The 57,671-nt window shown below is 67.9% G+C and carries 37 protein-coding genes, 1 tRNA gene, 14 pseudogenes and 1 CRISPR repeat array; of the genes and pseudogenes, 21 read left to right on the forward strand and 31 right to left on the reverse strand.

The window, feature by feature from the left end; genetic code table 11:
- The 3 genes and pseudogenes from ACFCZ1_RS27965 to ACFCZ1_RS27975 all read right to left on the reverse strand — a co-directional run.
- On the reverse strand, nucleotides 1-1,919 hold a 1,919-nt coding region (locus ACFCZ1_RS27965), incomplete at its 3' end, for a tetratricopeptide repeat protein (protein WP_376681043.1).
- Between the two features lie 249 nt (nucleotides 1,920-2,168).
- Nucleotides 2,169-3,128 (reverse strand): zeta toxin family protein, encoded by a 960-nt coding sequence (locus ACFCZ1_RS27970; RefSeq protein WP_376681078.1) that lies wholly within the window; start codon nucleotides 3,126-3,128, stop codon nucleotides 2,169-2,171.
- Nucleotides 3,102-3,323: pseudogene (locus ACFCZ1_RS27975) on the reverse strand (zeta toxin family protein); the annotation flags it as partial. The gene ACFCZ1_RS27970 and the pseudogene ACFCZ1_RS27975, both read right to left, overlap by 27 nt.
- 299 nt (nucleotides 3,324-3,622) lie before the next feature.
- Here ACFCZ1_RS27975 and ACFCZ1_RS27980 point away from each other — a divergent pair.
- On the forward strand, nucleotides 3,623-4,402 hold the full coding sequence (locus ACFCZ1_RS27980; protein ID WP_376681044.1) for a hypothetical protein: 780 nt from the start codon (nucleotides 3,623-3,625) through the stop codon (nucleotides 4,400-4,402).
- Between the two features lie 681 nt (nucleotides 4,403-5,083).
- Here the strand turns inward: ACFCZ1_RS27980 and ACFCZ1_RS27985 are convergent.
- The gene (locus ACFCZ1_RS27985) at nucleotides 5,084-5,425 is read right to left on the reverse strand and encodes a hypothetical protein (protein WP_376681045.1); all 342 of its coding nucleotides are present in this window, start codon (nucleotides 5,423-5,425) and stop codon (nucleotides 5,084-5,086) included.
- A 688-nt stretch (nucleotides 5,426-6,113) separates the two neighbouring features.
- On the opposite strand from ACFCZ1_RS27985, the gene ACFCZ1_RS27990 reads away from it, so the two are divergent.
- Entirely contained in the window at nucleotides 6,114-7,544 is a 1,431-nt protein-coding gene (locus ACFCZ1_RS27990; protein WP_376681046.1) for an IS4 family transposase, read from the forward strand.
- A 38-nt stretch (nucleotides 7,545-7,582) separates the two neighbouring features.
- Here ACFCZ1_RS27990 and ACFCZ1_RS27995 read toward each other — a convergent pair whose 3' ends face one another.
- From ACFCZ1_RS27995 to ACFCZ1_RS28005, 3 genes and pseudogenes are all read right to left on the reverse strand, one after another.
- Nucleotides 7,583-7,864 (reverse strand): hypothetical protein, encoded by a 282-nt coding sequence (locus tag ACFCZ1_RS27995; RefSeq protein WP_376681047.1) that lies wholly within the window; start codon nucleotides 7,862-7,864, stop codon nucleotides 7,583-7,585.
- A gap of 27 nt (nucleotides 7,865-7,891) precedes the next feature.
- Nucleotides 7,892-8,765, reverse strand: a pseudogene (locus ACFCZ1_RS28000) (IS5 family transposase).
- 382 nt (nucleotides 8,766-9,147) lie between these two features.
- Complete coding sequence (locus ACFCZ1_RS28005; RefSeq protein WP_376681048.1) at nucleotides 9,148-9,636, reverse strand: DUF6326 family protein; 489 nt, start codon at nucleotides 9,634-9,636, stop codon at nucleotides 9,148-9,150.
- 162 nt (nucleotides 9,637-9,798) lie between these two features.
- Between ACFCZ1_RS28005 and ACFCZ1_RS28010 the strand changes: the two genes are divergently transcribed.
- Both ACFCZ1_RS28010 and ACFCZ1_RS28015 read left to right on the forward strand, forming a co-directional pair.
- The gene (locus tag ACFCZ1_RS28010; RefSeq protein ID WP_376681049.1) at nucleotides 9,799-10,929 is read left to right on the forward strand and encodes a sensor histidine kinase; all 1,131 of its coding nucleotides are present in this window, start codon (nucleotides 9,799-9,801) and stop codon (nucleotides 10,927-10,929) included.
- Nucleotides 10,926-11,576 carry a response regulator gene (locus ACFCZ1_RS28015; protein ID WP_376681050.1) on the forward strand — a complete coding sequence of 217 codons (651 nt, stop codon included), beginning with the start codon at nucleotides 10,926-10,928 and terminating at the stop codon, nucleotides 11,574-11,576. Before ACFCZ1_RS28010 ends, ACFCZ1_RS28015 begins: the two co-directional genes overlap by 4 nt.
- A gap of 324 nt (nucleotides 11,577-11,900) precedes the next feature.
- Here the strand turns inward: ACFCZ1_RS28015 and ACFCZ1_RS28020 are convergent, their stop codons facing one another.
- From ACFCZ1_RS28020 to ACFCZ1_RS28040, 5 genes and pseudogenes are all read right to left on the reverse strand, one after another.
- Nucleotides 11,901-12,389 carry a DUF4265 domain-containing protein gene (locus tag ACFCZ1_RS28020; RefSeq protein WP_376681051.1) on the reverse strand — a complete coding sequence of 163 codons (489 nt, stop codon included), beginning with the start codon at nucleotides 12,387-12,389 and terminating at the stop codon, nucleotides 11,901-11,903.
- A 58-nt stretch (nucleotides 12,390-12,447) separates the two neighbouring features.
- Nucleotides 12,448-13,058 (reverse strand): annotated as a pseudogene (locus ACFCZ1_RS28025) (DUF6461 domain-containing protein).
- 229 nt (nucleotides 13,059-13,287) lie between these two features.
- Nucleotides 13,288-13,917, reverse strand: a complete 630-nt coding sequence (locus tag ACFCZ1_RS28030; protein WP_376681052.1) for a Fic family protein — start codon at nucleotides 13,915-13,917, stop codon at nucleotides 13,288-13,290.
- Complete coding sequence (locus ACFCZ1_RS28035) at nucleotides 13,907-14,482, reverse strand: hypothetical protein (protein ID WP_376681053.1); 576 nt, start codon at nucleotides 14,480-14,482, stop codon at nucleotides 13,907-13,909. The genes ACFCZ1_RS28030 and ACFCZ1_RS28035 overlap by 11 nt, the downstream gene beginning before the upstream one ends.
- Nucleotides 14,483-14,891: 409 nt before the next feature.
- Nucleotides 14,892-15,770, reverse strand: a complete 879-nt coding sequence (locus ACFCZ1_RS28040; protein ID WP_376681054.1) for a hypothetical protein — start codon at nucleotides 15,768-15,770, stop codon at nucleotides 14,892-14,894.
- 53 nt (nucleotides 15,771-15,823) lie between these two features.
- A CRISPR array of direct repeats spans nucleotides 15,824-16,145; the repeat unit is 28 nt; unit sequence GTGTGCTCCCCGCCGACGGCGGCGGCCG.
- 145 nt (nucleotides 16,146-16,290) lie between these two features.
- Here ACFCZ1_RS28040 and cas5 point away from each other — a divergent pair.
- Nucleotides 16,291-16,496, forward strand: a pseudogene (gene cas5, locus ACFCZ1_RS28045) (CRISPR-associated protein Cas5); the annotation flags it as partial.
- Nucleotides 16,486-16,746 (forward strand): annotated as a pseudogene (locus ACFCZ1_RS28050) (type I-E CRISPR-associated endonuclease Cas1); the annotation flags it as partial. The pseudogenes cas5 and ACFCZ1_RS28050, both read left to right, overlap by 11 nt.
- Nucleotides 16,747-16,759: 13 nt before the next feature.
- On the opposite strand, the gene ACFCZ1_RS28055 reads toward ACFCZ1_RS28050, so the two are convergent.
- Both ACFCZ1_RS28055 and ACFCZ1_RS28060 read right to left on the reverse strand, forming a co-directional pair.
- Complete coding sequence (locus ACFCZ1_RS28055) at nucleotides 16,760-17,296, reverse strand: transposase (RefSeq protein ID WP_376681079.1); 537 nt, start codon at nucleotides 17,294-17,296, stop codon at nucleotides 16,760-16,762.
- A complete protein-coding gene (locus ACFCZ1_RS28060) occupies nucleotides 17,293-17,832 on the reverse strand; it encodes a winged helix-turn-helix domain-containing protein (protein ID WP_376681055.1) in 540 nt (179 codons plus the stop codon). The genes ACFCZ1_RS28055 and ACFCZ1_RS28060 overlap by 4 nt, the downstream gene beginning before the upstream one ends.
- A gap of 203 nt (nucleotides 17,833-18,035) precedes the next feature.
- Here ACFCZ1_RS28060 and ACFCZ1_RS28065 point away from each other — a divergent pair, with 203 nt between their 5' ends.
- The gene (locus tag ACFCZ1_RS28065) at nucleotides 18,036-18,368 is read left to right on the forward strand and encodes a hypothetical protein (RefSeq protein WP_376681056.1); all 333 of its coding nucleotides are present in this window, start codon (nucleotides 18,036-18,038) and stop codon (nucleotides 18,366-18,368) included.
- Nucleotides 18,369-18,598: 230 nt separating this feature from the next.
- Nucleotides 18,599-19,252: a hypothetical protein gene (locus ACFCZ1_RS28070; protein WP_376681057.1), complete on the forward strand. Its 654-nt coding sequence runs from the start codon at nucleotides 18,599-18,601 to the stop codon at nucleotides 19,250-19,252.
- Nucleotides 19,253-19,346: 94 nt separating this feature from the next.
- Here ACFCZ1_RS28070 and ACFCZ1_RS28075 read toward each other — a convergent pair.
- From ACFCZ1_RS28075 to ACFCZ1_RS28090, 4 genes and pseudogenes are all read right to left on the reverse strand, one after another.
- Nucleotides 19,347-19,420, reverse strand: a pseudogene (locus ACFCZ1_RS28075) (ATP-dependent helicase HrpB); the annotation flags it as partial.
- Between the two features lie 217 nt (nucleotides 19,421-19,637).
- Nucleotides 19,638-19,861: pseudogene (locus tag ACFCZ1_RS28080) on the reverse strand (hypothetical protein); the annotation flags it as partial.
- 1 nt (nucleotide 19,862) lies between these two features.
- The gene (locus ACFCZ1_RS28085) at nucleotides 19,863-20,771 is read right to left on the reverse strand and encodes a MerR family transcriptional regulator (protein WP_376681058.1); all 909 of its coding nucleotides are present in this window, start codon (nucleotides 20,769-20,771) and stop codon (nucleotides 19,863-19,865) included.
- Nucleotides 20,772-21,248: 477 nt separating this feature from the next.
- Nucleotides 21,249-22,111: pseudogene (locus ACFCZ1_RS28090) on the reverse strand (IS982 family transposase); the annotation flags it as partial.
- A gap of 202 nt (nucleotides 22,112-22,313) precedes the next feature.
- On the opposite strand from ACFCZ1_RS28090, the gene ACFCZ1_RS28095 reads away from it, so the two are divergent.
- Nucleotides 22,314-22,679 (forward strand): HIT family protein, encoded by a 366-nt coding sequence (locus tag ACFCZ1_RS28095; protein ID WP_376681059.1) that lies wholly within the window; start codon nucleotides 22,314-22,316, stop codon nucleotides 22,677-22,679.
- Between the two features lie 67 nt (nucleotides 22,680-22,746).
- On the forward strand, nucleotides 22,747-22,950 hold the full coding sequence (locus ACFCZ1_RS28100; RefSeq protein ID WP_376681060.1) for a hypothetical protein: 204 nt from the start codon (nucleotides 22,747-22,749) through the stop codon (nucleotides 22,948-22,950).
- A 617-nt stretch (nucleotides 22,951-23,567) separates the two neighbouring features.
- Here the strand turns inward: ACFCZ1_RS28100 and ACFCZ1_RS28105 are convergent.
- The 4 genes and pseudogenes from ACFCZ1_RS28105 to ACFCZ1_RS28120 form a co-directional block, all read right to left on the reverse strand.
- Nucleotides 23,568-23,978, reverse strand: a complete 411-nt coding sequence (locus ACFCZ1_RS28105) for a hypothetical protein (protein ID WP_376681061.1) — start codon at nucleotides 23,976-23,978, stop codon at nucleotides 23,568-23,570.
- On the reverse strand, nucleotides 23,975-27,988 hold the full coding sequence (locus ACFCZ1_RS28110; RefSeq protein WP_376681080.1) for a DUF6531 domain-containing protein: 4,014 nt from the start codon (nucleotides 27,986-27,988) through the stop codon (nucleotides 23,975-23,977). The genes ACFCZ1_RS28105 and ACFCZ1_RS28110 overlap by 4 nt, the downstream gene beginning before the upstream one ends.
- 54 nt (nucleotides 27,989-28,042) lie before the next feature.
- Nucleotides 28,043-28,719 (reverse strand): annotated as a pseudogene (locus ACFCZ1_RS28115) (putative T7SS-secreted protein); the annotation flags it as partial.
- Nucleotides 28,719-29,288, reverse strand: coding sequence for a hypothetical protein (locus ACFCZ1_RS28120; protein WP_376681062.1), 570 nt, complete (start codon nucleotides 29,286-29,288; stop codon nucleotides 28,719-28,721). The pseudogene ACFCZ1_RS28115 and the gene ACFCZ1_RS28120, both read right to left, overlap by 1 nt.
- 387 nt (nucleotides 29,289-29,675) lie before the next feature.
- On the opposite strand from ACFCZ1_RS28120, the gene ACFCZ1_RS28125 reads away from it, so the two are divergent.
- Complete coding sequence (locus ACFCZ1_RS28125) at nucleotides 29,676-29,864, forward strand: hypothetical protein (RefSeq protein WP_376681081.1); 189 nt, start codon at nucleotides 29,676-29,678, stop codon at nucleotides 29,862-29,864.
- A 25-nt stretch (nucleotides 29,865-29,889) separates the two neighbouring features.
- Here the strand turns inward: ACFCZ1_RS28125 and ACFCZ1_RS28130 are convergent.
- Both ACFCZ1_RS28130 and ACFCZ1_RS28135 read right to left on the reverse strand, forming a co-directional pair.
- Nucleotides 29,890-30,126 (reverse strand): annotated as a pseudogene (locus ACFCZ1_RS28130) (DUF5958 family protein); the annotation flags it as partial.
- Nucleotides 30,127-30,220: 94 nt separating this feature from the next.
- Nucleotides 30,221-30,843 (reverse strand): annotated as a pseudogene (locus ACFCZ1_RS28135) (DUF6000 family protein).
- A 61-nt stretch (nucleotides 30,844-30,904) separates the two neighbouring features.
- Here ACFCZ1_RS28135 and ACFCZ1_RS28140 point away from each other — a divergent pair.
- The 4 genes and pseudogenes from ACFCZ1_RS28140 to ACFCZ1_RS28155 form a co-directional block, all read left to right on the forward strand.
- Nucleotides 30,905-31,162 (forward strand): annotated as a pseudogene (locus ACFCZ1_RS28140) (Ku protein); the annotation flags it as partial.
- A 749-nt stretch (nucleotides 31,163-31,911) separates the two neighbouring features.
- Nucleotides 31,912-32,571: a hypothetical protein gene (locus ACFCZ1_RS28145; protein WP_376681063.1), complete on the forward strand. Its 660-nt coding sequence runs from the start codon at nucleotides 31,912-31,914 to the stop codon at nucleotides 32,569-32,571.
- A 39-nt stretch (nucleotides 32,572-32,610) separates the two neighbouring features.
- Nucleotides 32,611-33,219, forward strand: a complete 609-nt coding sequence (locus tag ACFCZ1_RS28150; RefSeq protein ID WP_376681064.1) for a hypothetical protein — start codon at nucleotides 32,611-32,613, stop codon at nucleotides 33,217-33,219.
- A gap of 716 nt (nucleotides 33,220-33,935) precedes the next feature.
- Nucleotides 33,936-34,037: pseudogene (locus tag ACFCZ1_RS28155) on the forward strand (DUF6104 family protein); the annotation flags it as partial.
- 252 nt (nucleotides 34,038-34,289) lie between these two features.
- On the opposite strand, the gene ACFCZ1_RS28160 reads toward ACFCZ1_RS28155, so the two are convergent.
- Together ACFCZ1_RS28160 and ACFCZ1_RS28165 are read right to left on the reverse strand one after the other, a co-directional pair.
- A complete protein-coding gene (locus ACFCZ1_RS28160) occupies nucleotides 34,290-34,505 on the reverse strand; it encodes a hypothetical protein (protein ID WP_376681065.1) in 216 nt (71 codons plus the stop codon).
- 189 nt (nucleotides 34,506-34,694) lie between these two features.
- Nucleotides 34,695-34,813, reverse strand: a tRNA-Glu gene (locus tag ACFCZ1_RS28165).
- Between the two features lie 511 nt (nucleotides 34,814-35,324).
- On the opposite strand from ACFCZ1_RS28165, the gene ACFCZ1_RS28170 reads away from it, so the two are divergent.
- Nucleotides 35,325-36,824, forward strand: coding sequence for a hypothetical protein (locus ACFCZ1_RS28170; RefSeq protein WP_376681066.1), 1,500 nt, complete (start codon nucleotides 35,325-35,327; stop codon nucleotides 36,822-36,824).
- A 70-nt stretch (nucleotides 36,825-36,894) separates the two neighbouring features.
- On the opposite strand, the gene ACFCZ1_RS28175 is transcribed toward ACFCZ1_RS28170, so the two are convergent.
- Nucleotides 36,895-37,329: a hypothetical protein gene (locus tag ACFCZ1_RS28175; RefSeq protein WP_376681067.1), complete on the reverse strand. Its 435-nt coding sequence runs from the start codon at nucleotides 37,327-37,329 to the stop codon at nucleotides 36,895-36,897.
- A gap of 339 nt (nucleotides 37,330-37,668) precedes the next feature.
- On the opposite strand from ACFCZ1_RS28175, the gene ACFCZ1_RS28180 reads away from it, so the two are divergent.
- On the forward strand, nucleotides 37,669-38,085 hold the full coding sequence (locus ACFCZ1_RS28180; RefSeq protein ID WP_376681068.1) for a hypothetical protein: 417 nt from the start codon (nucleotides 37,669-37,671) through the stop codon (nucleotides 38,083-38,085).
- A gap of 18 nt (nucleotides 38,086-38,103) precedes the next feature.
- On the opposite strand, the pseudogene ACFCZ1_RS28185 reads toward ACFCZ1_RS28180, so the two are convergent.
- Nucleotides 38,104-38,251, reverse strand: a pseudogene (locus tag ACFCZ1_RS28185) (ATP-binding protein); the annotation flags it as partial.
- 192 nt (nucleotides 38,252-38,443) lie between these two features.
- Here ACFCZ1_RS28185 and ACFCZ1_RS28190 point away from each other — a divergent pair.
- The 4 genes from ACFCZ1_RS28190 to ACFCZ1_RS28205 all read left to right on the forward strand — a co-directional run bounded on the left by ACFCZ1_RS28190 (nucleotide 38,444) and on the right by ACFCZ1_RS28205 (nucleotide 45,274).
- A complete protein-coding gene (locus ACFCZ1_RS28190) occupies nucleotides 38,444-39,088 on the forward strand; it encodes an ATP-binding protein (protein WP_376681069.1) in 645 nt (214 codons plus the stop codon).
- Nucleotides 39,089-40,052: 964 nt separating this feature from the next.
- Nucleotides 40,053-43,991 carry a hypothetical protein gene (locus ACFCZ1_RS28195; protein WP_376681070.1) on the forward strand — a complete coding sequence of 1,313 codons (3,939 nt, stop codon included), beginning with the start codon at nucleotides 40,053-40,055 and terminating at the stop codon, nucleotides 43,989-43,991.
- Nucleotides 43,992-44,263: 272 nt separating this feature from the next.
- Nucleotides 44,264-44,578 carry a barstar family protein gene (locus ACFCZ1_RS28200; RefSeq protein WP_376681071.1) on the forward strand — a complete coding sequence of 105 codons (315 nt, stop codon included), beginning with the start codon at nucleotides 44,264-44,266 and terminating at the stop codon, nucleotides 44,576-44,578.
- A 351-nt stretch (nucleotides 44,579-44,929) separates the two neighbouring features.
- Nucleotides 44,930-45,274 carry a hypothetical protein gene (locus ACFCZ1_RS28205; protein WP_376681072.1) on the forward strand — a complete coding sequence of 115 codons (345 nt, stop codon included), beginning with the start codon at nucleotides 44,930-44,932 and terminating at the stop codon, nucleotides 45,272-45,274.
- An 89-nt stretch (nucleotides 45,275-45,363) separates the two neighbouring features.
- Here ACFCZ1_RS28205 and ACFCZ1_RS28210 read toward each other — a convergent pair whose 3' ends face one another.
- From ACFCZ1_RS28210 to ACFCZ1_RS28220, 3 genes are all read right to left on the reverse strand, one after another.
- Nucleotides 45,364-52,284 (reverse strand): polymorphic toxin-type HINT domain-containing protein, encoded by a 6,921-nt coding sequence (locus ACFCZ1_RS28210; protein WP_376681073.1) that lies wholly within the window; start codon nucleotides 52,282-52,284, stop codon nucleotides 45,364-45,366.
- Between the two features lie 123 nt (nucleotides 52,285-52,407).
- Nucleotides 52,408-55,701 (reverse strand): LamG-like jellyroll fold domain-containing protein, encoded by a 3,294-nt coding sequence (locus ACFCZ1_RS28215; RefSeq protein ID WP_376681074.1) that lies wholly within the window; start codon nucleotides 55,699-55,701, stop codon nucleotides 52,408-52,410.
- 1,317 nt (nucleotides 55,702-57,018) lie between these two features.
- On the reverse strand, nucleotides 57,019-57,573 hold the full coding sequence (locus ACFCZ1_RS28220; RefSeq protein WP_376681075.1) for a hypothetical protein: 555 nt from the start codon (nucleotides 57,571-57,573) through the stop codon (nucleotides 57,019-57,021).
- Nucleotides 57,574-57,671 lie beyond the last annotated feature (98 nt).

Genomic DNA, 57,671 nt, shown 5'->3' on the forward strand with positions numbered 1-57,671 from the left:
AGGTTGTTGCGGGCTGCCAGGGTGTCGGGGTGGTCTTCTCCCAGCACCCGCGACCGGTCGGCGAGCGCCTGCTCGAACAGGGGGATGGCGCGTGCCGGGTCCCCTGCCGCGATGTAGGCGGAGGCGAGGTTGTTGCGGCAGGTCAGGGTGTATGGGTGGTCTGCACCCATAACCCGCAACTGATCTGTCAGGGTCTGCTCGAGCAGGGGGATAGCGCTGCCTAGGTCCCCCACATCCCGGTAGGCGGAGGCGAGGTTGTTGCGGGCTGCCAGGGTGTCGGGGTGGTCTTCTCCCAGCACCCGCGACCGGTCGGCGAGCGCCTGCTCGAACAGGGGGATGGCGCGTGCCAGATCCCCCGCCTTCTGATAGGCACCGGCGAGGTTGTTGCGGGAGGTCAGGGTGTACGGGTGGTCTGCGCCCAGCACTCGCACTTCGTCGATGAGGTTCTGTTCGTGTAGGCGGATAGCCTGCTCCAGGTTTCCCGCCAACGCATAGGCGCTGGCAAGGCTACTGCGGGAGGTCACGGTGTTGGGGTGGTCTGTGCCCAGCACCCTTTCAGAGTCTCTGAGGTTCCGTTCGTACAGCGAGACGGCGGTGTCCAGGTCTCCGGCCGTCTCGTAGGCGACGGCGAGACCATGGCGGGAGGCCAGCGTGCCAGAGCTGTGTTCGCCCTCCAGACGTTCGTAGGCGGAAAGCGCGCGGTGGAGGTACGTGATGGCGCGGGCAGGTTGGCCCTGATCGTCGAGGAAGCGCCCAGCAACGCCGAGGATGAGCGCGGTGGTCGTGGTGTCGGTGTCGGGGGCGGCATGGCGGATGAAAGCGTCGATGTGGGGAATCAGGGTGCGCCAGGCGGGCCAGGTGGCGAGGTCGTTCCAGACGCCGGGTACTGCAGCGCGCAGGTTGGCGGTGGCCTGTTCGCGGGCCCGGGTGATGTGAAGGGGGGCGCGGCGGGGGTCAGCGGGGTCCGGGGTGCGGGCGAGGGCTTGCACGAGCCGGTGGACGGCCAGCGTGCCGGTGACGGAATCGACCTTGATCATGTTGTAGGCGGCCAGCAGGCCGATTGCCTGGTGCAGTGCGGATGGGTCGGTGGAGCCGTCGGCCAGGGCGGTGGGGATGTTTTCGGAGGAGTACCAGGCCAGGGTGCGTAGGAGGTCGGCTGCTGCGGGTTGGCGGGTGGCGATCTGGTCCAGCGTGATGTCCCAGATGCGGGCGATGGTGCGCTGGGCTGGGGTGGTGGCGCCGCCGTGGCCGTACATCGCTGTTGCGTGCTGGGCGAGGAGATGGAGGTAGCCGTGGGGGGTGACCAGTGGGTTCTGGGCAATGTAGGCGGCCGCTTGGTCGATGGCCAGGGGCAGGTGGCCGAGTTCGGCGCACAGGTCGGCGGCCCCTTCCAGGTCGCGGGGGCCGGCTGCGGTGGTGATGCGTGTGAGGAGGGCGAGGGACTCGGCCTCGTCCAAAACGTCGAGGCGTACCAGGGTGGTGGCGTCGCTCCATGCGGTGGCGAGGCGGCTGGTGATCAGGAACCGGTCGCCAGCGGCGCGTGCGAGCACGGGGGCGATGTCGGCGGGGTCGTTGACGTTGTCGAGGATGAGCAGCCAGCCGGTGTGACTGGCCAGCCATTGCAGCCCCCACTCAGCGAGTCCCTCGACAGGCAGAGCCGTGGCCAGGGCAGGCTGCAGGGCGGTGGCGAGGCTGGCCAGTCCTTGCTGGACGCCGACCGGGCTGTCGGCGGTGATCCAGCGCACCGGTGCGCAGCCGTGGGGGCGGGTGGCAGCCCAGTGGGCGGCCAGGGTGCTCTTGCCGATCCCGCCCAGTCCGTGCACTGCCTGGACCAGGGCCGCGCCTGGGGCGGTCAGGGCGGCGTCTAGGCGGTCGAGTTCCTCGCCGCGTCCCACAAAGAGGTTCGGCCGGTGCGGCAAGTTATTCAGGGGCCGGCGGGGGCGTCCACCTCGGCGGGAGGTTGCATCACCTCGGGCGGAAGGTGCACGGTGGGGTACCGGGCACACGGTGATCCACAGCGGTAACGCGACTGCCACCCACCGTCATGACCGCCCTCATGGCCACACCACCGTTTCAATTACCAGGACGGCGGGATCGCCGTCACCGGCATCTTCAGTCGAGAGGTCGGAATTCCGACAGAACTGGATCCGGGCAATATTCGACGAGTGTCAAGGCAAGGTGCCGTCCGGGGTGCGCTCGTTGAGGTAGAGCGAGGTCAGGTCTCTGCGGACCACCGAGATGCGGTGGACGAATGGGGACCGTTCGGCGGCGTCGGTTACGGCGGCGATGATGCTGAACGTCGCATTGTGCGCGGCGGCTGCGGTGAACCGCGGTTGGACGCCCAGGCGGGCGATCTCCGCGCACCAGGTCGCGGTCCCCAGCCTGCTGTCCGCGGCACGCCCTGCGATCACGACCAGTTCCACGCGCCGGCCCGCCCGGCGGTCGCGTCGCGCGCTGTTCAGGAAGTGGCTGACGCTGTCCGGGGCGATCTCGATCAGCATGTCGCCGCGGCGCGCCCGTACGTACGCCTCGGCCATCTCCTGCCACACCCGGTAGTCCGGCCTGATCCGCGCGGAGGCTGTACGCGGCTCCTCCTCGAGGAGCCGACGGTAGTCGGGGTGCAGCGCCTTGAAGGTGCCGCCCTCGATCCCGATGGGTCTGCGCTGGCGTAACGCCCGGCGCAGCATGCGCGCCATGTAGGACTTCCCCGCTCCCTGCGGGCCCATCACGTACAGGCTGACGGGGTCGTCCTGCGGGGTGATGGCGCTCAAGTACCCCGGAATGACCAGCTCGTCAAAGATCCAACGGTGCTCGCTGGCGGACAGGCGGTGGTAGTTAACGCCGGGCGGCACCGTGAGTGGCTGGGCGATCCGGCGCACCGGCTCGGCCAGCGCGAAGGCGCGCTCCAGCCCTCCGGCAACCGCGAGACGGCGCTCCGGCGCGAGCGCCGCCGGGTGCAAGCGCTGCTGCGTGCTGGTCAGGCGGCGCCGGAACTGCCAGGTCTCCGGCGCGGTCCACGGCCGGCCCCACTCCGCCGTCAGCGCCTCGGGGGCGCCCTCGTCTTCGCACCAAGACGTTCCGTCCGCGGTGAGCTCGTTGCGGTACAGCACGTGAAGGCCGCGGCGCACCACCATGACCAGGTCCGCGAGGCGTTCGGCCTCGACGGCCTCCAGGAACAGAGGCAGGTTGCGCGTGCACTGCTCCAGGTTGCCCCAGGACACGGACCGGCCCACACCCTGCTCGTCGACCTGCGTCAGATACCGATCCAACCCGCTGAGCTGCGCCTCGGCCTCCGACGTGGCCAGCGCCACTACCTCGCCCCTGTAGCCCGCCGCGCGCTAGACGCGCGCCGTCGCGATGGCCTCCGCCAGGTCGGCGATGGGCGCTTCCAGCACCGCGTCGAAGCGTTCTCGGCGTACGTGCGCCTCGACCTCCGCCGGCCACCGCGCGCAGTTTGCGCTGCGGGCGCCGCGGCTGTTCGGCGTATGCGTCGGCCGACTGCATCCGGGCCGGACGGCGCCGGTGGCCGGATCGGCGGCCTTTCGTCACCGGCGCGTGGCCGGATACGACTGAACACCCGTACCCCGCCCCACTCCCGCCGATCGCCATGGAGGCGCACCCGATGACCTCAGCCGGCATGACCAGCTTCGACGACGTCTACGCGCTCCCCGACCCCCGCGGATACTTCACCGCCCTCGGGCCGTACGAGTACCAGACCCCAGGCCACGCCCAGCCGGTCTTCCGCGCGCTTGCCGCCGAACTCGGGCCGGGGCGGCGTACGGTCCTCGACGTGTGCTGCTCCTACGGGATCAACGCCGCCCTCCTCAACCACGACGTCACCCTCGACGAACTCTTCGCGCACTACACCTCGGCCCGGGCAGCCGAACTCACGACCGCCGAACTCGCCGACCGCGACCGTGACTTCTACGCGGTCCGCCGCCGCCCCGATGCCGTGCGGGCCATCGGCATCGACGTCTCGCGCCCCGCCCTGGACTACGCGGTGGCCGTCGGGCTGCTCGACGAGGGGCATTGTGTGGACCTGGAGCGCACCGAGCCGGGAGAGACGCTGCGCGGCTCGCTCGCCGGGACGGGCCTGATCACCGTCACCGGCGGCACGAGCTTCCTCACCGAGCGCACCTTCGCCCGGCTGTTCACCGCCATCGGCCACCCCGTGCCGGTGGCTGCCTTCGTCCTGCGCACCCACGACTACGGGGCGATCTCCAGCTGCCTGGAGTCGTACGGCCTCACCGTCGAGCGGGCCGCCACCACCCAGCCGCAGCGGCGCTTCACCGACCCCCGGGAGCAGGAGCGCGCGATGGCCACCGTCACCGCGTTCGGAGAAGACCCGGCAGGGAAGGAGTCGGCGGGGTACTTCCATACCCGGCTGCACCTGGCCCGCTGAGCCCCGGGAACCGAGGGGGCGGGACCCATACCAGGCGGATGAGGAAGCATCGAGATCGCGAAGGAGTTAAAGGTCAGTGGCGTCGGGCACGGCGGGCGGCCGGGCAGGATGCGCCTCCGACCTCAACTCGGTCGAAGGAATCTGGCCCGTACTCCGCCGGAAACCCTCGTCCGCTGGACACACTCCTCGACGGGGTCAGCGAACACGCCTGAAACTGATCAGCACGGACGAGGCACGGGCGTTGATGGGGCTTCTTGGGCTGCTCGATGACAGCGAGCAGCCCAAGAAGATGCGGTTCCGCACGCGCAGCCGCGGAGCATCATCCGCCGCCAATTCTCCCTTGCGCTGACGCGGTGAGGCCGACGAGTCGGACACAGGAACAGTCAAGCCCGACAAAGTCGTCGAGCAGCAGCTGCACGGGCCGCCGGGGCGACCAGCGCCAGCGGGCTGGCGATACCAGCTCCCGGCCCTCAGCGCCGGCGGGCCCCCGGGCCACGCCTCGGTCTTCTGCCACCGCTGTCGAAGCGACTTGGTGGGACACAGGTGTCGTGTGCGGCGCCATCCAGCTGTCCGGACCCAGGTCCCGGCGGATATGGTGAGGGCACCAACTGTTACTCAGGCGCAGAAGGCCCTCCACCACGGTGGAGGGCCTTTTGTCATGTCCGGCTCCCACCGTCCCGGTCAGGCGACCTGGAGCTTCGGGCGGCCCGTCGGGGCGGGCGGCGCCTGGTGGTAGGTCGGGAGCTTCAGGTTGGGCAGGTCCCCCGCCTGGATGCTGACGAGGACGGCGCGGAACGCCGCTTCCATCGCCTCGGGGCTCTCGTACTTCGCCGCGAGCGGGTGGAGCCGGTAGGAGTTACCGGTGCGCTCCTCGCTGCGCGGCCTGAGCACGATGTTCAGATCGCACAGAGGCGCCATGAGTCCGCTGACGGCCTGGGGCGTGACCCCGTACTCGGCCGCCATGTCCTTCTGGCGTACCGGCAGCGCTCCCCCGAAGTCGCTTCGGGAGACGAGGTGGAACACACAGCCTCGGTTAAAACCGCAGGTCAACGGCGTGCCCGGGCGCCGCCCTCTTATTAAAGAGCAACCTTGCAGCCGACATCAGCACTCGCTGGAGCTGACAGGCCTGGCCCCGGGTCACCTGCACATGTTGGATGTCTCTCGATCACTGACACACCGACAGCACACTTGATAGGCCCTACTCCCCCATGACACCAGCCACACCACGGTCAGTTCAAATGACCTCTTCTCCGTCATTCGGCCTGAGGTCCCCAGCCTCAGCCCCATCTACGATCAGCCAGGGTTGACGTAGGCCCTCATGCCCAGTGAGGGCGCCCAGCGCCCGCAGGGTGCACCGCCGACCGTCAGGGAGGTGGTGCAGGGCGTGAGGGTGAGCGGGTCCAGGGCGCCCGAGCGCCTGGCGAGGGGGTCTGGGGGCGAGTAGCCCAATGCTGTTGCTTTAGCTGAGCCCGTTCGAACCCGCACCACCGAAAGCCAGCCCCGACGCTCGGTTCGTCGAACGAGTAGGGCCAGTGGCCACCCGCACCACCCCTGACCTCAGCCACGTTGCCAGTTTCCAAAGCACGTCCGGCACGCAGTCGCCCGTGATGGCCAGCCACCCCGGCGGGGCACCGCAAGCCCGCCAGGGCTGAGGAGCTACCGACCCTAGGCGTCCCCACTACCTCCGAGAGCAAGAGCCCGTTGAGCTTGCATGGAGGGGAAAGCACCAACTGGTCTGCAGGCCAGGCTGGGCATCTTGACAGACGTGTTCACACCGGACCTGATCGACGCAGTGATCGCCAAGCAGGAACGGCAAGAGCGACGACGACGGCTCCTGCCCGCGAGGCTGGTCGTCTACTTCGTTCTCGCCCTGTGTCTCTTCGCCCGGGAACCATACGAGGAGGTCATACAGCTGCTGACCAACGGACTTCCCGCCAGCCGCGCGCTGAGCAGGGTCAACAGATCATCGCTCTGCCGAGCACGATCCCGCCTGGGCGAAGAAGTTCTCGAAGCAATCTTCCGAGAAGTGGCCGGCCCACTGGCGACCGAATCGTCGCCGGGGGCCTGGTGGCGGGGGCTACGACTCCTGGCCCTGGACGGCACAAAGTTCGATGTCCCCGACTCGCCCAGCAACGGCAACACCTTCGACGGCCCGTCCACCGGCGGCGGAACCCCCTTCGGCTTCCCACAAGTACGGGCCGTCGTGCTCTCGGAAATCGGCACCCACGGCCTACTTGACGCCGCCCTTGGGGGCTACAGAGACGGGGAACGCGCCCTCTCCTTGCCCCTGGCCCGACGCTCCACCGGACCTGGCGACCTGGTCATCGCCGACCGTGGCTTCTGGTCCGTCGAGTTCGTCTACGCATTCTCCTCAGCCGGCGCCGATCTGCTGTTCCGACTGCAGGCCAACCGTCTCGGGCAACACCAAGAAGACCTGCCAGACGGCTCATGGCTGGCAACGATGCGGCCAGGCAAACCCAAACGACTCCAAGCCAAACGCGACGGCAACCCCCTGCCCGACCAGGTGCTCCTCCGTGTCTTCAGCGTCCGCATCAAAGACACGGACTTCCACCTGGCCACCACCCTCCTCGACCCCGAAACCTACCCAGCCGCCGAGCTAGCTGCCCTCTACCGACAGCGCTGGGAAATCGAGATAGCTTTCGACGAGATCAAGAACCACCTGGGCCCCAGCGCACCCCTACGCTCCCGAACCCCTGAAGGCATCCGCCAGGAGCTCTGGGCCTACTTCGCCGTCCATCACGCCGTCCGCCGACTCGCGCACACTGCCGCCGTTCACAATCCGGCCTCCGTCCTCGACTCGGACCGCATCTCCTACCTCACCTGCGTGCGCATCATCCGTCGAAGCATCCCGGCACAGCTCGGCATCACTCCCGAGCAACTCTCCCAAGCACTGGCCGATGCTACGCATGAGGCGCGCAGACGCCTGCTTCCGCAACGCAAGAACCGCAGCTACCCCCGGGCTATCCGCAAACCCTCCAGATGGCCCGTGCTCCGGACCCGCACAGGACGCGACACCGTCGAGCCAGGCCGCTGGATCGCCAACCAGACCAAGAAGAAGAAAGCCGACCGCGGAGCCGGACGAGCCCTGGCCAAACCTACATATCCGACTGGGGACGCCTAGGGTCTGTTGCGAAAGTGGCTGAAGGCGCGGGGTGTCGTTCAGAGACTGCGGATGGCCTCGGCAAGGTCGGATCCGTAGGAGGCCCAGCAGATCACCGAGCCGTCATCGTCGAGCTGCCCCATGAACCACTCACCGTCGTCTCTCACGAGGCACAACTCGTGGAACGCGAGAATTACATCGGGCCGGAGCGGCTCGTAGTCGCCCTGACCGGCTGCCTCGACGACTACGAGCCGATCGAAGGAGAGCGGGGCGGCGCTTGGGTCTCCGGAAAGAGCGCGCACGCGTTCGATCGTCCATCCGGCGGGGAGTCCTGAGTTCACCGGCGCATGGTCTCAACAGGAGGCCTGTCACAGCCACTCGTTAAGGACTGCGACCAGCACGGTCGCTTCGTAGCGGACGGCGAGCTTGTCGTATCTGGTGGCGACAGCGCGGTGGCGCTTGAGCCGGAGATGCCGCACTCGACCGCGTGCCGCTGCTTGTAGTCGGCCTTGTCGAACTTCGGCGGCCGACCGCCTCGCGAGCCCCGGTTCCGCCGGTTGCGGACGCGGTCCGCAGGGACTGGGATCGTCGTCTTGATACCGCGTCTACGCAGGTAGGCGCGGTTCTTGCGGGAGTCGTATGCCTTGTCGGCCCGCACCCGGTCCGGTCGCTTGCGCGGCCGCCCCAGGCCCAGCCGCGGCACCCTGATCGCTTCCAGGACAGGCTCGAACTGCGGGGAGTCACCTCGCTGACCGGCCGTGATCACCACCGACAGTGGCTTCTGCCCCTGCTCGACTGACAGGTGGATTTTGCTGGTCAGGCCGCCCCGGGACCGGCCGAGCCCATGATCGGCCGGCTCGACGAAGATCCCGCCGGGCGGCTCCTTTTGAAGATCCCCCTTTTCACCGCCCCGGCGGCGTGCTGGTGAGCTCGGCAGACCGTGGAATCAACGTTCACATCCCAGGTGATCAGACCCTTCGCGTCCGCCTCGGCCTGGAGCTGGGTGATGATCCGGGCCCAGGTCCCGTCCCGCTGCCAGCGCCGGAACAGGTCATAGGCCCGGTCCTACGGACCATACCGTTCCGGCACGTCACGCCACGGGGCACCAGTCCGCGTCCGCCACCGTATGCCGTCTATCAGCTGCCGCCGCGTCCACACCTGCGGCCGACCAGGCTTGATACCCCGCGGCAGCAACGGCTCAAGCCGAGCCCACTGGCCGTTCGTCAGATCTCCACGTCCCACGAGACGTGATCATGAACGAACAAGATCCACTTTCGCAACAGACCCTAGGGTCGGTAGCTCCTCAGCCCTGGCGGGCTTGCGGTGCCCCGCCGGGGTGGCTGGCCATCACGGGCGACTGCGTGCCGGACGTGCTTTGGAAACTGGCAACGTGGCTGAGGTCAGGGGTGGTGCGGGTGGCCACTGGCCCTACTCGTTCGACGAACCGAGCGTCGGGGCTGGCTTTCGGTGGTGCGGGTTCGAACGGGCTCAGCTAAAGCAACAGCATTGGCCTTGGAAGGCCCCTACGCGACGTCCCAGTGGTAGTTGGTGTCCCACCGCCAGGAGGTCCACACCGCGGCACCGAGGTAGATGGCTCCGAACAGGACGGGGACTGCTCTTGGGTTCACGCTTGCTGCTGGGTTCGAACGGTTTCACGGTCCCGGCTGGTCGCCATGGTCGCCGACGGTGCGGTGCGGGGCCAGGTCCAGGCGTACCGCAGGATGAGGGCGAGAACGATCACTTCCAGTGCGACGCCAAGGCCGTAGAAGTACGTCCAGGACTCGCCCACCGCGTTGAATGCCGCGAAGGGGATCTGTACCGAGGCCACGATGAGGTTCGTGATGCGGTTCGCCCGGGCGGGCAGCGTCATCGACAGCACGACCATGAGGATCGGGATCGCCATGAGCGCGAGGAAGGCGGTCAACAACGTCTGGCTGATGTCGAACTCCCAGACGACGCCGACCAGGATGTCATCGATGACGCCGGGCTTGAAGAAGGCGAGAATGTCCACGTAGACGTACAGGAACATGAAGCTTGTCCACGCTGCGGCGAGCTTGGCTCTCACCGGGATCCGCTGGTCTTCCAGTGTGGTGGTGGGTTGACGTGTCCTCATCATGGGCTCCGTTGTTGTGGTGAGGATCGGTAGGTCCACGATCGCTGAGCCCGGCGGCGGGCACATCGGCGTCGAGGCCGGACCCGCCTCGGCCGTTGGGAGGAGCGGCGTCTCGTTCTTTCGGTCGGTCCCCGACGCCTCGGCGGTCCCTAGGCTAGGTGTGTGATTACCAACGCCCTGAGCTCGCTGTGGGCCGAGCTCCGCGCCACGGACGCTCCCGAACGGGTGTCGCGCGACTGGGTGCTGGTCGGGGTGTTGATGGTGACGGCGCTGCTCGAGGGAGTCCTCCGGGACGACGTCGCCTGGCGGCCGTTCGCGACGATCGTGGCGGTCGGACTTGCGCCGGTGCTGCTGTGGCGGCGTACCCACCCGTTGGTCTGCGTCGTGGTGGGCTTCGGCACCGGCATGGCGTTGGGACTGGCGAGCCTGCTGGGCGGGATCCCGGGCGTGGGCCTGAACACGATGATCTACATCCTGGTGCTCGTCTACGCGCTGGTCCGCTGGGGCTCAGGGCGCGAGATCGTGATCGGGCTGGCGGTCGCTGCGGTATTCAGCATTGCGACCGACTACACCGGGCCGGCCGAGCTCTTCGGCGGGTTCGCCGTCCTGGCGGCGGCGGCGGGCGGAGCGGCGTACCGCTACCGCGCCGAGAGTTGGCGCCGGGCGTTGGACCAGATCCGCAGCCAGGAGCGGGTCGGCCTCGCGCGCGAGCTGCACGACATGGTCGCCCACCACGTCTCGGCGATCGCTGTGCAGGCGCAGGCGGGCCGGGCGATGGCCGGGCAGCGACCTGAAGCGGCGCTCGAGACGCTGGCGGTCATCGAAGGGGAAGCGTCGCGGACGCTCGCGGAGATGCGGGCGATGGTCCGGGTGCTGCGCGACGGAGCGCCGGCGGAGTACGCCCCCCAGCCCGGCGTTGCCGACCTGGTGTCCCTCGCCCGCCGCGACCCGGTCCCGGTCGTCGACGTGGAGTTGCCAGATGACCTGGACGAACTTCCGCTCCAGGTCGACGCGGCGGTCTACCGGCTGGCGCAAGAGGCGCTGACCAACGCCCTGCGGCACGCCCGCAACGCCTCGCGTGTGGAGATCCGGGTCGTAGAGGGCGCGGGAAGGCTGCGACTACGCGTGACCGACGACGGACAGATCGACCCGGCACGGTCGGTGAACCACGGCTTCGGGCTGCTGGGGATGACCGAGCGCGTGCAGCTGCTCGGCGGCACGCTGCGTGCCGGGCCTGCGCCCGAGGGCGGGTGGACGGTCGACGCCGAACTGCCGACGAAGGTACGCCGATGACGGTGCGCGTTCTGGTGGCCGACGACCAAGATCTGGTGCGCACCGGCCTGTCGATGATCCTTGACGCGCAGCCCGACATCGAGGTCGTCGGCCAGGCCGCCGACGGCCACGCCGCCGTCGAGCTGGCGCATCGGCTCCGCCCCGACGTGTGCCTGGTCGACATCCAGATGCCCGGGCTCGACGGCATCGAGGTGACCGAGCTCCTCGCAGGGCGGGGCGTCCCGGACCCGATCGCGGTAGTGGTGATCACGACATTCGACCTCGACGAGTACGTCCAGGGCGCGCTCCGGGCCGGCGCCCGAGGCTTTCTGCTCAAGGACGCCGGGCCGGAGCTGCTCGTCCAGGCCGTCCATGCCGCCGCCGATGCCCTGATCGCGCCGAACATCACCCGGCGGCTGCTAGCCAGCCTCGCCGCCAGGGAACCGTCGAGCCGACGGACCCAACCGATCGAGCCGCTCACCGAACACGAGGAGGAGGTGCTGACGCTGGTCGCCCGTGGCCGCACGAACGCCGAGATCGCCGCCGAGCTATTCATCGGCTTGACGACCGCCAAGACCCACGTCGCCAGCCTGCTGACCAAAATCGGCGCCCGAAACAGGGTCGAGATCGCGATGTGGGCGTACGACACCGGCCGGGTGGGGGACTGAACCGAACCTGACGTGCATGCTAGCCCGTTTGGGTGAACGGCGCGTCGCCCCGAAACGCCACCTATCTCGACAACGCCCGCACGCTCGACGCCCACGCCATGAGCCACCGCGACGCCCACGACCTCATCCGCCAACTCGCCAAATAGAGCCGCGCGGCAGTTCGAGCCCCGACCTCCTGCCGCGCCCGACCCGTCACCACGCCAGGGCACACCCGCCCACCCCTGGCCCGCTCACATCTGCCGCTGATCCGATACGTCACGCCGGCCTCGCCGCGTACCCGTCCGACAACGAGTGGACCGAGGTCCGTGCTGGCCTTCGCGGACCTCAGCCTGAGCCGGTGGCGTTCCAGGCGGCAGTGACACAACCTTCCTCCCAGTGCCACCATCCCTGGCCCTCGCCGTGTTCCAGGAGCTTTCGGATCCGCGGCAGATCCGCGTCCGGCGGGACATCCAGTGCGACCATGCGGTACCGCTCGATCCCCTCGCCGGTCGTGCCGAGGCGGTGGAAGACCTCCAGCGCGCTTTGCCGGGCGGCGGCTGAGCCTTCGTCCTTCAGCACGATCAGCCGGATCGTGCAGTTCTGAGACGGCTGGACCGTCTCACCGGCCCAGAAAACACCGTCGCCATCGAGCTCCACCTTGATGATGTCCCCGCTGGCGACTCCGCGTACGAACCAGGGCGTGTTGTCCAACCGCACCGTGCCGTCGCCGAGGTCCACCGCCCACAGGCTCTCAACACTCGCCGGCGGCCAGCCGTCCTCGTCCATGTCCATCCGGAAGTGGACCTTCACGTGGTCGTCACTGATGTTCGTCACCGCGCCATCATCCACGCCGCATCCACGGGTCCGGACGTGGGAGTGCGGACGGAAGACGTCACCGGATCTGGACGGTGGCGCAGCTGAACGTCGTGTCCTGGAGCAGCGCCGGAGTGATGGCGACGCCGGTCAGGTGCTCTGCCAGAGCGAACGCTGCCAGTGAGGACAGGTCCGTTTCCGGAGCTTCCTCCTCGAGATGGAAGCCGATCCGCTCCATGACGTCCAGGAGTTCGTCGGGAGCGCTGCCCCACCGGTCCTCCGGAAACATGGGGTCGAAGCAAAGCCCCAGGACCTGGTCCTCCGCCCAGAGGAACGTGCCGACGCCGTTGATGTTGGCGAAATGAGAGACCCAGCTCGCCCCGGCGGAGGCCGGCAGGACTCGATCTTCGGTGACCCCGAGGTAGCCGTTGGGCTCAATGAGCAGCGTCCAGGCACCCACAGTCGTCAAGGTGACCAGCTGACGGTCGCCATCCTCCAGGTACTGGGCGAAGGCGGCGTCGACGACCGCGGCTATGCCCGCAAGGGCACCTCTGGTCGCCCCTCGAGCCGGGACACCACCTCAGCAGGCGACAGGCCCCGCACCAAGGTGAAGCAGTATGCCTCGGCGATGTCGGGAAATTCGTTCTCGAACCACACGTAGTCCGCTCCGGTCTTCGTCATGCCGCCCATCCTTGCTCCTGTCTCTGACAGGGGAGGGCACCTGGTCCGCCAGCGCGGTGGGAAACGATCTCCGTCGGTCTGGGAAGCGATTTTCGTCCGCCTCTGGAGTGCCTGGTCAGCGGTACTCGTGAACAGCCCGTGGTGGTCCCTTTCCGAGGGGCCTGTCGGCGTACACGGGTAAGTACTCAGCTGCGTACTGCTGAACGTGCTCACCTGCCACTTCGGCGGGAGCCCCCACTCACCGTGTGGTTGCCCGACGGTGAGTGGCGCGGATCAGCACGGTGACCAGAGCCGCCAAGTCGAGAGCGCCGTCAGGGTCGTCCGCGTAGCGGGTGGTCTGCAGCGGCCCCACTTCGTCCAGGCGTACTCCTTCCCTCTCCAGAACGTGGGCGAGGACCAGCAGTGCCAGGCGGGCGTTGCCGTCTGGGTAGGGGTGGAAGAAGGCGATGTCGAGGTATGCCCTGGCTGCGCGGGCTGTCAGGGGAACTGACGGGTCGGCGCTCTGGTGCAGGCAGGCGGCGAAGTCCTGCCATGTGTGGGGCGTGAGGCCGTATCGTTCCCGGTCGCCCTTGGCGAAGGCGTCGCTCTGACGCAGACCCACCTCGTTCACACCGAGAACCAGCCTCTGCCAGTCGGTGAGAAGGGTCGGGGTGAGCGGCTCTCCCTGTGAGGCCGCGACGCGGGACAGGGCCATCGCAGTGAGCAGCCGGTCGGCGCGATCCGGGTCGCGAAGGCGGACCGGACCGTCGAACCAGGCAGCGAGTCCGTCGACGGCCGGGCGCACCGGTGCCGGGCCTACGCTCGCGGCCGAGGACCAGTCGACCTGCTCCCTGACCTTGCACCACGCTGCCAGCGCGTCATCGCTCACGATAGAACCCGCGACCGGTCAGGCGAATCGCCAGGTCCTCTCCAACCGTGTCGACCAGGGTCGGGGCAGGCGCAACGTGGCTCTTGAACCGGCCGCCGATAGCGGCTTCCACCGCCTTCTGCGCCTCTTCTGGGCCCAGGCCGGTGGAGGTGAGGAACCAGGTCAGCGTCGTCTCGCAGAGCCCGTACCAGGACGACTCGGCGTGGGTGCTGTTGACGACCGCGGTGACCAGTCGGGTCACCGCGCGTTCCAGATGCCAGCTTCGGTCCTCGGCGTCTGCGTCGGGATGCGGTGCAAGCTGCTCGAATCGCTCGGCCACGTCCTCCAGCCAGTCACGCCACTCCAGCAGGCAGGTCACGACGCGTTCGGCGGTCTCTTGCGCGTCTCCGACCGAGTGCGAATCGCAGCACCAGGCGTCGATGGGACCGCCGTTGTGGACCGAGTAGTCCCAACCGCAGGCCCACCGGCCGTAACGGGACACCAGGAGCACGGTGACCTTGTCGATGAATCGAAAGCCCGCCATCCGGTCGGGATCAGCCGTCCGGTCGGCCTCGGAAGGCACCATCGGGACGACAAGCGCCGTCAGCTGTGCCGCCTCATCGTTGTCCCAATCGAAAGCGTTCCGGCTAGGGTCAGCGGCAGTCCAAGGCAGCGACCAGGCTCGTTCGCGGTGGATGGACGTGGCGTACCCCCGAAGTCAGACATGACGGAACAACTAACCGATCATGCCCACCAGGTCGAGGCCTGTCACCCCATTTTGTTGACCCTGCCGCCCGGCTGCCTTCACCCGCCCGACCGCACGTTCACGTGTACCCGCCTGAGCACTTGCCCGTGTACGCCGACAGGCCCTCCCAGCCCACACCCCTGCGAGTGAATCCCCTCGCGAGATTCACGGGACACCCCCCGCAACAGCAAACCGACATCCCAAAACGCACCACCTCGCGCCTATGGGACATGACCTGCGAGGGACACAGTCAGTGCGGGAACAAGACCGGGCCCGGCCGGAACAGGCTGATGTCGGCGATGACGTCCTGGACATCGCGCGGCTGGAGCCGGCCGACCAGGTCCTGCTGGCCGGGGGACTCCAGCTGGAACATCCCGACCGTGTCGGACTTCCGGATCAGCTCGAACGCGGCGTGGTCACCGAGCGGGACGTGGTCGGGATTGTCGAGGTCGATCTGCCGGCCCGAGGTACGGCGGATCTCGCCGACGGCGTGCGCCATCGCGGACTGCATGCGTACCCCGAGCACGTCGAGCTTGAGAAGGCCGAGGTCCTCCACGTCGTCCTTGTCGGCCTGGACCATGGGGTACTGGCCGCCGGGCGTGGGCTGGACCGGCAGCCGGTCCAGCAGGCTCGCGTTGGAGAGGATGACGCCGCAGGGGTGCATGGCGATCCCGCGCGGCAGCTTGTCCAGGCCCTCCGCCAGCTCCCACAGCGGTCCGTACGACGCTGCCTGGGAGGCGAGCTGCTTGAGCTCCGGCAGGGAGACGAGCGCGTCGCGGATGTCGCGGGCCCGGATGTGCGGAAAGCTCTTGGCGACCTTGTCGATCACTTGCGGTGGGATGCCGAGGGCCAGGCCGGTGTCGCGCAGGGCGTGGCGGGCGCGGTAGGTCTCGGGCATGCCGGTGACCGCGACTCGCTCCCGCCCGAAGCGTTCGATGATTCTGTCGTAGACCTCAAGGCGGCGGGCGGACTCCACATCGATGTCGATGTCCGGCAGCGAACGGCGCCGCACCGACAGAAACCGCTCGAAGAGCAGGTTGTGGTCCAGCGGGTTGGCGGTCGCCACGAAAAGCGAATGGTTGACCATGGAGCCGGCCCCAGAGCCGCGGGCGGCCACCCGGATTCCCATCGCCCGCACATCGGCGACTACCTGCGCGACAGCAAGGAAGTACGGCTCGTACTCCGTGTGCTCCCCGCCGACGGCGGCGGCCGCATGAGCACCGACCGCTGTACCGCCGCCCACCCGTGTGCTCCCCGCCGACGGCGGCGGCCGGCAGGCGTGCGCCGCGGACGGCACCACGGCGAGGTGTGCTCCCCGCCGACGGCGGCGGCCGATCATCCGGAGCATGAGCGCGTCGGCCGCGACCGTGTGCTCCCCGCCGGCGGCGGCGGCCGGCAGTCCCCCGCCCCGGCGCACCTCGGGTCCGTGTGTGCTCCCCGCCGACGGCGGCGGCCGCGCCCAGGGACTGCTGGTGTGTGCTCCCCGCCGACGCGGGGGTGGTCCGGCCTTCGGAGCCACCGCCGACCGCACTTGGATCCTCCGCGTCGGCGAGCACCGCCGATCTGGCTCCGCTCGGCGCCGAGGTCGACCTCCGGCCACTGGTCACCGAAGTAGGCGAAACCGTGGCCGAACGTCTCGGGAAGCGTGGATGAGCGTTCTGACACTGCGCCGGGCGGGCCCCCTGCAGTCGTGGGGGGCCTCGGCCCGGTTCGCGCGGCGCACCACCGAGACGGCCCCACCAAAAGCGGGGTGACAGGCCTGCTCGCCGTTGCCCTCGGGCGAGAGTGCAGCACCGACCTCTCCGCGCTGCGTTTCGCCGTACGCATCGACCAGCCGGGTACCCATGTACGGAATCGCCCACGCCGTCGTGGCGGGAATGGGCTGCTCTCCCGGGCTCGGCTTCGTGCACTCCGGCCATGAACTGTCGTTCGTCCTGGACGTGGCCGACCTGTACAAGACGGCGATAGGCATTCCCGTCGCCTTTGACGTAGCGGCGGAGAGCGGTGAGGACGTCGGCTCCCGGACACGGCATGCGCTACGAGACAGGATCAACAAGACCCGCCTGCTCGACCGATGCGTCGACGACATCAAGGGGCTGCTACTGGTTACTGAGATTTTCAGGGTGGGGTCGGTGGGGCGAGGGTCAGGCCTGTTGCGGTGAGGCACCCGTTGATCAGGTGGGGTCGGAGCTGGATCCTTCGTAACTCTCGGCGGAGTGTGCGGTCGAGGCCGTCGGGTGTGTCGAAAGCGGTGTTGGCCATCGCTCTGCGCACGAGTGACCAGACGGCCTCAACGGGATTCAGGTCGGGTGCATACGGCGGGAGGCGGATGGTGGTGAGCCAGTCGTGCTCGGCTTCATACCGTTTCAGCCCGGCTGTCAGATGGGTGTTGAGATTGTCCCAGACGACCACGATGGGTCCGCCGAGCTGGATGTGTGCCCGAACGAGCAGGTCGCGGTAGTCCTGCCAGGAGAAGCTCCTGCGGGCGCCCTTGAGCAGGAGATGGGTGCGGGGCCGGTGGATGAGACGGCTCTTCTCACCAACTTTGTAGCAGCACAGGGCGGCGACCGAGGTCCGGCGGCGGGACCTGCCTCTCACCCGGATGACGGGGGTGTGTCCGCGCCGGCCCCAGGTGCGGGCCCGAGGCGGTGTCATCGAGAAGCCGGCCGCGTCCTTGAAGACGATCCAGCCGTCACACGCCGCCGCGAGCCTTTTACCTGGGGCCACACCTCCTTCTTCCACGACTCCACCGCATGCTCGTCGCGTTCGAGGGCTCTGCGGGCGGGTGCCTGCCAGGACCAGCCGTGCCGTTTCAGCAGCCGCCACACTGTCGCCACCGACAGGCTCAGGTTCAGACGACGGCGGATCACCGTCTGGACCCGGGTCAGGGTCCACCGCTGATCGTCGAAGCCGTGCACGGTCGGTCCCCTGCCGAGTTCTTCCTCGAGTACGGCGAACTGGGCGTCGGTGACGGTCGGGGAGTTCGCCGGACCCGTGGAGCGCAAGGCCTCCATGCCGCCCTCGCGCCAGGCGCGGCGCCAGCGTTCCACCGACCGCACACTCACCCGCAGATCCTTCGCGATCACCGCGGTCCTTTCACCCGCCGCGAACCTGTCGCCGGCCTGAAGCCGGATCCCCTCGCGAAACGCCCGACGCTCAGCGGTCAGGCCCCCACCCTCTGGATACCTCACCTCACCGGCATACCGCAGGGATCACTAACCGTCACTACCCGACGACAACCCGAGAACCTCAGTAATAGGGCGACGGGCCGGTGGAGGGTAGCGAAGAGGTCTACCTTGGTGTGACTAAGGCTTTCCCTGGGGGTGGGTCATGGAGCCGGTATCGGCTGCATTGTTGTTGGCGTTGGCGGGGGCAGGAGGGCCCGGCTGCTGGGATGCTGGCGGGTGGGCTGGAGCCGATCCCGGCCGCGGCGGAGCTGGCGTCGCTGGAGCAGGAGCCCGCTGATGAGCGTCGGGCCCGGATCCTGGCGGCCGCTCTGGCTGCGCGGGCTGGGGTTGACGCAGGCTTCGCCGCAGCGCTGGATGCTTGGCACCAGCAGGCGCGGCAGGTGGTGTCGGCCACCGGAGCAGGCAACGTCTCCGCCCACATCTCCGGCGGCAGCCAGGGCACCGTGGTCACGGCCCGCGACGTGGCCGGCGGGCTGCACCTCGGCCCGCCAGCGAGCCCGCCTCCATCGCCTGAGCAGTCCGGCGAGTTCGGCAGCTGAAGGCCGGCCGTGACCGTGGAACCGCCCGGTGGCGGCAATGTCCACGCCGACCTCTCCGGGGGCCGCCAGGACGTGGTCGTCACCGCGCGGGACATCACGGGGCCCGTGACGATCACCACGGCCGGGGCTGCCCCGGCGGGCCAGCGCGTTCCGGGTCGGCACCGAGGGGCATCGGCTCATCGGCCGAATGGGGTCGAGGCGCTCTTGCGGACCGGTCCTACGCTGGAGGCATGGCCACCGATCCCTTGTTGAGACAAGGCCCCGACTCGACGGATCTGGTCCTGCGCGCCGGCCCGGCCGGGCCGGCGTGGAACGCGCTGACCTCGGCGGGGTCGGCGCTGTTGATTCCGCTCGCCCTGGGCGGGCCGACTCTGCTCGTCGCCTTCTGGATGGCGCTGGCTGGGGCGCGGGCGTCGACCGTGTTCGTGGTGGTGGGGGTGATCGCCGGGCTGGAGTACCTGCTCGGCTGGCTTGCGATGGCCTTTTTCCAGGCCCGGGACATCCTGCGGGTGGAGTTCGCGCCGGCCGGGGTGCCCGCGTCCCTGCGGTTGGTCCGGGCCGCCGGGCCGGACGACTGGCTGCCCGTCGACACCCTGCGCGAGGTGCGGCTGACGCACAAGGTGGTGGAGCCGTACCAGGGGGACCGCAAGCCGGCCGTCTCCACGCTCGCGCTGGAACTCGTCCTGCGGGGCGGCCTGGAGCGGCTCGCCCCGCTCCCGTTCGGCGGCGACCCGCAGCGGCTCGCCGACGCACTGGAGGCCCTACTCGGCCCGGCTGCGGTCGTGGTGGAGCTGCGCACCGAGCGCAGCACGCGCGATGAACCGCGATCCCACTCGACCTGGTTCTCCGGAGGTTCGGCCTCGGCTAACTCGGGTGGCGGCTGACCCCGGGCTGCCCGTGGCGCTCCCCGGCCGGGGAGCGCCCGTCGATGCAGCCGGCGGCAGGCGGTGCGGGGCAGCCTGCCGCTACTTGGGCGCGCTTGAGCCGCCGGGTCGGCTCGGCCGCAGCCGGGTCCTCCGGCCACGGGTGGCGGGGTAGCGGCCGCGGAGCTCTCAGGACTTCAAGATCATCCCATTGCCCCTTTTGAGCTCACCTTGGCTGGACCCCTCGATCCCCGTGGGTTTAGGGAAACCGGAGGTCCTTCAGCGCGAACCCACGGGTCCATCGGTGTGCGTCAGGCCGATGCATCCGTGGGTTCGGGTGAAACACGAGGATGCTGAGCGATCCGAAGGGTCTCGGCGGTGACGTCGGCCTGGAGGTCCTCGGTCATCACGACCGCCTGCCGAACTGCCAGTTGTGCACCCAGAGTCGGCGTACCGGTCCGGGGTCGGGATGGCGCGTGCCGTGTCCGGGTCCGGCCTCCGGACCAACGCCGCCGTCCCCAGCCGGGTGGCGCCGTTGTCGGACAGCCGCGGCCCGTAGGCGATCAGCTCGTCCCGGTCGAGCGGCACCGCAAGGTCGGCGGCCTGCCCCGTGCCGAGGTCGAGCACCAGGTCAGGTCTGATCCGCGGCGCGCAGGGCCCGCGCCAGCCATTCCAGCTCCTCGGTCGCGTCGGGCGACGAATTCTGCCCGCGCACACGGGCGACGAGCCTGCGGTAGTGCTCCGCTCCTGCCTCGATCCCGGCCTCCAGGCTGCGCAGCACGGCGGCCCGATCGGCGTCACCGAACAGCTCGGACAGTACCTCGGCCGCTGCCGGCCCCTCGGGAGCGACCCCGCCTTTTCTGACCTCCGCGACGGTCTGCACGATCTGCCTGGCCCACCAGATGGACGCCCCGGGGGGACGGCCCTGCCCCGGTACGGGCGTGTTGAGCTCCATCCATGTGCGCAACCGGGCGCGGAACCCGGGGTCCCGAACCAATTCGGCCAGTTCGATCCAGGCGTCGACCTGCTCAGGTGTGGGATCGTCGGGCAATTCGATGCTGAAGGCGCGCATGCGGTCGCGCAGGCGCGGGTCGTCGAGGCCGCCGAACACCTCCTCCTTGAACTCGTCGATGATCTGCTTGCGCTCGGCGGCGGAAAGCCGCGCCAACCGGTTCATCAGTGCTGTCTCCTCAACGGTCGAACCCCGTTTCGCCACGGTGGACAGCACGGCCCGGCTCACCTTGAGGGAGCGGATCTGCGCGTCGAGCGCGGCCACATGCGCGTCGGCGACCCCGGCGACCGTGGTGCGGCCGCTCAGGACACGGCACACGTCGTCGAGCCCGAGGCCCAGCTCCCGCAGGGTGCGGACCAGCTCGACGCGGGCCACAGACTCGGCGTCGTACAACCGGTAGCCGCCCGCGGAACGGCCCACAGGCGACACCGCCCCTTCGTCCGACCAGAAGCGCAGGGTACGTACCGGAAGTCCGGTGCGGTGCGCGAGCTGGCCAATGGTGAGCACGTCGGGGCGTTCGTCGTCCATGAGTAAGATCCTGAACCCTCCGGCGGCTGGAGACTCAAGCGCCTCAGTGCGACATCCCGTGAGTTCTCCAGAACTCTGCCGAGTCTTCTCACCACCGCCAGCGTCGACAGCATGCGCCTCCCCGCCTTCGACCAGACTGCAGACTGATCAGATCGGACGAGAAAGCTTCAGGAATCCCGAAGTCACGTCACTGACCGGCCGATCACGCGAACGATAGAGAAGCCCCAGGCCAGGGGCTCAGGGTTCCGGCAAGAACCACGGGAACCCGCGGGATGTCGCACAGTACCGGCATGTGCTGCCCGCCGACGCGGAGCGGATCGCCAGGGCCCAGCTCGACACCGAGATTGAGGCGACCCGTTCCCCGGCCTCGACGGCGTGGTGCCGGCGGGCGGTCGCCGAGTACGTCGCCCCTGTCGTGGATCCGGTCGTGGCGGGGGTCGAAGGGTTCCGTGCCTGCCGCGGTCGTGGCGTCGCGATCTGGTCGGTGTGGTCGTTGTGCCAGATGGCGGTGGTGAGCGCGAGGATGCGTTGCAGGACGCGGACGGCCACGCCGCCGGGGGTGCGGCCGCGGTGCCGTTCGAGGTCGAGCTGGCTCTTGAAGGTCTCGTTGACCTGCCGCGGCGGCTTGAACAGCTGCGATCCGGGCCGCTCGGCCTCGCCCTTGCGGGCTGGCCGCAGCAGCCGGATGTCCAGCTCGGCCAGCTGCTGCTCAAACTCGCGGCCGAAGTAGTTCTTGTCGCCGATCAGCGTCTGCCCCGGGCGCGCGGCAGTGAGCTGGGGCTCGACCGAGAGCAGGTCCAGCAACGTATCGCGCTCATCGGCCTTGGCCCCGGTCAGCGCGAACGCGACCGGGAGGCCGCGCAGCGTGCACACCAAGTGCAGCCGCAGTCCCCAGAAGTAGCGCGTGTGGCTGGCGCAGTACCCGTACTGAGCCCATCCGGCCAGCTCGGAGCGCTTCACGGTCTCGCGGGAACGGCCGCACTCCACCGGCGTTGAGTCCACGACCCACACGTCATCGCTCCACAGCATGGTGTCCCGGGCCAGCGTCCGGGTGACACAGCGGATGAGTTCGGCGGCCTTGCGCAGGCGCTTGTTGTAGCCGGGCTGCTTGGGCAGGTAGGGGAACAGGTGCCGCAGGTGGGCGTGGGCGTGGCGCAGCCAGCGGGCTTCCGAGGTGAAGCCGAGAATGGCCTGCATCATCGCCAGGGTCACCAGCTCCGCGTCGGTCAGTTTCGGCGAGATGCCCACTGCGGGCCGCCAGGGGGCAAGTTGAGGCGAGTCATTCAACGGGGCATCGGTCTTCAGAGTGCGGTCGCGAGGGAGTCCAAGTCAGTCTTCACACACCGACATTGGGCTCCCTCGCTTCGTCCGGGAGCGAGGTTCGGATGGACTGGTATTCCCGGGCGGCATCTCCTCGCCGGGTGCCGACCGCCAAAACAACTGGTCAAGGCCGCTCAAGACCTGCCAGGGTCGGACGTTATGGACTGTGTCTTCTGTGCTCTCATTCACGCCGACTCGGCCCGGTGGGTTTCTCGCGGGCCGGTGGCTTCTGCCTTCGCCCCGCTCACACCGATAGCACCCGGCCACACACTGGTCGTCCCGACATCGCACTTCGCCGATATCTTCGACACGCCGCCGGAGGTCCTTACGGAGACCATGGCGCTGGTGCGGCGGTTGGCCGACACGATGCGGTCCGCGCTCCAGGCCGGCGGGGTGAACATCCTTAACGCCAGCGGCCCCGGTTCGGAGCAGTCCGTGCCCCACCTGCACTTCCACGTGATCCCTCGGTGGGGCGATGACGGCTTCTCAACCTGGCCCACCGACCGGTCGAAGCGCCAGGTCCAAGGCGACCCGATCACGCAGCTTGCCTCAGCTATCGCCGAGGGACCGAGGCCACAAACCATCTGAACATCGGGATACGGCTCGGCCTTGGCCGCCGACGCGGCTCCCCACACCCCTTGGAATCGATCATCTAGTGGTCTATCCGCCCGATGAGAACGGCTGGCGTCGCGTGCGCTGGGACGGCACCTCGATTGGGGTGGCGCACCAGCCCTCCGACATGCTCGTCTTTCTCACGGCGGCGGGCCAGGAGAATGCCGAGGATTTCGATCTGGCCGATCCCGCGGTCGTGGAGTGGCGCGGCGGCGGGCCGGAGACCTGGGCCGAGTCCCCTCCGTAGAAGCCGCTCTCCTCGGCGTCGTCCGGGCTGGCCGTCAGGTCTAAGCGGTCAGAGGGCCGTGCGCCGACTCGGGCCGCCCGTCGTACTACCGGTTCCCGGAACTCGCCTGGCGCGCGTCACCCTGGCCTCCGTCTTCGCGCACGTATGCCGCCCCGACGCCCGCTCAGCGCGGTGGCCGGGGGCGGACCCGCGGCCAGGGGCGAGCGGCAGATGTTGCCGAGGCAGACGGTCAGGATGTGGGCCGTCCGACGCCGCCTCGGAAGCGGCTCGCCGTACCAGAGCCCTGGCCCTGGCCGTCGATCATTACGCCCGACTCCTCCTAGACGCGCTCGACGGCCCGTTCGCCGATCTCCGGATCGCATGCCGGGCCTGGCGCGGGATACTGAACACCTGCGCCTACGCGAGACCCTGGCCACCGCCGAACCACTAGATCCCTTACCGGGGACACCAGCGTCAAAGCCGTGAGGGCGGGGACGTGACGGCTTCCCGCCCTCAGGGCACGGGCTCCATACAGCCATCGAACGCGGGCAGTAGCCGATGTGGTGCACCAGGGCCGACGTGCCGCGCCCTGACCCTTTAGACGCCGGATTCTTCCGCCACTTGACTCTTCCGCCCGCTCATCGCCAGATGTTGGTGTCCACGATCTCGCCGGTCTCCAGGTCGATGCGGCCCTGGAAATCGCCCGCGTTGCGCGTGACCATGACCAGGAGTGGCCGCCCGCCCTGCGGGAAGGCGGTGTAGAAGCCATGCACATCGTCCGGGTTGCTCAGCAGCTCGCGCGGCGGGTGCAGACGGAACCGCTCCGAGCCGTCGGCCCGGTAGACCACAGCGTTGTCCGACGGGGTGAAGGGTGCGTCGTTGATCGCTTCCACCAACAGCACCATCGTCTCGCCGTTCTCCCGCCACGCCATGACGTCCTGTGGCGGAAACTCGTACGACTTCTCGACATGACCTGCGGGGCCGCTCCACCGGACCGTGGTGTCACCTTGGGTCCAGGCGACCACAATGTCGGGCTGTTCTTCAGTCACTTGGGTATCTCCGTGGGTGGGCCGACTGGGATCAGCCGGGCTCTGTCTTTGAATTCCATGATCTCTATTTGACCCGCGCCGCCGGGCAGATGGCCCAGCTTCGGATCCATCTGGGGTCCGATGATGCTCTCCTGGACGAGGATCGGGTCGCCGTCCGAGATGCGGTAGCGCTGCAGGAGCGAGACGTCATCCTTCCAGTCGGTGCGGACGGCCAGCTGATCGCGAACGAACTGCTGGTTGGGGACGTCGCCGAAAGTGCCGAATCCGCCTGGCCGGGTCTGGCCCTGCGAGATCACCATGTTGAATTCCTCTCCCGGCTTGGCGAAGCGCGCGAGGATCGGCGATCCCTCCAGGTGCGGGGGTTCACGGTTGGCCGGGGGGAGGGCCTTCTGCGCCTTCTGCTCCTCAGTCTTCTCCGGGCACGGGCTGAGGCCCAGCGGGTCCGCCCACACGAGCGGGTTGGCGACGTAGGCGACCGGGTTCGGGGCCGGCGCGAGGCCCAGCGGGTCGCCCGTCAGGTAGCGGGCTGTCTCCGGGTCGTAGGTGCGGAAGTAGTTGTGGTGGAGGCCGGTCTCCGGGTCGTAGTACTGGCCCGGGAAGCGCAGCGGGGTGTAGGCGGAGGCGTCCCGGTTCCAGCTCGTCGTGCCCCAGAGCGTCGAGCGCGTGCGCCAGGCGACCTCGCCCTGCTCGTCGATCAGCTCGGTCGGGGTACCGACCAGGTCGGTGACGATGGCGAAGAACCGGGAGTCGATCTCCTCCTGGGAGGCTTGCGACGCCTGGCGTATGGACTCCACCTGCGTGAGCGGGTGCAGGCCGGAGTGGGTCCAGCTGAGCGTGACCTCATGCGGGTTGCCCGCCGAGCGCGTCGTCTGCTCGATGAGGGTCGGGCCCTCCCACGTGAAGACGGTCTCCTCTACGACTTCTTCGATCCCGGCGCCCTCGTCCGGTTCCGTCGATGACTCAGATGAAACATCGACCGCCGCGAGCCGCTGCTTCGCTGCACGGCGGCCCAGCGCGTCGTACCGGTAGCGCCAACGCGTCCCGTCCGGGGTGGTCACCTCCGTGAGCCGGTCGTCGGCGTCCCACGTGTAGTGCCAGGTGTCCGGCTTACGGGAGATCCGGGTCTTCTGCCGCAGGATCACGCGGCCCTGGGCATCGTGTTCGTAGCGGACACGGCCCGCGCGGGTGATCCGCGTCCCGGTGTACGCGCGTTCGCCGGTGGCCTCCGCGCCCAGTTGCTCCGGCCAGGCGGCCGAGGTCTGGTTTCCCGCCTCGTCGTAGGCGTAGCGCTCTGACCAGGAGGCGGCGTCCACAGCGGTGACCCGGGAGGCTGAGTCCAGGGTGAAGGTTCGCGGCCCGGTCGTCGCGTCGTCGATCGCCAGCAGATTGCCGTCGGCGCGGTAGCTGTAGCCGCGGCGCAGCAGCGTCCGCTGGTCCGAGCCGGTGATGTGCCGGGTGGTGAGCCGGCCGACCGCGTCGAAGGTCTGGTGTAGCTCCGTGGTGTCGCCGATGCGCCGGGTCAGCTCATGGCCGGCCGCGTCCCGCTCGAAGGTCAGCGTCCGGCCCGAGGCGGTGATCTGGGTGCAGTGGCCGCCTTCGTCGTAGGTCCAGCGGGTCTCCGCCCCTGTGGGGGTGGTCATGCCGACCGGCCGGCTCAGTTCGTCGTACGCGTAGCGGATCGTACGGCCGTCGACGTGCTCCTCGACCAGTCGGCCGTGTCGGTCGCGAATGCGGACCAGCCTGGTGCCGTCGGAGGAGACCGCCGCCGCCGGTAGGTCGAAGACGTCGAACTCGAATGTCGCCATGCCGGTGGGGGAGGTCTTGCGGATGATCCGGCCGAGTACGTCCCGCTCGTACGCGATCTCCTCGCCCAGCCCGTTCACGCGCGAGCGCAGTCGCCCGGTCGGGTCGTAGGAGTAGTTCAGCGTCAGGCCGTCGAAGTCGGTCTCCGAGATCAGCTGGCCCGCCGCGTCGTACGCGTACTCCCAGGTCAGGCCTTGGGGGTTGAGTACGCCCGTCACCCGCAGCAAGGCGTCGTAGGTGTACTCGTGGCGTACGCCGTCGGGCCCGGTCCGGGCGGCGAGCAGGTCGAAGTGGGCGTACTCGAAGCGGGTCACCCCGCCCGCCGGATCAGTGAAGGAGGTGCAGTTGCCTTCGCCGTCGTACGTCCACACCGACTCGGCGCCGTCTGGGTCCACCCGGCGGGCGGGTCGGCCCTCTGGGGTCCACTCCATGGTCGTCACCCCGCCGAGCGGGTCGGTCACGCGCACTGCGCGCCCGAAGGCGTCGCGTTCGAACCGGGAGATGGCACCGAGGGGGTCCGTGATGGTCAGCGGCAGACCGGCCGCGTCGGTGGTGAAGCGGGTGACGGCGCCCAGCGGGTTGGTCACCGTGACGACGTGGCCGTGCTCGTCGTAGCCGAAGGTGGTGACGGCGCCTGCCGAGGTGGTGAGCGAGGTGCGGTTGCCGCGCTCGTCGTAGCTCTGGCGGATGATCGTGCCGTCGGCGTTGGCCACCCGTACTGGCAGGCCCAGTTCGTCGTACTGAGTGCTGGCGGTGCGGCCGTCGGGACGGATCGAGCGGGTGATCCGCCCTGCCTCGTCGTATTCCTGGAGCGAGGTGGCGCCCAGCGCGTCGGTACGGCTGGTCACGCGCCCGGCGCCGTCGTACTGGTAGCGGGTGACGGCGCCGAGCGGGTCGGTCTCGGCGACGACCCGGCACCGCTCGTCGATGACGTAGCGGCGGGTGTGCCCGTCGGCGGTGGTGACTGCAGTGACACGGTGGCCGGTCGCAGGGTCGCGCTCGTCGTAGGTGAGGGTGAGGGCGAGGTGGCCCGCCTCGCCGCCCTCGGCGATGCAGCGGTCCTGGTCGTCGTAGGCGTAGTCGTAGCGGCTGCCGTTGGTGTCGGTCCAGGACGTGATGCGGCCGCGCTCGTCGTAGGCAAGGCGCAGCGGCAGCCCGGAGGAGTTGACGACCTCGGTGAGGTTCCCGTCGGTGTATCCGTACGAGAGGACGCGCGGGCCGCCGGTCAGATGGAGGGCTGTGATCCGGCCCTCGGCGGTCTCGAAGCGCAGGTGGTAGCCGCCGGAGTGGGCTATGCCGAGTGGGATGCCCGCGTGGTCGTACTCGAAGGTGATGAGGTTGCCGTTACGGTCCCCCAGCTGGGCGATCGGCGCCAGGCCGTAGCCCTCGCCGTCCCAGTCCGGGGCCGGCGAGAAGCGGCGCACCTGACCAGTCGCTGGGTTGGTCAGCGTCCAGTCCCCGTCCGGGGTGCGCTCCAGCGGATGGCGCGGCCCGGTCGCGGGAAGGGCCGGCATGCCGGGCGCCGGGTGCGGATAGGCGATGAGAAGGCCGTCCTCCGTGACCAGGACGACACCCTCGGCGTCGATCTCCAGGTGCTGGTCGACGGTGGATGCCCAGGAGGGGCCAAACCAACGGCCCGCCGTGTAACCGGACTCCGCCCGGCGGCTGAACACCAGCGGCAGCACACCCGGCAGCACCACATCGGTCTGCGGTAGGTACATCCGGCCGGTGGCAAGGTCGACCGGGTCAGTGTGGCCGGTGGCCTTGTCCCCATCCGGGGTCTTGTGGGCGTCCGGGCCGTCGCCTTCGAGCGCCTTGCGGCCAGGGCCGGTCGGTATGTCGTCGGCGAGCCGGCCGAGGCTGGCGCCCTTCCTGAGGGCGCTCGCGCCCGCTCCCGCACCCTTCGTGGTGGCGGCTTCGAAGATGAACTTGCCGATGCCTTCGTCGGGATCCTTCATGAACGCCTCGTACATGCGGGAGCCCGCCGTCGCCGGGTCGTTCACGGTCGTCATGAGGCCGACCCCCATACCGGTCAGCTGCATCTTGTACTCGGTCGGGTGCATGCGGTTGTAGGGGTCGTCGGGGTCGACGGCACGGAAGAAGCTGATCGCTCCCGCAGCGCCTTTCACAATGCCCCCGCCGACGTGTTCGAGGCCGACACCCATGCGGAACGCCTCGGACATCAGCTGCGTCTTCGCCGACGGCATCGGCGGGGCGGCATCCCTTGCCGTCTCCAGCGCCTGAACCACCGACCGGGCCGCCTCGTCACGCTGGCGACGGGCCTCGGCCAGCTTCTCGCGGGCGGCCTTGACGCCGTCCGCGCCGGGATCGGTAAAGCCCATCGGGCGGGCCGGCAAGGGATCCTGCTTGGCACGGACCGCAGCCTCGTACGAACCGACCCACTTGCCGTACGCCTCGTGCGCGGCCTGCGAGGTCTTCACCGCGGTCTTGTACTCGTCGAGGGCCTCCTGGGCGCGGCCCTGCGCCCACTCCACGGTGTCGGCGAAGCGGTTCAGTGCGCCGGCTGCGGTCTCGAGGCGTCCGCGGCTGCGAACCACCGCGGGGGCTGTTTGTGGATTGTGGTCCGGAAGGCGTCTGCGGATGCGCCCTGGATGCCGTCGTCGTCCAGGCCCTTGAGGCCCTGGCCGGTCAGGTCGAATGCGGCCTGGAAGTCGCTCAGGTGGGAGGCGGTGGCGCGGAGCTTGGAGGCGCTGCCGTGGATCAGCTTCTTTGGATCGTCGGTCTGGCCGAGCTCGGATTCGCCGACCTCTGCTCCGAGGTGGTTCGCGATGGCGTTCGCCCCGGTGCGGACGGCGTTGGCGCCGTCGTGCCAGCCTACGTTCTCCAGGCCGTCCGCGGTCTTGTCGCCCACCCATTCCAGGCCGTCTCCCAGGGCCTTGCCGCCGGCCTCGATCCAGTCGCCGAGTTCGCGGCCCATCAGTTCCCGCCCTCAGTCGCGCGGGCCCGGGCGCGGTCGAGGGCCTCGCGGTCCATCCCGGCGTAGTCGGCCGCTCCCTCGACGATCTGGCCGCTGAAGCCCTTGGTCAGCGAGTCCCGCTTGGCCTGGTCCCAGACTTGCTGGAAGTCGTCGCGGGCCTTCTGTGCTTCTTCCGGGGTCTCTGGCCGGAGCGGCGCCCCGATTTCGTCCCAGGACTTCTGCTCGGTCTCGTCCTCGTCCGCGTGGGGATTGCCGACCACGGAATTGAGAGCGACCTTGAAGGTTCCTCCCCGGTACTGGTCCTCCTCCCAGACCATCCCCGCCGACAGGTTGAGGTCGGCCGCCAGAGCGCTGGCACTGAGGACGAGCCCGCGCACACCCCACTCCCAGCGCTCGCAGAGCTCCTCGAACACCCCGGCCACCTGACCGTGACCGGCCTCCATGCCAGTCATGGCCAACTTTCCGAAACCGCCGCCGATCGCCGCGGTTCCCGCCGCACCGAACTCGCGCAACTCACCGACCGCGGCACGCAGGCCATTCGTGAGGTTCTTCACCGCGACCGGATCCATCTCCAGGTCACTGACACCGGTACCTGACAAAACCCCACCCCTCAAGATCATCCGTAAGGATACGGAACTTCTCGGACGAGGTCAGACACGGCCATCGCGGACGCGCTGAAGCGGCAGAACCAGGTGATGCGCGAGCTCAGCCGCAGACCGTTCCCTGACCCGGACGTCGTCCCGCAGGATGCGCCGACCCCGATCGAGGACGCCCGCGCACAGCGCCGCCGCCAGGCCGCGACGACCGAGTCTGCCGCTCCTCGCCGGGCCCAGCGTTCCGGGCCGCGGTCGTGCTGCCGCAGTCGGCGCCGCTCCGGACGACGGCTTGATCCTTCGATGGCCTGCGGCGCCAACGTTGCTGGTGACACGATGGGTTGGGATGAAAGGTGGGGGTTCGTGCGGGGTGACAGGCGGCAGATTCAGACGGCGGTCATGGGCGGCGCGGACTCGGAGGAGCCGCTGATGCTGCCGCTGGAGGCGATCGAGCTGGACGCCTTCCGGCAGCGGCACGAGCACGACATGTTCTGGTGCGGGCTGCTGCTCGGTGGCGCCGAAACGCCTTGCGTCGTTCGTCGACAGGGGTGAGGCCGGCGATCTTCCCCAGTTGCTGGTCGATCGGGCCACAGGTGATCAAGACCGCAGGGGTGTGCGTTGGGCGCAGCCCGGCTCGTCGGATGCTCTCAGGCCCGTCTTCGGTGACGGCGCGCGCCTGCACGCAGTGATGGCGCAGGAACAGGAGAACCGCGGCCTGCTCCTTCGGACCGTGGGTTTCGAACCATTCGATGCCCTCTGGCATCGGACGCAGGCCTTGGGCGAGTTCGTTGAGGATGATGTCCCGCTCGGTCATGATCAGCTACCGCAGTCCAGCATCGACTTGTACCTTCGACTGCGGACCTTGGGGCGTCCGAAGCAGTCGGCTTCCAGCCGTCAGGTCAGGAGGCTCAGTTCTGGGGTTCCGTTCTGGCGAAGAGTTCAGCGCACTCGCTGGCGAAGGAACAGAGCTGGTCCACGACCTGCCGGTACTCCTGCGGATCCCGCACCGTGTTCGGCGTGGCAGCAGTCCACTGCTGCCATAGTCCGCCGGTTGCAAGGTATGGGGCTGCTCGCTCGGTCCCAAGGACGGCATCGAGGTGGAGCAGTGTGCTGAATACCGCGGTCTGGTCCCAGCGGAGGTCGGGTTCAGGCAGGTAGCGATCAAGGTATTTGCAGAGCAGATCAGCGTCCGCGCTGGTACCGAAGTGGCAAGAGCGATGCAGAGAGACCCTTGGTAGGGGCCTCCGCTGGCCAGCAGCAGTTCGCCGATGCGGCTGCGGAACTCGGTCCTCCCGGCCACGGCAACCAGCCAGGAGGCAGTCGTGCGCTCTCGCCACCCGCCCTCGAAAAGGATGCCGAGTTCCGTGGGAGTGATCTCCCCGGCAGCCTTGACCAGCTCTCTCACGAACAGGTCGCGCTCAGGTCCGCTCAACCGCAGTGAGCTTCCACCCAGCCGCTGGTACCGCCGGCCAGGCGTGACAAATCGTCGGACCAGGTCCATCAGCTCGTGGTCGACGCTGGCATAACGCATGGCTGCATCCTTACGCGGGGACGACCCAGCTGCCAGCGGTTTACCCAGGCCCTGAGTAGCGATCGCTAGTTCAGAGAAGGTCAGCCTGCCGGTCGGCCTCTACACGGCCACCGACAGCCACACAATCCACTTCCATCAGCTTCAGCGCGGCACCTTGGACCGGATCCGCAACCGGCGGGTGAACGAGCGGACCGGTGACGAGGTCGAGCTGGACGACATCGTCAAGGGCTACGACACCGGCGACGAGTACGTCCTGGTCGAGCCGGAGGAGCTGGACGAGATCGCGCCGGGCCGCTCCCGGTCGCTTTCCCTGTGGGGACCGGACATTCCAAGATGCAAAGGAACGACAGTGGTGACCCCCACCCCTTTACGGGCCGACGCCCGTCCCAGCCAGCAGGCCCCTGACTCCACCGCTGCCAGTGGCCGCAGCGACGCCGGGATCGTCATCGCTTTCATCATCTCCGCCGCCGCTCTCGCGGCCAGAGGCATGCCCGTGACCGACGTCCTGGGCCTCCTCGCCGGTGCGGGCGTCACCGCCGTGACCACGGTGCGCCTGAAGTCCGGCAGACTCCTCGGCCGCAGGGGACAGGCCATCCGCGCCGCGCTGACCACCACTCCGCAGGAGTAGCAGCCGCCGATGGGCCGCCCCGAAAACAAAATCCCCCATATCTCGGCCTCCAGCGGCAGTCGCTGGAGGCCGAGTGGGGCGCCCGAGCGTGCTCGCCGAGTTGGCGATACGAGAGCAGGGCCTCGTAGGCCGGCGCTCGCGCGATGCTCCGGCTCGGATGGGCCGGACGGTGGCTTCCGGAAAGCGATGGGAATTCTCGCCAAGGCGAGAATTCGCCACTGCCAGCTATTGCGCGCGCCTGATTGTGTGCATCCAGTAGAAGACATGATGGCTTGTAGTTGACATTTCGCTTGAGGTGAATCTGAGATTCCCCTGTGAGCTGGGGCACAGTTCGGCATAACCGATTGATCGTTCCGGGAAAAGCTGAACAGAATTCCACAGTCATCGAGCGCCGCCATCGATCCTGGCGGGGTTCCGGATTTCGGAATTCGAGGAGTGTCATGAAGTGCATTGCTTTCCGGTCGCAGCGGCGTGAAGTCGCTACGATTCTGGCCGCAGCTGGAGTGACTGTGGCCCTGACTGTGACCACGGGTGCCGGGGTGTCCCATGCAGAAGAACGTGCTCCGTTAGGCGTCCCCGCCAGCTCGGTCTCCGCGGACGGCAGGTTCTTCGCGCCGGGCCCGAACACTGTGGTCAAGCGAAATGCGGGCCCGGCCGAAAACGGCCTGCCGTTGGCCGAGACGGCTTCCCCGATAGTCCCTGCACCGGCAGGCACGACAGACTATTACGAGATCAAAAACGGCCACTGGATCAGCCAGTCGTGCGGGACTGACCTGCTCCAGCAGACGAGCGGGCAAGGCAAGACCACCCTCGTCCTTTCGGTCGAGAAGAGCGTCGCTGCTACCGTCTCGAAGGAGGTCAACGTTGACCTGAAGTACATCTCGGCCGGCCTGGGATGGAGCGTCACCAGCACCTACGGTGTCAAGAACGAGACGCGCTTTGAGGTGCCTGACGGCAAGTGGGGAACCGTCCAGGCCTTCCCGCTCTACGACGTGTACGAGGGTGAGGCCTGGGCAGGCGTTGGCGGCAGCTTGCCCACGGGGAAGAGGGTCTGGGCCAACAAGCCGGTGGGCGTCTGCTTCAATCAGTGGGCACAGTAACGACGTACTGAAGATACGACTTGAATGAGGTGCAGCCCCATGGCCCGAAAGAATCAGACTCTAGCCATCGGGGCTGCCCTCATCTTCTTACTCGCGGGATGCAAAAGCGAGGGACACTCCGATGGAGAGTCACCCTCGAACGACACCCGCATCACCCCGCTGGCCGAATTGGAAGCGATTCCTGTCGCCGACGACCCACTGACCGAAGTGGCGGGCCCCATCGAAATCCTGTCCGAACTCCAGTATGGACAGGATCGTCTCATCGCTTATGTGAATAGCGACTCCTGCGGGATCCTCAGCACCCCCATGAGCGACCCCAAGGTAAATAAGATCCATCTGATATCGAAGTGGCCGACCGACGGCGAGGGGAGCAACGGCTACCCCGCAGGCCCTTACAACAGTGCCTCCGGAGCCGGCGGACCGAAAAGCTGGGCATCCATGCTGTGCAGTAAGAACGCCATGGTGATCGAATTCTCCTCCGGTGACGACAGCGCCCCAGAGCATGCCCGTGGTCACGTCACGGTCACACAGGGCACCAACAGGCCGCCAACCTCGCGGATCATCGTCGGGGATCCCAGGGCTCGAAAGCAGATCGAGGACCGGGCGAAAGAGCCGGGAAACCCGGCTCACACGCCCCTCACCCAATAGCACACGGCCCGCCCCGCCACCCATGAAGGCCCGCGAGAGACCGCGCGGACATCGATGAGATCGCGGACGGCGCCACCGGTCAGCCAGGACGCACACCTTGGTGCGGATGACGGAGTCGAAGGCGAGCGCGGGCCCGTACTCGGTCTGGGCCAGCGGCGTCCAGAAGTGTTCCCGGACTTTCCGTGGTCACGGCGGCGATTCCGGCGCGGGTTCCAGGGGGAGCGCGTCCAGCACCCCTCCAGGAGGTGCGGGGTCAGGACAGAGGGGCCTGCTACGCCACAGCTGCGCTAGACGACCCGCTGCGGCGTAGCAGAACGCCAACGCTTCAGCGTCGGATGCGGACGGTTACCTGAATGCCACCGGCAGCACTCACCCTGCCGCTGATGACTCCGACGGCGGCGGCCGCGGCGCCGTGGCCGGTCAAAGCCAGGACGACCACGGCAATGATGGACACCAGTCCAGTCACGGTTGTCACCCAGCCAAGGAGCCGGGCATGGGGCTGAGAGTCGGTTTCGGTACGGTCAGGTGATGTCACGGGCTGCTTCTCCTCAGTTCGAGACGGGGTCGACTTCCGTCGCGCATGTAAGGACCCAGCCGGGGGCAATGAAGAAGTCGCTACCCCAAGGGGCGGCGGGGCGGGTCGAAGAGGAAGATTTCGGGCCGGCCCCTCTTCCTCTTCGTGCCACTCAAAGCCCCCTCACCTCAGTGAGCTCACCTTGTACTTCACTGACCGCGGCATCGAGGAGCTGAAGAAGCGGCGCGGCTGGAAGGAGGTCACCTTCGAGTGGCTCGTCGAGCAGCTGCGTACGTTCGTCGACCAACCCGGGCTTCGTTAAAGGCGTACGCCAACGACCTGGACACGCCGACCTCGCTGATCGTGGTTACCGCGAAGCCGAACCGTTTCGAAGGCGGACAGGGACCCGGCGGAGTGGCTTCCGCCGACGGCCGCGCCACTGCACGCATGTGACGGGTTGGGTGGAGACCAAGCTCCACCGGGGCCCGGCGGCGGATGACCGCGAGCGCGAGGCTCGGCTCGGGTTGGCGGAGGACTGCCCCGGCGCGACTGTCTCCTACGAGACCGCGCCGTGGGACTCATGGGGCGCGGCCAGGCGGGAGCCGAGCCTGAACCGCAGCTCGCCGGCGGCCCTTGTGATCTCCTCGGGCTGGGTGTCGTCGTCGAGTACCGCGAGGAGGACCATCAATGCCCTGGCCTCGTCCTCGCTGATCAGCTTCAGCCGGGTCTCGTTCACTCCGTCGAGCAGTACGTCCAGCGTGTCGTCGTCCATGCCGACAACAACGCCCGACAGCCGCCATCGTCACAGCCATGGTCCGCTTCGATGTGTCCGGTGGTGGTCGGGCCTTCGCCGGTGGCCGGGGCCGCCGGATCGGCAGGTCATGTGCGGAGGCTGGGTGCCGGTCTGCATGGGTGTGGCCCTGCCGCGGCTGGTCTGCCGTGTGACGGTCCGGCTCGGCTGCAGTGCCGACGGGATTCGAACCCGTGGACAGATAGGGGCAGGGCCGCCCCGTCTCCGTCAGTCGCCGTGAGAGGGGCCTCCCTCACGTCGATCGCAATGGGCCGCTCTGCCACGGCACCGCAATCTGCGGGAAGGCGCGCCGTCCCGCTCCGGCTCCGAGTGGAGACATCGTGCTCCGGGGACGAGTCCTTATTCGGGTACACGCCAGCCCCTGCTACGGGCTCCCAGAAGTCCCGTACGCGGCTGGAGCGGGCATGGCCTTCCCGCTGGCCGGGGTGCCGGTGCGTTGGGCTGGCTCCGTGTCTTGGGTATGCGCGGTTGTTTCCGGCCAACTGGTGCTGTGGTTTGCGCTGCCTGGGGGAGAGAAGTGAGCGGTGAGGGGTGCTGCGTGAGGTGGGGGAGGGGGTTGTGGTCGGCGGCTTCCGGGGCCTGGTGAACGGATGGGTTGGGTGGGTGAAGGCGGTGTGGGGATGGGGAGGTGGCTGAGAGTCAGCTTGTTGTGGATCTTCCCGTTTTGTTGGATGAGTTGTGCATTTGTCTCACAGGTTGGGCGGGGCGGGGGAAGGTCCCTGGTATGGGCCGGGGTTGGTCTGTCGCCGCCGTTGACCGGGAAGAACAGGGAGCTGTTTCTTGAGGTTCACTGCAGTGAGGGCCGCGGTGCTGGGGGCGGTGTCGGCGGCGGTGTTCGTCGTCGGCGTTCTGCCGGCCCAGGCCGACTCGGCTGCCGCGTCACAGGGCGGGGCGGGCAAGGATGTGGTCTACAAGGTCATCCCGTATGTCATCTCGGATCCGGAGCTGGTCAGGGATCCGCAGAAGATCGTCGATGAGCTGACCCGCAGCGGCGGGTCTTTGGACGCGCTGGGAGTCTCGCCGGCTACCAGCGACGGCCCGTCGAAGGTGAGCCGGCCGGGCCGGCAGGCGTTGGCGGAGGAGCCGGAGTCCTTCGTCACGGACTCCTCCCGCTTCCCGCGCGGTGAGATCCCCGCCGATGTCTACCAGTACACCGATGCGGACGAGTGCGAGCGCCACTCGGACCAGGCCACCCGTGACCAGGGCTGGATCAAGAACCGGTACGCCTACTGTCAGATCCACATGCTGGCCATGCCTGCGGTGGAGTGCCGCGTCTTCCCGTGGCCCAGCTGCCGCACGACGGGGGTGTTCCTCTCCCGTAACCGGATGATCGGCTACGGCAAGAACGGCGGCGCCGAGCACGTCTCCTCCTCGCGCTGGGCGGACTTCCGCCTCAACGTCGACGTCATCCAGGCCACCGGCCCCTTCGCCCGCGCCGGCGCCGAAATGACCGCGGAGATCGAATGCGACGGCAACTACCTCGACGACAACTACCCGCAAACCGACGCCAACGCCTGCTTCCCCGGCCTGCACCCCAAGACGGAGAAGTCCATCAAGGACTGGCGCAAGGACGGCGCAGCCCACCTGGACCTGCTCTCCCAGGCCTCCGAACCCGACCAGAGCATGGGTGAGCAGACCGGTACCGGCGTCTTCCACATCGAGTACTCGTTCGACCTGCCCTGGTACTTCCAGTTCCTGGACACCGAGTCACCCGAGGGCGGCATGCGCTTCGACTCCGCCTACTACCTGCAGTCCCACAAACTCGGCTCGGTCTTCGACCGGGCCGTCCCCGGCATGGCCTACGACGCAGCCGACCCGCAGGTCGCCGGCGTGGCCCGGCACCTGCACGAGGCCCGCACCAACCCCGGCGCCACCCTGCCCACCCAGAGCGGCAAACACTTCGCCGGCGCGACCGCGGGTGACCCGATCCACCGCCTGGCCCAGGCCAAGGGCACCGACCAGAACACCCGCTACAACGACAACCGGCGCATCGTCCGCAACTTCTGCCGCACCAAAGCCATGCAGGACCTGCGCGACTCCCTGCCCGCTTCCGGCGGACCCTACGACTGCGACGAGTACGCCTTCGCCTCCACCTACGAAGGCGCCGGCCGCTACCTCCACGACGGCGCCCAGTACGAGAACCACTACTCCGCACGCTGGGTCAACAGCGACGTCAACCAGGAAGCAGGCCGCCGCCTGGGCCGCTGGTACGACGTCGACCGCATCCTCGACCACGAACAGTTCTACATCCCCATCACCAACTACAGCACAGGCCAGTAGCCCACCCGCACCACCCAAAAGCCGCTGCCGCGGGGGAGAACTCCTCCCCCGCGGCACCGGTCCGCCCGCCTCACCCACCGGGCCAGAACTGCACCAGCGCCCAGCCTTCCGGCCCTTCCTCCGCTTCATCCAAAGCCCCGGGCCGCCACGCGGCCCGCACGCACCACCTTCCCCCCGCCGGCAACTGGAACGCTGCCGGCCTGCCCCCGGCGGCGATCTCATCCACCAGGAACCGGCCCGACGGCAGATCCATCACCGCCTCACCTTGAACCGGCCACTCACCGGCCGTGAAGTCAGCCGGCCCGTCCCACACCTCCACCCGCAGCCGTGTATCCAGCACATCCTCCGGCGTCTGCAGATAAAGCATCGTCGCGTTGGCCGCGACCAGCCCCTCAGCACCCGGCGTGGCCGGACGTTCCCCCGCCTGCCCCTCCTCATCGACCAGACCGAACAACCGGTGGTCGACCACCACATCAAGCTCCTGCACCCTCACCAGACCTGACATGAGACCCTCCCAAAATCGCACCGGCCGTGCGGCCCCCGGCCGCTGACTACCTCTGCCCTACCCACACACAAGACTCTCCTCCACCCGGCTGGGACCGGCCCATGTTCCAAAAGGGCGTTTCGTCCCGGCAGGGTTGCCTGCAGGCATGCAGTCCGGCCAACAAATTCCGGGCGACCCGAGCCGTGAACGCCGCAAGGCGCCTCCAGGGTCGGCCGTTGCCGTAGCACTTGAGGCCGGCACCGAGGTGAACCCCGCCAACCTCACCCTCGACACCAGGGACCTCACCTAGCGTGGGCAGGACGAGCCGCCGAAGCCGACGGCCGCGGAAGGGCGGCACGGGTGGGCATGATGGTGGTCGGTTTCCGGCTCGGTTCGGACGTGAAGGGCCGGCAGGCGACGCTGGTGCTGTCCGAGGCCGGCGTGCTGCACCAGAGCACAGGCCTGCTCGGGGTATCGGCGCGTCCCGCGAAGCCCCACGCGCCGATAGCCCCCGACCCGCACTCCTGGCCTCAGCTACTGGAGACTGACAGGGCTCGGGTTCATGATCCGGACTCGGTTGGCGTGGTCATATCCGGTCCGGCGGAGGCCGTGGTCGGTTGTGCTATTCCGCAGTGGCTGGCCGATGTGGACTTCGTCGCTGACCTTGACGACGCTGGTTGCCTGCCGGCCTCGGGTATCACCTCGCCGTCGGACTTCGGGGCCCGAATGGATCAGTGGGTCACTCGTGTCTTCGGGAGCCTTGGCAGCATTGGATGAGGGCTGCGTCGCCTTGCCTCACGTGGCTGCCTGCTGTTTAGCCCGAGCGCGGGTGGAGGCGAGGCGGTAAGAGTCGGTGCCGGTCTCGATGATGTTGCCGCCGAAGGTGAGGCGGTCGACGATGGCCGGCGCAGAGGCGGGGGTCGGTGAAGGTATTGGTCCAGCCAACTGGGGCTGGCACTTTCCGCTGGCTGACCCGATACAACACTCGCCGCCGGCACTCCTGCCTCGGCCAGCGGTCCCCGATCGCCTACGAGAACGATGCCCAACCGGCAGCAACTACCCCGGCCCAAGCCGCATAGACGTGTTCAACATCCGGGGTCAAGGCCCGAACGAGAACCCGACGGATACTTGTCGGATGGATGGATCAAGGACTTATTGGGTCAACACCACGCACGATTGGGCCGACATCGTGGATGCGGACCATCTCGGTCGGATCCGTCAGGGATCCGCAGAGTTCGCTCCGGGCGGCCCCGAACACCTTGTTCTTGAGGTCGTTGCTTACGCCGCTGACGAGGCAACGAGCCGGGGCGGCGGACGGTGCGTGGTCACGCTGCATACCGACGGCTCGGTGTCGGTGAAGGATGACGGACGGGGCACCGACACTCGGGTCGACGAGCATGGCCGGGTGGTGAAGAAGCCGGTCATGGCCACGAAGGATCTTCGGTTCTTCGACCTCCCGGAGGCGGAGCGGCTTCCGGACGGACATCCGCGTCGCGGCATGTCTGTCGTAGCGGCGCTCAGCGAGTGGCTGATTCATACCAACCGCCGTCTCAACGGATCCTGGAGTCAGCGCTATGAGCACGGCGTCCCGGTGACTGATCTGGAGCCCGTCGAAGCTGACGGCACCAGGGGGACCTGCGTCCGCTTCCTGCCCGACGAAGCCCTCCGTTCGCGGTGGTCGTTGACCGCGGGCGATCTGGCGCGCTGGTCCGAGCACTGGCCCGACCTGACTGCCCGCCTCGACGATCAGCGCGACGGCGAGGACCAGTCAGGTCGGTGACTACGGGGCACCGCGACCGAGCTGCACCGGAGAGAGTGGCCCGGCTGGCTCCCGACCTGCGGTCCTGATGCTCGGCCTCGGTGACATGGATGTGGCACGAGTCGGAGCCAGTCCCGACCAGGGTGCATTTCGAAGCTGAGCCGGTCCCGCGCACCGAAATTCGTCCAGATAAATGTTGATGTGGTGGCGCATGAAAGGGGAGAGGCGGGCACCGTGCCGCCGCCCCCGGTGGACGACCAGGAGCCGGGCCGCCCCAGTCGGGCCCTCTTCCGCCGCCGCAGCTGACCGCGACGCACGCTGGGCAAGCCCAAGGGGAGCCTGGGCAAGCCGCCCCCCCGAACACCGGCTTGCCCGCCCGGCCGGAGCGTTCCGGCAGGGCGGCGTCGGTCACGGCCATCCCCCGGGATTCTCGGCGAGGCCGCGGCTGACCGATGACGGGTGTCTCGGGCCGGGCCGCATGCAAGGGGGCAGCCCGGGTTTTCGCTGTATTCGCGGCAGTTTGCCGCGGGGGTCTTTCGACCTGCCGCAAGGGCGTGTACGGGGTTTCCTCGCGGCGACTCAGGGCAGCCACACACCCACAAAGGCTGCGCCTGCTTCGCCGCCGGCCGCTGGTGTCACGGCTTCCACTCGGCAACCCTCGGCTACACGCGGCCGGATTCCTCGTCGACCCGCGCGACGATCAGGGGCTCTGGACGCGGGCCTCGTTGAGGATGCACTGCGCACTGCCACAGTAGACGCCCCGATCTCCGCGATCGGCGTCGGCCCCGGCCGCACCGACCTGCCGGCGAACGACCGGGCTCCGGTGGTGCGTGTCCTGCCTACAGGAATGAGTTGATCTTCTCATGGGGCGGGACGTGCACGGCGCATCCCGCCCTTCGGGCTGTCCGGGGCGGGCGCTACACTCCGGCTGCCCAGAGCTCCCGAGCAGGTCACGGGGGTCGGGCCCATCCGAACTGGGGGGTTCATGAGTTTGCTGCCGATCGGCAGAAGGAAGCGGAGCAGACGGGGGCGGGGCCGCGCGATCGCCGCCTCGTGCACCCTGCTGCTCGCCCTGCTGGCCTCACTCGCAGGCCAGAGCGGCACCGCCGCCGCGGCCCCCGCGGCACCCATCACCACCACGGCCGCCCCGGCCACGGCGCCGCCGAAGACCGTGGGTCCGCAGGCCACGCCGACGCCGGATCCCACGGCCGACCACCAGGCGGCCGTACGCACGCTGCAGAACAGCGACCTCTCCGGTCCGTGCCCGGCAGCCGTCGCTCCGCACACGGTCGTCACTTGCACGGTGGACCCGTCCAAGACGACGTCCTTCTCGCTCGCCCTGCCGCAGCAGAAGGACCTCGTCCTGCTCCAGGTCACCACGACCCACTCGTCCACTACCCAGCTGATCGCGCCCGGCGGCGCCACCGTCGCGTGCGACGTCGCCTGGGGCGCGCCCGCGATCCGGCAGTGCCCCACCAGTCAGGCCGGGACATACACACTGCAAGTCACGGACAAGAGCGCCGTGGCGAACGGCATCTCCGTGTCATACGCTCCGCTGCTCTCGTCCACCGCATGCAAGGCCATCGGCGCCGGAGACCGCAGGCTCGGCGGACCGACCGTGTTCCCCCGGACGCTGCCGACCGGCTCGGCGGGCGACTGCTACACCCTGGACCTGGCAGCGAGTGACGTCCTGCGCGCCTACAGCTCCAGTTCCGAAGTCCTGCACAGCGTGTACGACGCCTCCGGGCAGCAGATCTGCACGTCCTACTCCCGCGGGGAGTACGCGATGGACTGCAAACTCACGGGCACCGCGCCGTTCCGCATCTCGGCGGTGCATCCCTGGGGTGGCGCGGTCGCTTACAACTACTCCGTGGCCCGGCTCTCCAAGCCGGAAGGCTGCGCGCTGGTAGCCCCCCAGGCCTTCGGAGTCGCCCCGGCTCTGAGCCCGGAGCACTGCCGCATCCTGCGGGTCACGCAGGCGGCCGAGCACTCCTTCGCCGAGGTTTCCTCCGGCAACGTCCCGCTTCCTTCGAGGCTCGTCTCCGCGGCCGGCGACGTCATACCCGGCTGCGACGACGGCACCTGCGACCTGGCCCCCGGTGACTACACCTGGTCGGCAGACCCCCGGTCCCGGAATCTCACGACCTTCGGTATCGCATTCGTCTCCGCCAAGGAGACCAGGGGATGCACGACGACCCACGACAACGGCCTCGTGGCCGGTCCGGTCACCGGAGCGTTCGGCGCGCCCGGGCAGCAGTTCTGCCTGACCCTGCCGACCGCCACCGGCAAGGGCATCTACGTAATGAACAGGCCGCCGGCCGGCGGCAACCATGCCCGTGTGAAGGTGTACGACGCGTCCGGAACCCTGCAGTGTGACACCGGGCCCATCTGCAAACTGACCGGCACCGCTCCCTTCCGCGCATACCTGAGCGGGCAGCCGGACTCGAGCTACGGACTGGTGTTCCACAGGACCGGCGAGACCGCCGGCTGCACGCCGTGGCCTCATTCCACGTACGGCAACGGTGCCTGGGGGGCCGAGGTGTCAGTGTCCCCGGACAACAACTGGGGCTGCCTGAGCGTGCCAGGGGACGCGCACTCCAGCGCCGAGTTGATCGACTACACCAACACCTGGAACGACGCGAACGCGACGGTCAAGTTGGTCGACGCAGCGGGCGACGTAAAGTGCTCCTCCGACACGGCCGCCACATGCTCTCTCGCCTCCGGGGTGCCCTATACGGCGCTGCTCGTCAGCCGGGGCGGATTCGACACGTACAAGCTCGTCCGCCGTGACGTGTCCGCAACTGCGCAGTGCCCGGCCCCGGCCTCGACGAAGACAGGCGGCCCCTCTCTCGCCTTCGACCTGACGTCCGCGCTGGATGCACGCTGCGTGCGCGTGAACGCCGCCACCACGGACAAACTCTGGATCGCCGCACGGACACCCGGCAATCCGGGCGGTGACGTCACCCAGCTGACCGTTGTCGACAGCGAGGGGCACTTCGTGTGCCCGGAGCCTCGCGCCCCATGCCGTGCCAGCGGCTCGACGTCGTACACAGCGGTCATCACATCCGACGCTGCCCACCACGCCCCCCTCGCGGTAAAACTGGACACCTGGCGCGTGGGTACGGCCTCGGGCTGGGCCCCGGAATGCACCGCCAACCAGGTTTCGGTCAATGATTTCCCTGAACGGAGCGGGACCCTTTCCGAAACCTCCACCGCCTACTGCGCCGTGATCGACATGAGGCCCGGCCAGTCATTCACGGTCTCCGGCAACACCTCCGACACGGGCGGCGCGAAGCCGGACCTGGACCTGCTGAGCAGCCCGGGATGGACCTCCACGACCAGCGGCTACGGGTGCACCAACTTTGACGACAGCCGGTTGTTCTTCGGCTGCCGTGCGAGCGCCGACGCAGCACCCGGCCAAGCGGTCCTGCTGTTGAGCCCCCGCCGGGCCCGCACGCCCGTCGACTTCCACCTGAAGGGAATCTGTGACTCTGGCTGCGTAGCGCCAACGCCGACCGGCATCAGCCCGTCGACCAGCACGGCGGGCACGCGTACCGAAGCCGTCGTCAGCGGTACCGGGCTCACCGTCGGCACCAAGCTCAAGCTGATCCGCAACGGATCGCCAGAGCGGGTGCTGGAGCCGATCACGGCGAACACCGACGGAAAGCAGCTGCGCGTCACCGTCGATACGAACGGGCTGGAACCCGGGCAGTACGACCTGCTGCTCGACGGCGTCGAGTACACCCCCGAGGTCCCGTCCCGGGGCTACCTGCCCAAGGCCTACACCGTCACGGCCCAGCCGCCGAAGGGCAGCCGGTTCGTGCCGCACGGCCCGTCGCGGTTCCTCGACACGCGTGACGGCACCGGCGCGACGAAGCAGCGCGTCGGACCGGGCGGCGTCGTCACCCTGCAGGTCGCGGGTGTGAAGGGCATCCCGGCCACCGGGGTCACGGCCGTCGTCATGAACGTGACCGCCGTCCAGCCCACCGAGGCGGGCCATGTGATGGTCTACCCGAACGGGCAGGCCGTGCCCAAGGTGTCGAACCTCAACTTCGCGCCCGGGCAGATCGTCCCCAACCTGGTGACCGTCCCGGTCGTCAACGGCAAGGTCGACCTGCGCAACAATGCCGGTTCGGTGGACCTGATCGCCGACGTCACCGGCTACTACACCGACCAGGCCGGGGCGGGCTCCGCGCTGAACCCGATCACGCCCGCGCGGTTCCTCGACACCCGTGACGGTACGGGTGCGACGAAGCAGCGGGTCGGTCCGGGTGGGGTCGTCACCCTTCAGGTCGCCGGCGTCAAGGGGATCCCGGCGAGCGGGGTCACCGCCGTCGTCATGAACGTGACCGCGGTCCAGCCGACCGAGGCCGGACACGTCACCGTCTACCCGAACGGGCAGGCGGCGCCTGGCGTGTCGAACCTGAACTTCACGCCCGGGCAGATCGTCCCCAACCTGGTCACGGTGCCGGTGGTCAACGGCAAGGTCGACCTGCGTAACAACTCCGGCTCCGTCGACCTCATCGCCGACGTCACCGGCTACTACGCGGCCACCGGCTCCGCCTTCTCCGCGGCCGGCCCGGTCCGCCTCCTGGACACACGCGACGGCACCGGCGCCCGCGCCGGAGCCGTGGGTCCGGGCGATGTCGTCCACCTCCAGCTGACCGGCACCGCGGGAGTCCCCGCACAAGGAGTCACCGCCGTCGTCCTCAACGTCACGGTCACGAACCCGACCGAGGCGAGCCACCTGATCGTCCACCCGCACGGGGTCGCGCGTCCGGGCGTGTCGAACCTCAACTACACCCCCGGGCAGACCGTCGCCAACCTGGTGGTCGTCCCCGTTGTGGACGGCTGGGTCACGTTCTACAACAACTCCGGATCCACCGACGTGATCGCCGACCTGAACGGCTACTTCACCTCCTGACACCAGGAAAGAACGAGCGAGGGCCCCGCCCGATCATGAGATCGGGCGGGGCCCTCCGCATCTGCCGGGTACCACCGGCCCTGCAACGGGCCTGCTCGTGAGGACGCTCGTCCCGGGCGGCTGTACCCGCACCCACTCGCACCTGAGTGGTCTAGGGGTTGGTCAGTAGGTGGGGCAGAGATTGTCGGTCACGGTCCCGGCCGCGTCGCCGCTCGCGAAGGGCGTCTATTAGGCCACTGACTGGCGGGAGGAGGAGTGGCTATTCTGCTGTGATGGCCAAGAAGACGAACAAGACAGAGTCAGAGCTAGTGGTCGACCTGAGGGGACGACCGATTGAGACGCTCGATGCGTTCTGGGACGCGGTCACCGAGCCCTGTGGGCTGCCGGAGTGGTTCGGCCGGAACGTTGATGCGTGGCGGGACACCATCCAAACCCGAGGGATTTCGGAGATCGTCGACAGCTACGACGTCTTGGTGGTTCATGTGGACAAGCTGGGAATCTTCGCCGGGCGGAATCGTGAGACTCGGGACCTGCGCAGCGCATTTTCCGGGCGGAGGTCGCGACTGGTTGTGCACGAGCCATCCTGATCTCCGTGCCCAAGAGTAGAGCCGGAGAGGCAAAGATTGGGATTTGGCGTTCCGACTAGGGGGAATTGTTCCACGCCGCTCGGATGCGGCACTGACTGAGGTGTAGCGACCCGATACTGGCAGTCGCCTGAGCAGCCTTTCCTCGGCGCTGGTTGCTGAGGTTCGGTGCGAGGGTCAAGGTCTGTGGGGGCGAAGAAGCCGCCAATCAGGTGCGGGCGGAGCAGCGGGAAAGTCATGCTGAGGAGATCCCGAGATCCACACCACGTCTCGTGGCGCCGATGAGGGCCCCGCAGGTAAGCGCCGCACTGCGGCGGGCTGGCGTGGATCAACGGGAAGAGGGCGGAGCGGATCATGTGCGATCGCTGCATCCGCGGCAACACCAGCCGCAAGCGCCGCAGCCTGACGAAAGCGGAGACCAGGGCCGCGCCGTCACCGGAGCTGGTCGGACGAGACTTCACCGCCGCTGAGTCCGGCACCAAACTGGTCTCCGACATCACCTACCCCCTCGCCGACTGGTGGTATCTGGCCATGCTCCTGGACCTGGCGACACGCGAGGTGATCGGATACGAAATGGCCGACCACCACCATTGCCGAGCTCGTGGTCGGCGCATCGAGCACCCTGCCGGGGTGAAAGCATTCGAAGAACGGGGGGATTTTTCGGCGTGTCCAATGAGAAATCCCCCCGCCCACTCATGAAGAGTAAGTTACCTTCGTTGTGAATCCGGGTTTATGTAGAAGTTCTCTTTTCGATTAGGTCGGTGAAGGAAGGAGTGAACCTCTATGGCTCATCTCACCCTCACGAATGTCTTGTAGTGATCGCCGGTGAAATACACCTCCCCCTTTTTTCCGAATATCAGCCGCTCGGTCCCCCTGTTTACCCCGCCCGTAGGCCAGACATCTGATTCTCTATAGTAGCCCTCGGGCTTCTTGGGGAGAGATTTCTTGCTGTTTAGGAAAACACCCTTGGCGTGACCCTTTGCGCCACCGCTCATTACTCCCGGAGGGGTCTTCCCTGTTTTATCAAAGTAATTGATCACCTTGTTTACCTGCGCGCCAAGCGGAGTCAGGCAGGTATTTGCATTGTGAACGAGTACCGGTGTCTGCCCTGCCAGCACATAGTACGTGTGGAGGTCGTCGATGGTGAGGTTGTAAGTGCGGACGTTTTGATCGTAGGGCTTGTTGGCTGTGACGATGACGGTCTTGGACTCGTCGGTGAGGAGGCTGGTGCCGGGTGTGAGGTCTCCGGCGTTTACCCATTTGTTGGCGGAGGGGGACCAGAATGGGTGTTCGTAGGTGGCCGTGAGTTCTTGGATTCCATCATCGGTGGCGATGGATAGGGTGTTGAAGTGCTTGTCGTCTTCGGTGACGATTAGGCGGGTTACTTCGCGGTCGCCGGTTTCGCGTGTTTCAGGGTCGGTGGATTTGACTCGGTCGCCGACTATTACGTCTTCGATGTTTTTGGTGGTTCCATCGGCCATGAGGACTTTAGTCCCGGCGAGGAAGCAATTTCCGCAGCCGCCCTGAAAGAGTTTTGTGGTTGTGGTTCCGGCGGGGCTCCCACCATTAACGAGTTCTGCGGTCCCGCCGGGGCTTCGAGGGCCACCGTTTTCGTACGCGCCGTATTCTGTTGAGCGGATAAAATCTGCTCCGAAGAGGTAGTCGCGGACTGTTTCCGGGCAGGAGACCGCATTTGGGCCGATGCAGGTGCTTGCGGCTATCGCGATCGCGTCATTGGGCGACTGGTAGTTGCTGTTTCCCCTGTAAAGCTCAAGTGTTTTGCGGAGATGGTCGAGCCAGGTTGTGAATACCTTTTCGCCCATGTTCGTCTTGGCGAACGAAATGATGGTGGCTATTGTCGAATTGAAAGTATTCGTGGCGACGGCTGGTTTTTTGCCACAGTCGGGGTCGTTGCCGCATTCGTTGCCGCCGGTGGTGTTGCGGTCGCCGTCGTCATTGTCGGTGCCGTCGTTGTTGTAGTCCTGTTCGTAGCAGGAGTTTCCGTAGGCGCCGCAGGTTTCGCGTTCGCCGGTGGGGTCGGAGTATGTGGCTGGGTTGTTGTTGGCGTAGCTGTACCCGTTGAGTGACTGGTGGAGGTCGGTGCTCAGGAGCGGGTCGATGCTGAGGAACTGGCCGAGGGCGGGATCGTATTCGCGTGCGCCGATGTGGGTCAGGCCGGTGCTGGTGTCCTGGGGTTTGTCGAGGAATCGTTTGTCGTCGGGCCAGGTTGTGGTGGCGGGTCCGCGTGGGGCGCCGAAGGGGGTGGTGTAGCGCTTGGACACTGTCTGGGTGTCGTCCGCGGACACGCTGAGCGAGGAGGTGCCGTGTCCGTCGCCGGCGACGAAGGACAGCTTGGCGGTGCCGGATTCGTTGGTCAGGACGGCGACCTTGGTATCCGCGAGGCTGTAGGCGCGGGTGGCCCACTTCTTGGTGCCCTTGAGGTGGACTTCGTTCGGACCGGCGTAGAGGACGGTTTCGCCGGCCGCGTCGCGCCGGATGAGGAGCTGGCCGTCGGCGTCGTAGACGTAGTCGGTGGCGGCGGTGCCCTCAGTAGTCTTGGCCAGCTGGCCTTCCGGACTCCAGGCGAGGGTCTGGGAGGTGGTGCTGCCGGGGGTTTCGGCGCGCTTGGTGGTGTTGCCGGTGGTGTCGTATGTGTACTGGGGGGTGAGGCCGGTGCAGGTCGCGCCGGTGGTGGTGGCGGACAGGGCGTGCGGGCGGGCGGGGTCGTAGCAGTAGGTGCGGGTCTGCGGGGCGCCGGTGTTGGTCTTCTCCGTGGCCCGCTGTCCCGATGCGGTGTAGGTGTAGCTGTTCCAGTAGGGGGCTGCGCCGTCGAGGTTGGCGGCGGTGCGCCCGGTGGGGTTGCAGTCGGCGGTCTTCGGGGTCCAGGCCTCGGTCAGACGGCGCTGGCCGTCGTAGGCGAAGCACTGGTTGTCGGCCTTGGTGAACCCGCTCAGCGGGGCTGAGTCGAAGATCGACAGAACGTTGCCGGCCTGGTCGTACTTGTAGGTCAGCTCCTGAAGCATCCCGGTGTGGGTCTGGTCGTTGACCGTCGACTTCAGCAGCCGACGGGTGCCGTCTTCGTAGGTGTTGCCGATGAACGTCTTGCGGACTCCAGCCGCAGCGGAGCGGGCCAGGGTGACCTGGTCGACGTCGCCGAGCGGGGAGTACGCCACGTTCTGCACGTAGTCGGTCAGCCCCGTCAGCCCTGTGGGAAGGCCGAAGTCGTTGTAGTGGGTCGTGACGATTTCGGAGGGCAGGCCGCCGGCGGCGGCCGCGGAGATACTGCCGACGGTGTCGTCGAGCCGGTAGTTGACTGTGGAGTCGGTGGTGGTGGTGATGGCGCCAGAGGTGACGAGCGGGTCGTTGGCAGGAAGGGTGAGGCGGGTTGTCGTGGGCCGGCCCAAAGTGTCGTAGGCGGTGACGGACTGGGTGTAGGCCTTCCCGGCCAGGCCGCCCTCATAGCGGATGGCATCGGTACCGGCGCCCTTGCGGACGGTGTCGTACGTCCAGGCGGCCAGCTTGGTGGCGTCAGACTTCGGGGACTGCCACAGGCCGGTCTTGCGGCCGAGCTCGTCGTACGCAAATTCAAGGACCGTGTTGCGGGCGTCCTTGGTGGTTGCGACCTGGTCCAGGGCCGTATAGGTGAGGGTGGTTTTGCCCTTGTCGGGGTCGGTGGTGGTCACGGCCCGGCCGAAGAGGTCGTAGCCGTAATTCCACTTCGCGCTGTCGGGGCCGGTGATGGTCGACGCCTTGCCGTCGACGGTGTAGGTGTGCTTCACGCTGGTGTACGGCGTGCCCGGCGCGGTGCCCCCGTAGGCGGGGTCGGTGGGTGTGGTGCCGCCGTAGGTGCGGGTTTCTGTCGTCCGTCCGAGGGCATCGGTGATGGTGCGGCTCGCGGTGCCGCCTTGGACGGCGGTTGTGGCGACCGAGTCACCGGTGTAACTGGTGGTGGTGGTCTGCTTCTGCACCCCGTAGACGAGCAGCTTGCCGGTGGTGGCGCGGGCGGCGCCGTCATAGACGGTCTCGGTCTGGTGTGGGGTGCTGCCGTACTCGGCGCGGGCGTAGATGCCTTCCGGCGCCTTGTCCTTGTCCCAGATATCGGCGTACGACTCGTAGGCCAGACCTCGGGAGTCGTAGCGGGTGTCGGTCAGGATCCGGCCGCCATTGGGCGCCGGGGCCTGGGTCTGGACTGGACGCAGCAGTGCGTCGGCGATGGCGTAGCTCGTTTGGTAGTCACCGCCGGCCTGCAGGGTGGACACCGAGGTCCACGGCTGCTTGCCGCGTTCCAGCAGGTAGTTGTACTTGACGTTCGCGCTCTGGGACCGGGCGCGGTTGGGCAGCCAGGTGGCGGTGGCGCGGCCAAGTCCGTCGTAGGTGTTGTACGTCGAGCCCATGTTGGCGTCGATCGAGCGCACGGTGGCGCCGCGCAGATCCGCGTACGTGTACGTCTTGTGCTGCTGGCCGTTGGAGGCGAGCTTCGGTGCGGTCCTCACGGTGACCTGCAGCGGACCGGCCGCGGCGGGCGTGTAGCTGGTCGTGCTCGTATTGCCGGCCGTGTCGGTGAAGGTCAGAGGGCGGCCGAGCTTGGCCGTATCCGTGTCGAAGGTTGTCTTTCCGATGGTCTGCCAGCCGGCACTGCCCGCGGGGTTGCGGTCGGCGGTTCCGCTGGCCGCCGGGTACGCCTGGGCGCGACCGGTCCAGGTGGGCAGACCCAGGGTCGGGGACTGGTTGGCGGTCCAGGCGGTGGCGGTGGTGTCGTCGTAGACGGTGGCCGTATCGGACAGGACGTGACCGCGGGTCGCCGAGTTGGCGGGGAGGGTCAGTTTGTCGTCGGTGACGGAGCACTCGGCCGCCACAGTGCGGGTGCGGGAGGCCAGCCCCGTGATGCCCTTGGCGTCGTTGCGGGCGTACCAGGTACGCGTGCAGGTCTCGTCGCCGGTCTGGGCCGTGTCACCGGCCGCCGAGGACTGCGTCGCCATCCCGTAGATGTCGTCGTAGCTGGTGTCGGTCCGGGTGGTGCGCCAGGTGTTGGACGCGGTCAGGAAGGTGTGCCCGTATGTGATGCCAGCGCGGACGTAGTGCGCCTTGATGTTGGCGTAGGACTTCTGCTGGCTCGCGGTCTCCTTGCTCCAGGGGTCGGTCACCGACACGGAGACCGGGGTGGCTCCGTCGTAGGTGATCGCTTGGCGCTGGAACCCGCGGTATTGATCGTCGTCGTTGAGGTCCGGGATCGTCAGCCCCGTGACGGGGACGGCCGTGACCGTGGTGGTGCGGGTGGCGCCCCCGGCCTTGCGGGTATCGCCGTGCATGCCCTGCATGTAGACCTTGACGGTCTTGGAGCGGGTCTTGCCGACGGCTCCGGTATAGGCGGTGACCTTGCCGTAGCCGCGCCAGTCGGACCAGGTCCGCTCCTTCTCGGGGGTCAGCGGGTCGTCGTTGTGGTGCCAGCCGGGGTTTGCGTACTCGTAGGAGTACTCGAGCAGGTCGTTCTGGCCGGCCGGGTCGGCGATGGTGACGGCGGTGACGTTGTACTTGTGAAACCAGTCGAGCTTCGGGTCGCCGCCGTTGATCGGCCAGTAGACCGGGTAGCAGGACAGCGCGTTGTCATCCTCCGCGGCCGGCATCTTCGAACCGCGCACACACTCCGGGTTCGACAGCGTGACCGTGGTGATCGCACCAGCCTCGGAGGTGATCGTGTTGATGCGCGGACGGTTCAGCGGAAGGATGTTGTCCCCGTCCACGTCCACCCGGTTCGGGCGCATGTGGTAGGTGAAGTCCACGGGTGGGACCGTCACCGTCCCGCCGTTGTTGCCGGTGCGCTTAATGGATTTCAGGACCAGGCTCTGGTCGCTGGTGTCGCCGAGGTCGCCCGGATCCAGGTACTCCTGGGTCAGGTCGAAAGTGTCGATGAGCGCATAGTTGTCCGGCTCCAGAGCCGTGGACCACGCCTGGGTCTTCACGTTCGCCATGCGTTTGCGTGTGAAGAATGCCGGACCCGTGGACCTGCAGTCGGTCGCTGAGGCCTCGCAGATTGCCTCGAAGGGGACGTCGGGCCAGTTGTCCGAGGTGTCCTTCGTCAATGAGGTGCAGTTCGCGGCGAAGCAGCGCTCTTCGTAGCCGAAGGTGACCTTGTGGGACGCATTGGCTGTGAAGAGGGTGTCGGCGCGCTGGCCGTAGCGGATTTCGGAGAGGGTGCCGCCGCGGGTGTAGGCCGCGAGGCTGGTCTTGTCGCCGTTCTTGGCGTAACTGTTGGTTTCGGCTGCGTACCAGTAGGTGGCGGCGTTGCCGTGGACGTCCTGGACCAGGTCCAGGTTCCAGCGCCAGGCCTGGACTTCGGAACGGTCGGCGAAGGCCGTGCCCTTGCTGTAGCCGGGCTCGCCCGAGTCGTCACCGAAGACAGGGACGTTCCAGGTCGAATTGGTCCGCTCAGCGCTGGCGCCCGGGAGCTTGTTCAGACCGAAGGTGTAGGTGGTTCCGTCACCGGTGACGACCTTCCAGTACTCGCCGTCGGCGTCACCGTTGTCGGCGCCAGTGCCCCAGGTGACCTGGGAGGCGTCGTCGTTCTTCAGCCGCCATTTTCCGGTTGTGTCGTCCTTGACGAGTTCGCTGGACTTGCCGTTGAGGACGAGGGAGGCGTTCTCGTACTTCCAGCAGAGGTCGTGCTTGTCCGTCTGCCCGTCGTCGTCGCAGGAGCCGTACTTGCGCTCGATGTAGGAGGACGTCAGGTCGAAGCCCTCGCCGACCTGTGAGCCCTGGTTGTTGGTGTTGGCGGTCCGGCCGTCGATGCTGCCAGTGCTGTACGAGAACGAGAGGGACGGCGCGGGCCCGGCCGCGGCGGGCGGGACCGCCAGCGGGTAGGACCAGGTGAAAGCACCGGCGGAAGAGCCAGACTCCCAGCTGGAGGATGCCGAAAGCGGGGTCGCCGCGGAGTCACCGGCACCGTTGGGTGATGCGGTGCCTGTGGCCATGACTGCGAAGACGGCCGGGGCCTGGGTCGGAGCCTTCGCCTTGGCCGCGGATCCGGCAGGGAGTGCCGCGACGTCGGCCGTCACGGTGTGGTTCTTGATGCTGTTGGCCGAGGGCAGCGGGGTGGTCTTGCGGCACTCCGTTTTCTCGGGGGTGGTCAGTGCACAGGCGGGCAGGCTGACCAGGCCGAGGCGGGTGGACCAGCCGCCGCCGACGGCTGAGGCGAAGGAACCGTAGTCGACGGTTACCTGCGCCGGGCCGGCCGTAGGGGTGGTGGCGGTGAACAGCACGCCGGTGATGCCGGCCCGTTCTGCCGCCTTCTGGTCGAGGACGTTGACGGCGGACCTCCCCCCTGCGCTGTCCTGGGCCGTTGGAGGGCCAGCGAACGGCCCTGCGGACACGGCCGGGGAGAGCAGCAGGCTCTTGGGGCGCGCGGTGGGCCGTATGTCGACCAGCGGGCGGCCGCCCGCCCGCGCGGGCGGGCCGTCCACCGCCAGGGTGGCTGCCTTCGGCCACGTGGCCTTGGCCTCGCTGCGGGCCCGGTCCGCCTGTGCCTTGTTCTCGGCCTGATTCTTGGCAACCAGTTCCCGGGCGGCTTTGGCGCCCTTGGCGTTGACCGCCCGGACCTTGGCGTCCTTGTGCTTGGCGATTTTGGGGGCGCCGGGGAGGTCGGCGGCGACCGCGACGGGTGTGAGGGACCCTGGCACCGCGAGGGCCAGGGCCAGGGCGGCTGCCAAGGGCACCCGTCGGCGGAATCCTCCGCCTGGTGAACGGCTGGACATGAATACTCCAAGTGAAAACGGGTTAAGGAAGAGCCGTGGCCGCCCCTACGGGGAGGCCACGGCAAGCGGTGATGTGTTGGGGCGTCAGCTAACGGAGCCGAAGACGGTCTCCGAGACCTGCTGCTCGTCCTTCATCGCGCCGGACCACAGGCGCATGCCCTTGATCTCGCCGGGCAGGAAGTTGCCCCAGGCGCTGTTGGTGAAGCCCTTGCCGACAGCGAGTTCGCCGCTGCCGACGGTGGCCGTGTAGGCCTTGGGCTGGGCCTGGCCGACCGCGCCCACGTAGAGGGTGATCGTGCCGTCCTGGGCGTTGTGTACGCCGGTCACCTGGACGCCCGCGTTGAGGGCGGCCGGGAAGTCGCTGACCACCGAGGTGCCGGTGCCGTCGGCGGTGAGCCTGCCGAAGTGCCAGTTTCCTTCGACGGAGGTCACCATCTGGGTGGGGTCGTCTTCGGACGGCTCGGTCTTGGTACCGGTCTTCCGGAACCACAGGCCCCAGGAGGATCCGGTGGCGGTGCGCTGGCCGATGACCTGGGCCTTGTAGCCGTCCGGCTTGTCGATCAGGTGGGCATTGTCGAGTTTCGCCTCGGCCGTCACGGTGAACGAGCCGGTGTCATCGACGACCGGTCCCGCAGCGGTGGCGGCCTGGGTCGTGCCGTTGAGGTCGAGGGCGCCATCCTTGACGGGTGTACCGGTAGTGGGGGTCAGGGCGCGGCCGTTGCCTGAGGTGTCGGCGAAGGTGGTGCCTGCCGTTGAGAGATTCCAGGCTCCGGCCAGGTCCACGTAGGGCTTCCCTGCCGAGTCGCGGAGTGAGGCGTCCTGCTTGACGGCGGCGTCGCTGCGCTCGTCCTGCCAGACGTTGAGCTCGTCGATCCGGCCTGCGAGGTGGTTCACCCAGGTGCCGCGGGATTTGCTGGTGCCGATGCCCAGGCGCCCGGAGGAGGCGATGGGTGTGGTGACCGTCATCTCGCCCTGGAGCTGTCCGTTGACGTACAGCCGGGCCTTGTCGGTGGATTCGTTGTACGTGGCGGCGACGTGGGTCCAGACTCCGGCCTGCGCCGGGTTGAGTGCGGTGAGCTGCTTGATGGTCGTGTCGCCCTCCGCTGTGTCTTCCGTGGCCATCTGCATGGTCCACGGCTGACCGGCGGGGGCCGTGATGGCAACGCCGCTCATGTTCTGGCCGGCCTGTCCCATCATCGAGTAGGGGGCGTCGGTCCGGTCGAGGCGTACCCAGCCGGCGACGGTGAAGGAGGCTCGGGTGTCGATGACCGGCTTGGAGGTGACCGCGTACTGGCCGCCGCCCGTCAGCTGGAGTGAGCGGTCCTCGTGCGGGGTGGGCGTCTGCACCCAGCCCCGGCGGCCGTTCTCGGGACGCTGGGTTCCGGCGGAAAGGTCCGCGTTGTCCCGCAGGGCCGGGTCGGTGGTCGAGGTGTCGAGTGCCTGGCCGGAGGCCTCGTCGAAGTTCCAGGAGGCGACAGGGTCGGGGCCCTCCTTGACCACGAAGTCGACGATGTTCGTCGCGCCCCATCGGCCCAGTGAGTCCTTGGCCTTCACGCTCAGACGCATGGTCCCGGACAGGGGCGGGGTGATGGAGACCGTCGGCTTCGCACCGGAGATCTCGGTCCAGGCGGTGTCTGTGGCCAGCTTGTACTGGTAGGCCGTGTTGGTGTCACCGCTGCCAGGGCCGAAGGTGAAACTTCCGGCCGTGCCAGGCTTCCCGGCCGCCACGCACGCGGTGCTGGTGCACGAACTGTACGGACTGCCGAAGGTGATCACCGGGGCCTTCGGGGCGCTGGCGTCCACTTTGAAGTAGCAGTCTGCGCTGGGGGCACTGTCTCGTACCTGTCCGGCCGCGAACGACTTCGTCCAGCTCCGGAAGCGGTAGAGGGCACCCTCCGTCAAGGTGGCGGGAGGTTCGCTGGGGACCTTGACGTTGTCCCCCACGTAGCCCGAGCTCGGCCGCTCGATGAAGGCGGCGTCGCCCGAGTTCGCCTTGACTGGGACCCAGCTGGACTGGCCGATGCCGCCGACGATGACAGTTTCCCGCTTCTCGGTCTGCGTGGCGATCCGCAGCGAGGCGCCGTCCTCGCCTCCCCACACGGTCTCGGTGATCGCGGTCATGGCCGGCGTCGGGTCCGAGACGATCGACGGCTTGACCGGGTCGTTCGAGCAGATCTCGCCGCTGCCCGCGACCAGGCCCACGTAGATCGGCGTGTTGGGCTTGCCGATGTAGTCGACCGACAGGACGGCGTCGTTGCGGAAACGTTTCCACGCTGCCGTGTCCGACTCGTTCTCCGCGCGTAGTTCCAGGTTCAGCCGGTTGTACGTGCCGTTGGCGAAGTCACGGACGGTGGGTGTGAGATTCTCGTCCGGTTCGTCGGGAAGGTTGTCGGAGAATTCGACCGGAGCAGCCGGCGAGTTCGGGTCGCAGGCAGATCCCCGGCCGGCCGAGAGCCAGCGGTCTCCCATGAGGTCGGCGTAGTTCGGCTTGTTGCCCCAGTTCGTCGACGGGGACATTTCGCCGTCCATGCGGACCAGCCACACGTTGCGCGTATCGCACTGGAAGGCCCACGGCTCCGTGATCCGGAAGCGGGCGCTCAGAACCTCCTTGCCGACGAGCTTGCTCGGCGAGAACTCGAAGTACAGACGCTGCACGTAGCCCGGACCGCAGTAGTAGCCGTTCCAGGAACCGCACTTGCCCATGCCCTTGCCCAGGCCGTCGTCCCCGTTGTCCCAGTTCCAGAAAGAGACGCCGTCATTCCGCAGCGCGGTGTGCTCCGTACCGTCGTCAAGGGCTACGGAGGGGTCGATGTAGAGCGGGAAGGCCGTCGGGTCGCTCTGCTTGAGGAGGGTCGCGTCCGGAACGACGGCCAATGAGTCTGCGTCGACATGGACAGCCATCTGCGCAACCTGCGAACCGATGGCCGGCCCGTCTGCCGGCTCCGCCGCCGGCTCACTGCCGACAGGGGGCGCCGGCAGCACGCCGCCCTCGGACTTGGCCGCGGCAACCTTCTCCTTCGGGGACAGGGCGAGCGGCGCGGGCGCGCCCTTTGAGTCCCACATCAGTGCCGGGGGCGCCTTGAAGACCCGGTTGCCATTGGCGTCGGTAGCGGCCAGGCCACCGTCCTTGCTCGTGTTGAGCCGGATGTCCTTCGCCTTGAGGTCGAACTCGACGCGCTGGAGCTTCGGGTTCTTCGCAGCCTCGGGAGTCTTCACCACGAGAACCTCGCGGAAGCCCTTCAACGTAGCCGTCATCCGCAGATCCACCCCGGGCAGCACCTCCGCGTACACGGCGCTGTCCCCGTCGAGTACCGGCTTCGGCAGCGCGCCGGCCTGCCAGTCCAGCGACATGGAACGCCCGCCATGGTCGATGGTCACCAGATTTGCTGCGTCACCACCACCGGAAAAGCTGACTCCGGCAACGGCAGCCTTCGGGCCCACGGTGCCATCGCTCCGGACCTCAAGCGTGGTATCAGGTGTGACCCAGCCACCACCCTTGCCCTTGACCCGTACGGGAACGGCGGACTGGTCAAGCCGGAATGACTTGCCATCCGGATTCGCGTACGTGGTGGTGGACTCAGTCCGCTCACCTTGCACCTCGACAGGCTTACCGGACTTGGCTGCCTCGCTGAGTGCCTTCTCGCTCTCGCTCACCGGCAGCGTGTCAGCAACGGCCATTGTCGGCGTGTACGCCGACGCAACACCCATCACGATTGCCAGACCGAGCGTGGTCGCAACGGCATGACAGAGCCGCCGACCATCAAATACAGACATATTCCCCCACTATTATTTAACGCAGGGGTCTCCCCACCCCCACGCCAAGCTACCAATCAGCTGTGACAGTTGCGGCGACTTTTAACCACGGCACGGGGCAACGATTTGCCGCATGCGCAGTTAGAGGAAACGCGCGCCCTCGCACCGTTCAGAGTTCAACAAGACGAGTGACGTCAGGCGGCGCACGTGCGCCAGCTGACCCGCCGTACGGCTGCCGCGAATGCTGCGGATCGTGCACGGGGTTTGGTGCAGCCCTGCCGAATGGTCAACTCGCCAGGTGGATAACGGCTCTGACCCGGGGAGAAACTGTCGGCCCAGTCGCCACAGGGTGAGAGTAGAGCACTCGTTCAGGACAGTGAAGCCGGGGTGATCAAGCGCATCCCCCGGGCGGCTGGGTGCGAGCGGCAAGAGAGAAGAACATGCAGAAGGCCTGGCGTCCGCTTCGGGTCCGGCTCTGGCGGCCCGGGTCCGCCCCGGTTTCGGCCCGGGTCCCCGGTGCCGCACAGGCTCCGGGAGCTGCTTCTGCACTCGCTGCGGCGCCTGCCCTGCGGAATGTCGGCGGGACACGACATCCTGGAAGCAGTCGCGGCACCTGCTGTCAGTGGTTGGCATCACTGACGTGTCTGGCAGGAGCCACAGGTCACCGCAGGCCTGAGGGTGTTTCAGGCAGGCTGCGCTGCGCAGTTTCACCGATCCGGGACATCTGTTCCACGACAACGACATCGACCGTTGGGTGTGGTTGTTTCCAGAGTCAATCCATGGTCAGCTTTGAAGCATCGCGGGGATGTATATCCGCGAGCGAAGGGTTGTCCGGATCCCGCGGAGCGGGGACGTCTTCCGTCGCGGAGTGTGGGTAGGTGGTGGGCAGGTCCGGCTCCGCCGGAACTGCCCCTATACGGCCCGTCAGGGTGAAGTGGCTGGTCAGGTGGTTGGCGCCTTGAGGCCGTTTGCTTTCATGCAGGCGTCGTCGATGCCGATGAGACTGATTTTTGTGCCGGCTGCGCCCTCGACGCCTTCCCAGTATTCGACGACGAGTCGCCAGCCGCGTTGTTCGAAGCCGTCTTTGGCGTTGAATGTTTCGCCGGTGGTCTTGTTTTTGCGTTCCTCGCGCTTCTGGGCTGGTGTCCAGCCGCGCTTGCGCAATTCGCGCAGCACTGTTTCGTAGCGTGCCATGTCGACCTTGGTGGTCTCGTCTGCGAATCCCGCGAAGGCGGCACCGCATGTTAGCCGCGAGTCCGCGGGTGCCTCTGCGTACCCGCGGGCGTATTCCGGTGCGTTGTCCGGTACGCCGGCGGCAGTGGCTGCGTCGGCGAGGTCTGTGATGACGAAGGCCTTCGGGAGGGGCCCGGTGCCTTCGGGCCGGGGTGCGACCGGTACTGAGGCGTTGTCTGTGGTGCTGGCGGTGTTCGTGCCGCAGCTTGTGGCTCCGAGCCCGATGACCGTTACGGCTATGGCGGCCCACTTTGTCTTGCGCATGTCTTGTCCCCTCCCAGGTCACAGGGGGCGTGTGCCTCCGTGATCACTCCAGGAGTGTGTCACGGCGTACGGACCACCACGCTCTTGATTTCTTTCGC

Source organism: Streptomyces sp. NPDC056224, from assembly GCF_042267665.1.
Lineage (GTDB): Bacteria > Actinomycetota > Actinomycetes > Streptomycetales > Streptomycetaceae > Streptomyces.

Bases quoted from the DNA above. Each gene is read 5' to 3' on its own strand.
- ACFCZ1_RS28200 (WP_376681071.1), top strand. From the start codon at position 44,264: ATGGCCAAGAAGACGAACAAGACAGAGTCAGAGCTAGTGGTCGACCTG.
- ACFCZ1_RS28015 (WP_376681050.1), top strand. From the start codon at position 10,926: ATGACGGTGCGCGTTCTGGTGGCCGACGACCAAGATCTGGTGCGCACC.
- ACFCZ1_RS28145 (WP_376681063.1), top strand. From the start codon at position 31,912: ATGAAGTGCATTGCTTTCCGGTCGCAGCGGCGTGAAGTCGCTACGATT.
- ACFCZ1_RS28160 (WP_376681065.1), bottom strand. From the start codon at position 34,505: ATGGACGACGACACGCTGGACGTACTGCTCGACGGAGTGAACGAGACC.
- ACFCZ1_RS28040 (WP_376681054.1), bottom strand. From the start codon at position 15,770: ATGGGAATCCGGGTGGCCGCCCGCGGCTCTGGGGCCGGCTCCATGGTC.
- ACFCZ1_RS28120 (WP_376681062.1), bottom strand. From the start codon at position 29,288: ATGGATCCGGTCGCGGTGAAGAACCTCACGAATGGCCTGCGTGCCGCG.
- ACFCZ1_RS28110 (WP_376681080.1), bottom strand. From the start codon at position 27,988: ATGCCGTCGGCGAAGACGCAGCTGATGTCCGAGGCGTTCCGCATGGGT.
- ACFCZ1_RS28055 (WP_376681079.1), bottom strand. From the start codon at position 17,296: ATGACACCGCCTCGGGCCCGCACCTGGGGCCGGCGCGGACACACCCCC.
- ACFCZ1_RS28070 (WP_376681057.1), top strand. From the start codon at position 18,599: ATGGCCACCGATCCCTTGTTGAGACAAGGCCCCGACTCGACGGATCTG.
- ACFCZ1_RS28085 (WP_376681058.1), bottom strand. From the start codon at position 20,771: ATGGACGACGAACGCCCCGACGTGCTCACCATTGGCCAGCTCGCGCAC.
- ACFCZ1_RS28220 (WP_376681075.1), bottom strand. From the start codon at position 57,573: ATGCGCAAGACAAAGTGGGCCGCCATAGCCGTAACGGTCATCGGGCTC.
- ACFCZ1_RS28150 (WP_376681064.1), top strand. From the start codon at position 32,611: ATGGCCCGAAAGAATCAGACTCTAGCCATCGGGGCTGCCCTCATCTTC.
- ACFCZ1_RS28035 (WP_376681053.1), bottom strand. From the start codon at position 14,482: ATGGTGCCTTCCGAGGCCGACCGGACGGCTGATCCCGACCGGATGGCG.
- ACFCZ1_RS27990 (WP_376681046.1), top strand. From the start codon at position 6,114: ATGGAGGGGAAAGCACCAACTGGTCTGCAGGCCAGGCTGGGCATCTTG.
- ACFCZ1_RS28175 (WP_376681067.1), bottom strand. From the start codon at position 37,329: ATGTCAGGTCTGGTGAGGGTGCAGGAGCTTGATGTGGTGGTCGACCAC.
- ACFCZ1_RS28205 (WP_376681072.1), top strand. From the start codon at position 44,930: ATGTGCGATCGCTGCATCCGCGGCAACACCAGCCGCAAGCGCCGCAGC.
- ACFCZ1_RS28195 (WP_376681070.1), top strand. From the start codon at position 40,053: ATGAGTTTGCTGCCGATCGGCAGAAGGAAGCGGAGCAGACGGGGGCGG.
- ACFCZ1_RS28190 (WP_376681069.1), top strand. From the start codon at position 38,444: ATGGATGGATCAAGGACTTATTGGGTCAACACCACGCACGATTGGGCC.
- ACFCZ1_RS28005 (WP_376681048.1), bottom strand. From the start codon at position 9,636: ATGAGGACACGTCAACCCACCACCACACTGGAAGACCAGCGGATCCCG.
- ACFCZ1_RS27980 (WP_376681044.1), top strand. From the start codon at position 3,623: ATGACCTCAGCCGGCATGACCAGCTTCGACGACGTCTACGCGCTCCCC.
- ACFCZ1_RS28065 (WP_376681056.1), top strand. From the start codon at position 18,036: ATGCTGGCGGGTGGGCTGGAGCCGATCCCGGCCGCGGCGGAGCTGGCG.